This window comes from Catenovulum sp. 2E275 (assembly GCF_025515275.1).
Taxonomy (GTDB): domain Bacteria; phylum Pseudomonadota; class Gammaproteobacteria; order Enterobacterales; family Alteromonadaceae; genus Catenovulum.
The window spans coordinates 1-44,655 of sequence record NZ_JAOPFU010000037.1 but is presented as its reverse complement, the minus strand read 5'-3'; the positions used below and the strand labels follow the sequence as shown (position 1 = coordinate 44,655).

Here is a 44,655-nt window from a genome sequence, read left to right as displayed (position 1 = left end):
TTTTTAGTTTAAGTTCTTTTTCTAGTGAGGGATTTTTTCTGAGAACAAGGCGAATTTGCGTACGTAATAGCTGGCTATTACTAGCGAATTCAACGAAGTTATCGGAGAAAATAACCACTAGAAAGCAATTTCTTATCCAGGGTTGAGGTTCATTAGGAGTCCACTATGGCAAATGTTAAGACGATTTCGGCAGAAGAGTTTAAAAACGAAGTAACAGGTTTTGAAGGTAAAGTATTAGTCGATTTTTATGCTGACTGGTGCGGCCCTTGTAAAATGGTTGCCCCGATTTTAGAGCAGCTTTCAGCAAAACGCGATGATGTTAAAATTGTAAAAGTAGATGCTGATGCATCACCTGAATTAATGAGTGAATACGGCATCCGTGGTATTCCAACTCTACTGTTATTTAATCAGGGACAAAAAGTAGCAACTAAGGTTGGTGCACTACCGCTCACTCAACTTGAAGCTTTTGTAGAGCAAGCATAAAACGCTAAATTGAATTTAAAATGCAGGTTTTGATTAACTCAAAAACCTGCATTTTATTTTTGCTTACAAATAAAATCAGCTACACCAGCCAATCAAGATAACCTTCAATCAAACGATTTAAATTAGCCTGTATTTTTTCATCTAATAAGCTGCCACTTGCTGAAAATGCATTTTGTGCTGTCGCTAATGCAAAATCTGGCGCGCGGTAAACATCGGTTAATGTTCCGGCGAATACATCACGTAAATGAGCTTGGGCACGTACACCGCCAATTGGGCTCATTGAGGCACTGACAATGGCTACTTTTTTATGAGCAAGGCAAGATTTATAAGCTGGACGAGATGCCCAATCAATTGCATTTTTTAACACTCCAGAAAAACTATAATTGTATTCAGGTGTGGCCACCAATAAACCATCGGCTGATTCAATTGCAGTAATTAACTGTTTAACTGAATCCGGCTTGTTATCGCCGTCAATTTGTTGGTTATATAAAGGCACATCTGCATAATCATATATTTCAAATTCATGGCCTTGCGCTTGAACAATTTGCCCAGCCGCTTGTAATAATTGAGTATTAAAAGAATCGGCTCGTAAGCTACCGCTAATGGCTAAAATTTTCATATTTCCTCCTTATTTTGAAATACGCTGGTTTATCTGCAAACAACTCGGGTTATAACGGAATAAACTCTTTATCATCACCAGCAATAGTTGGAAAGCGACCGTTTTTCCAATCATCTCTGGCTTGTTCTATTCTGGCCTTATCAAAAGAGACAAAGTTCCAGTCAATATAAGGCACTTGAGTAAATTTATCGCCGCCCAACAAAATAAAACGAGCATGAGTTACACAGTCAATTGCATGATCTGCTGACTCAAATAAAACAAAATCACCGGCTTTATAACTTACATCACCGATACAAACTTCCCCATCTATAACATACATAGCAGTTTCCTGTTCAGCTAAATGGTCTAAGTTAGGGCGAAAAACTTGACTGCCAAGCTGGGCAACAACATCCAGATAAAAGATTGGTGAATGAGATTTTACTGGCGAGCTCATACCATAAGCATCACCTACAATTAGCCGCTTCATTACATTGTCAAACATATAAACCGGTAATTGCTCTTTTTTAACATGAATAAATTCCGGCTCAATTTCGGCAAAGTTTTTAGGTAAAGCAATCCAACACTGCAAGCCATGAATAGTATGTTGACTGGCTCGGGTTTCCAGCGTCTCGCGCTCTGAATGCACTATGCCTTTTCCGGCTGTCATCCAGTTAACATCACCTGGGGCAATTTCGATATGATTACCAAGCGAATCGCGGTGAAGAATATGTCCATCAAATAAATAAGTTAATGTAGAAAGACCAATATGTGGATGCGGGCGTACATTAATCCCCTCACCAGCAGCAAATTGAGCAGGCCCGATATGATCAAAAAAGATAAAAGGTCCCACCATTTTGCACTCCGGATTTGGCAAAATTCGTTTAACGGTTAAACCACCTAAATCGTGTTGTTTTGCATTTAACTTTCTAGCCATAGCTTGCTCCTGTTATTTGCATATTAACTCAAGCTTATCGGGACAATTAAATAATACAACCCAAACCTGCATTAACCTGTACTGGACATAAGAAAATAGCCCGTTGAAACATAAATAAGCTTGGTTTGACATTATTTAATCCAATCATTGAGAAATTAACTTCCACATTATTTGCACATTTGCTCACAACTATTTGCACAATCAGCGATTAACTTTGTGTTAGGTAGGGGGGACTTAATTTAAATTTTACAGGAGTCAAGTGCAATGAACGAAATCAGCTCAAGCCAGTATCAACTTTATACCAATACCGCATTAACCAGCAGCCAAACAACTCAAAGTAACCAGTTTACGCCACCGCCGCCTCCACCAAACGATGCAAATATTAGCGCGATAGGCCAATTTGCATCACAATTGAGTGAAGAGGAAACCAGCGAATTACAAAGTTTTTTTGATTCAGTTCAACAAGCTAAAGAAGATGGTACTTTTGATGCAGAAGCACTGGCAGAAGATGCACCACAAGCATTACAGGATTTAGCATCCGAATTGGATTTAGATTTAACCAGCTTGCTGGAAAATACTCAAAGCCAATCTGACATGCCACCGCCTCCACAAGGGCAAATGGGGCAAATGCCTCCGCCACCACCAGCCAATGAAAATGAATCAGATGAAGAATCAACTACAGATTCAGAATTATCAGACATGATGGATTTTAAAGCCCTGTTTGAAGATTCAGTTGCCAGTGGTGAATATGATTTAGCAGCATTAGCTGAACAAGCACCGGATGGGCTAAATCAAATGGCATCCGATATGGGGTTATCTACCGAAGAATTATTAACAGATATGGCAAATCGACTGGAATCTGGTGAAGAAGCTATGCTGCCGCCACCACCAAAAGGCCGTGAAATGATGCAAGCTTATGGTGAGCAAAGCAAATCAAACTCAGGTATAAACGATTTAAATAGTTTGTATGCCGCGCTGAGAATTCCACAAAATAATAGTTCAGAAACCGAATAAATATCGTTTTCTAAGGCTTGGGGTAATCTGCCAAGCCTTATATATCAAACTTACTTCAAATTATATCTACCCAAGCTACTTGAAGGTGCGAGATTTCAGCAAGAGCTAAAAAGCATTTAGACAAGGCATTGATTGAAGATAATGATTATCCCTTTTCAAAATAAATAAAGATAATGTCTCCAGCATTAACATGCCTTATATTAAAAAACGCAGTGATAGCTCTGGAACATACACCTTCAAGTGGCTTGGGTATAAACCTACCGCCCGTCATTAACTTGCTCTGCTTTTTATAAAAATATATTTAAAGTTAATCTATATTAAAATCAATACATTAGAAAAATTCAGCATAATTTTTTAATTTAACCTGTCAGATCTTAATTTTTCGAACAACTAATATTTTAAACACACTAATTTTTATCGGACCGGTATGACGGAATCATTTAATAGACTCATCCAACAGAATCAGGGGCGAATACGGTATATCGCAATGCGATATTGCCGCTCAGACGACAAAGATGATTTAGTGCAGGAAATATTGATGCAACTCTGGCGCAGCTTTAATACCTTTAAAGGTGATGCGCAGGTTAGCACTTGGCTTTACCGAGTCGCGTTGAATACCGCTTTAGGTTATGCACGTAAACATAACAAGATGCCAGCACAAACCGAATTAAACAAAAGCCATGAAAAAGCGGTTACAGAGCATACAACTCAAGCAGATTTGCTACAAGCCTATCTCAATGCTTTGAATGATACCGACGCGGCACTACTTATTTTGTATCTTGATGATATTGCGGTAAACGAAATTGCCGACATTTTAGGGATAAGTGCAAATGCAACCAGTGCACGAATTAGTCGAATTAAGCAGTTTTTAGAATCCACATTTGTTGGAGGTGATGTATGAAATTAGATGATTTAAAAATCCAGTGGCAAAAGGAGATCAAAATGTTAAATCAAAGCCCAAGTTTAAATATGCAAATTGAAGATGTTAGTCAAAACATGGAAAAGTTGGAAAAACAAATCGCTTTTCGCGATAAACGCGAAACCTTATTGCTATTGCCTGCAATTCCGGTTTTTATTCTAATCGCGTGGAAAGCAGAACATTGGATTAGTGCACTTGGCTGCTTGTTGACCATAGCTTTAATGCTAACTCAGCCTTTTATTTTAAATCGGGCAAAACCGACTCCGGGTACTCAACTGCTTTCAACCAAATCGTATCTGGAAAATCAGTTAACTATGGTTAATAAACAAATTAACTTATTAAATTCCATTTGGCTGTGGTCATTATTGCCATTATTTTTTACCGTGAGTTTAATTTATATCGGTGACAATCTAGATGACTTATTTAAATGGACTATGCCTTTGTATTTCGGCTTTATTGGAATTGTATTTATTGCTGTGTATTGGCTGAATGCCAGAGCAGTAAAAAAAGATCTGATTCCGAGAAAACAGGAATTAGAAAAGACATTAGCAGATTTAACAGCAGATGAAAGTAAATAAGGTTAATCGGTTTTATAGAGCTTAGAGCTGTTTTATGGATGTAGCCCGGCTTAGCGACAAAATCGCATAAGCCGGGAAAACAAAATCAGTTGTGGAGCAAAATTAATCTTGTTTCTGGTTTTTACGATTGCGATACCAGCTAATGCCTTTTACAACAACAGCGGCAAAAGCAATCCAGAAGATAGCATGGTAAAACGAGTGAGCAGTTTCACCTAAACTGTGATCCGGATGCGCTAAAACCTGACTACTGAATAAAGCAACAAATAAAACAAAGATTGAACGTAACATAATAAATTCCTCTACCTTTAAACTGGATTAAAATCAGGCTGTTTTAGTTATATCTAGCATACCTTCGGTTTCGATAAAACTGATAATTTCGGCTAACCCATGCTGAGCTTTGATATTAGCAAAAATAAAAGGTCTGTCACCGCGCATTTTTTTCGCATCTCTGTCCATTACTTCTAAAGATGCACCAACATATTCAGCAATATCAATTTTATTGATAATTAACAAATCAGATTTGGTAATACCCGGGCCGCCTTTGCGGGGTATTTTATCACCTGCGGAAACATCAATCACATAAATTGTTAAATCGGATAATTCTGGGCTAAAAGTTGCGCTTAAATTATCGCCGCCACTTTCAACCAAAACAAAATCTAAATCACCGTGGCGCTTTTGTAACTCATCAATGGCAGCTAGGTTCATTGAGGCATCTTCACGAATGGCGGTATGCGGACAACCACCGGTTTCTACCCCCATAATTCTGTCTGGCGACAAGGCATTATTACGGGTTAAAAATTCAGCATCTTCTTTGGTGTAAATATCGTTGGTGACAACAGCCATATTATATTTATCACGTAAAGCCGAACATAACTCTCTTAATAAAGCGGTTTTACCCGAACCAACCGGACCACCGACACCAATTCTTAACGTTTGTTTTTTCATATAATTCTCCAATTTCTTTTGATTTGATTAAATCAAAATTGTAGGTCGGTATCGCCGACAGGGATGTCGGTGGTAGAGCATTGCAGGAGCACAATGCCGAAAGCCCGACAAGCTGGGCTTATTTGCCACTCGGGCTGAAGCCCGACCTACAATCAATTTGTTAATATCGTCTTTCCAACTCGCTAAACTCGGAGCTTAGCTAAACTATTTATAGTAGAGCTAAATCAATCTATTAAGACCTAAATAATCTTGTATATTGGGTTTCGTGCCATGCACTGGCCATCGCTACTTGAGGCAAACTCGACCCAATTTCATCCAATCCGGTTTGCTGCGCTTTTTCAATCGCTGCTTGTGTTTTTTCACTCAAACTAAATAATAAATTTTGCGCCTGAGTTTGCCCAAGCGGGACTAATTTAGTTGCAGCAGCGACTTGGTTTTCAATAAAAGTCCAACAAAATCCAGCTAATGCAGCGTCTATATCGATTTGCCAATAATGGCATGCCAGTGCAAATGCGCTGATAAAACTCACTTCATCCCAATGACTGGCTAACTCTAGTGCTTGTCCAAAATCTAACGCTTGCTGATTTAACAGTCTAATCAAGGCTTTACCCATAGCGAGATCGGCTAGCCTCAATTCTGCACTTTCCCGACAAGCAATAATAAGCTGGTTGAGTTGTTCAAATTCAGCAAAGTCATTTGCCTGTAAAATACTAATTTGCTCAGCAAGTACCACCAAATCAGTGGTTGCAATAGATTCAATTAAATTGGTTTCAATCCACTGCCCTGTGGTAGTTACATTATTCACCCAACCCAATTCAATTGCATATTCCAGCCCTTGAGAAAATGAAAAACCACCAACCGGTAAACCAACACTACAAAGTTGTAATAACCGGTTAAGTTGTAAAGCGGCTAAAGGTTTTTTCTCTATCATATTGTTTTTTATTATCAATTAATGTTCATGGCTATGTGAATGAGCGTGCCCTGAATGCCCGCCATAAGCACCGCTTTCTGGCTCAAAAATATCAGGGGCATTGCTAACCGTTAAACCATACATTTCACATAATTCTTGTAAAACATGATCCGGTTTAAATCTAAGCCAGCGCTCACCTACCTGTAACACTGTATGACGATTCCCTAAGTGGTAACAGACTTTACTAAAGGTATGCCAGTCATTTGTGCTGGCGGTTGTTACCGGCTCTATCGCGCCTTTGACTTCTATTAATTTACCGCATTCAGTTTTTAAAATTTCACCTACTTTTAGTGGATGACCACGCTCAACAAAAATGCCAATATCCTCACCCTGATCGGTTTTTGCTTTAATTCTGGCTTTTTGACGAGTACCATGATCCAGCGTAATGCTGGCTAAAACTGGCTCGTGTACATGCGATAATCGCTGATAAACCTGTAACATTTAATTCCTCAAAAATTCTTAATCTAAAAGCGCAATCTAATTCCCCAGCATCTTGTAGGTCGGGCTTCAGCCCGAATAAAAGTTAGATTTAAAATCTAATCGCCCTAAAGGGCGACCTACAAAACACCAAATAACCCAAGTAATCCAAAATTTTATTTTTTAAAATAAACAATAACGCTGTGCTAGTGGCAATTCACTCGCAGGTTCACAAGTTAATAAAACACCATCAGCTCTTACTTCATAAGTTTGCGGATCAACCTCAACTTTTGGCGTTAAACTATTGTGGATCATATCTTTTTTACCAATATTTCGGGTGTTTTTACATACCCCGATTTTACGGGTTAAGCCCAGCTTTTCTGGTACTTTATTGTCAACCGCTGCTTGCGATAAAAAGGTCATTGAAGTTTGCGAAGCCGCTTTACCTAATGCACCAAACATAGGGCGATAATAAACCGGCTGCGGCGTTGGAATAGAAGCATTAGCATCACCCATTGGGGCTGCGGCAATCATGCCTGACTTTAAAATCATAGCTGGTTTTATTCCAAAAAAAGCCGGTTTCCACAAAACTAAATCGGCCAATTTTCCGGCTTCAATTGAGCCAACTTCATGCGCAATACCATGGCTAATTGCTGGATTAATGGTGTATTTAGCCACATAACGCTTGGCTCTAAAGTTATCATTTGCTTCGGTATCCGGTGCTAACGGGCCACGCTGAGTTTTCATTTTGTGTGCCGTTTGCCAAGTGCGGCAAATCATTTCGCCTACCCGTCCCATTGCTTGCGAATCAGACGCTATCATGCTGATAGCACCAATATCATGCATAATATCTTCGGCTGCGATACTTTCTTTACGGATACGCGAATCAGCAAACGCAATATCTTCCGGAATAGACGGATCTAAATGATGGCATACCATCAGCATATCCAAATGCTCATCTATGGTGTTAACCGTATAAGGTCTTGTTGGATTGGTTGACGATGGCAATACATTTTCTTCGCCACAGGCACGAATAATATCCGGCGAATGACCGCCACCTGCGCCTTCAGTGTGATAAGTATGAATAGTACGCCCTTTAAATGCGCCAATGGTATCTTCAACAAAACCAGACTCATTTAAGGTGTCGGTATGAATCGCAATTTGCACATCGTATTTTTCAGCTACACCTAAGCAAGTATCAATTGCTTGAGGTGTTGTCCCCCAATCTTCATGCAATTTTAAACCACACACACCGGCTTCAATCTGCTCAGCTAAAGCCTCTGGTAAACTGGCGTTGCCTTTGCCTAAAAAGCCAAAATTCATTGGTAAATCATGAGTGGCTTCAAGCATTTTGTGAATATACCAAACCCCAGAAGTACAAGTGGTTGCATTAGTTCCGGTAGCAGGGCCGGTACCACCACCAATCATAGTAGTAACACCCGACATTAACGCCTCTTCAACCTGCTGCGGGCAAATATAATGAATATGAGCATCTATACCACCGGCGGTAACAATTTGGCCTTCTCCAGCTATCACTTCAGTACCCGGACCGACTTCAATATCAATGCCATCCTGAATATCTGGATTACCGGCTTTGCCGATAGTTTGAATACGGCCATCTTTAATGCCGATATCCGCTTTAACTATGCCCCAGTGATCCAAAATTAATGCATTGGTGATCACTAAATCAACGGTATCAGCACAGGACGCCTGACTTTGCCCCATCCCATCGCGGATGACTTTACCACCACCAAATTTCACTTCTTCGCCATAGGTGGTGAAATCTTTTTCAACTTCAATCCAAAGTTCAGTATCGGCTAGACGTACTTTATCGCCAACCGTTGGACCAAACATGTGAGCGTATGCGTGTTTATCAATTGATGCCATTATTTTAGCGCTCCCATTACTTCACCTCTAAAACCATATACTTTGCGTCTGCCTGCGTAAGCAACTAAAGTGACTTCTCGGCTTTGGCCTGGTTCAAAACGCACCGCGGTACCTGCGGTAATATCTAATCTAAAACCTAGAGCTTGCTCACGTTCAAACTTAAGTGCTGGATTCGCCTCATAAAAATGATAATGCGAACCAACTTGAACGGGTCTGTCGCCGGTATTAACCACTTCCAAACTGATTTTCTCTCGGCCAACATTTAATTCATGCACACCTTTAGGTGTTTTAATTTCACCGGGGATCATACTCTGCTCCTATACAATCGGGTTGTGCACTGTCACTAATTTAGTGCCGTCGGGAAAAGTGGCTTCAACCTGAACTTCGGGAATTAATTCAGCAATACCTTCCATTACCTGATCACGGGTTAATAAAGTACGGCCATAATCCATTAACTCGGCAACGGTTTTTCCGTCACGCGCACCTTCCATAATTTCCATACTGATATAGGCCATAGCTTCTGGATAATTAAGTTTTAACCCTCTATTTAATCTGCGCTCAGCTAATAAAGCCGCAGTAAATATCAGTAATTTATCTTTCTCTCTTGGTAATAAATCCATACTTTTTTCTCTTAAAATTAAGATATTGAATACTGTTTTTTATTGTCATTCCTGCGCATAGCGGTCATTCCTGCGCAGGCAGCAATCCAATTTTATTACTCAGCGTCATGCTGAATAACCGCACATGGATATAACAATAATTTAAGTCAACCAGATTCTTGGGATATTTGCTTCACGCTGGCATAAAGCCTGACGTAAAATTTGCCAAAGCGCGGCAAAATACTTTTTACACTCTTCGCTTTTATCACCTAAATAACGGATCACAAATAACATATCTAACTGGCTGATACTGACTTTATCACTCGCATTTAGCTCAGTTATTTTTGCTCTTAATTGTTCAGTCAGCGCTTCACATTTATGCCGGTTTTGCTCACCAGATAATTGCACTGGCGCAGCGGCAATAAAAGTACCAACCACATGGTGCCCACCTAAACCAGCCGCTTTATTTAATAGTTGGTTGTCCTGATTTACTTTTAATCTATCGTGAAAGACTAATTTGTTACCCACTTTAACTTCAGATAATTGCTCAAATTGGCCTTTATCAAACGCCTGATTCATTACTGGTAAACCCAAACAAATAACATCCCACCCTAAATAAACGCTGGATGGTGTTAACTCAATCTTAATTTTATTAACCGCATCTGCGCCCTGAAAAATTAAAGTTTCCTGCGGTAAATGTTCTAAAGTTGCGTGGTCTGCAATTTGATAATGGGTTTGTTGAAGTTGAAGCGTTGTGCCTAAATTTTTATCATCACGAGCGCGGTAAAAACGATTTGCACCCGGCGTAGTTAATAAAGCATGGCTGTTGGCTTCCAGTGTTGCCGATAAATGTAATTCATCACCGGAGACAATCCCGGCAGGCGGATGTAATAAATAAACATGCGCGCAATCAGGCCCTTCAGGATAAAAAGCTTTTTGCACAGATAAAGGACCATTGCGCTCAACCGAGCTTAGCCGGCTACCAGTTTGTGTCCGGCTAAAATTTAAATTTAAATTTGCTATCCAGCTTCGCCCATTGGCTGGCGTATTAACTGGTATAGCAGCAGATTGATTCATTATTATTCCGTTATTGTTTAACTGCTAAGCGTAAAACCGCTACGTAAAACCGATAAAAGTTAAACCGCTAAATATTGTGCGATTAATTTATCATCTAATTTTTCCATCGCTCCGGATGCGACCACTTCGCCTTTTTCCATTAAATGAAAATATTCACCTACAGCTCGGGCAAATGGCAATTTTTGCTCAACCAATACAATAGTCATGCCCTGCTCTTTATTCAGTTTTAACAAAACATCTCGAATAAGCTGAACAATATTGGGTTGAATACCTTCATTTGGCTCATCCAGTATAAGAATATCAGGATTCAGCACCAAAGCACGTGCTATTGCTAATTGTTGCTGCTGACCGCCGGATAAATCACCACCACGGCGATGTAACATATCTTTAAGTACCGGAAATAACTCAAATACATGTTCTGGAATTTCTTTATTTTTCTGGCGCTTACAGTTTAAGCTAACTTTTAAATTTTCTTCCACTGTTAATTGCCCAAAAATATGACGCCCTTGTGGTACATAACCTACCCCAATTTCCGGACGCTGCTCAACTGACTTTTTACTCATATCAAGATCATTAATGGTTAATGATCCTGTGCTAATTGGCAACATCCCCATAATGCATTTGAGCAAGGTCGTTTTACCCACCCCGTTTCGCCCCATAATACAAGTGCGTGAACCTTTTTCTATTTTCATATTCAGATCCCACAGAATCTGAGTGCCACCATATTTTTGATTAACTGAATTAAGCTCTATCATGCATCCCCCGTTTCTTCACCTAAATATACTCGAACCACTTCCGGGTTAGCCTGAATTTCTGACATTGACCCCTCTGCCAATACACTGCCCTGATGTAAAACGGTTACTTTACGCGCAATTGAGCGTACAAATGCCATATCGTGTTCAACCACTACCACAGAATGCTCGCCAGCAAGTGAAGTTAATAGCTCTGCCGTTCGCTCGGTTTCTTGTGCTGTCATCCCGGCAACTGGCTCATCAACCAATAGTAAACGAGGTTTAGCCGCCAATAGCATCCCAATTTCAAGCCATTGTTTTTGCCCGTGAGATAAAGCCCCTGCCAACATATTGCACTCTTTAACCAAACCTATGGTGTGCAAAATTTTGCCAATTTCGTCTTTTTGCTCACCCGATAATTTGTGGAATAAATTAGTCCATATCCCTTTATCGCCAGCCAAACTTAATTCAAGATTTTCAAATACCGTTAATTTTTCAAATACGGTTGGCTTTTGAAATTTGCGACCAATCCCGGCACGTGCAATTTGCGTTTCATCCATATCCAATAAATTCACTTGCTGACCAAAACTCACTTTGCCAACATCAGGCTTAGTTTTACCGGTAATTACATCCATCAAGGTTGTTTTACCAGCACCATTTGCCCCTATTAAACAACGTAACTCACCGTCATTAATATACAAACTCAAATCATTTAACGCTTTAAACCCATCAAAACTGACGCTGACATCCTCCACATACAGGATCACACCATGACGAGTATCCGGTGAAATATTATCTTCCGCCAATAAAGGAGAACCATGCTTATCAACAACCATTATTTCACCTCCGGCGTGGTTTTATTTGAAACTGACTGCGTATTTTTAGTTGATTTGTTTGCTTTAAATTTGTCGGCGATAGCAGGCACAAAACCAGCGATACCTTTTGGTAACAGCAGAGTGACTAAGACAAATAAGCCACCTAAGGCATATAACCAAGCTTCTGGCATAATGGCGGTAAAACGGGTTTTGGCGTAACTCACTACTAAAGCACCAATAATTGCCCCGTATAAAGAGCCACGTCCACCAATAGCAACCCAAACGACCATTTCAATTGAGTTAAGCGGTGAAAACTCTCCCGGATTAATAATCCCCACTTGAGGTACATATAATGCACCCGCAATCCCAGCTAACATGGCAGAAACAACAAAAATCCATACTTTATAATGCTCTGGTTTATAGCCAATAAAACGCACTCTATTTTCAGAGTCGCGAATTGCCGTAACCACACGTCCCATTTTAGAGTTCACAATAAAATGACACAGCGCAAAACCTAACGCTAAAAAGGTTGCAGTTAAAGCAAATAGCACCACTCGGGTCGTATCTGATTGCAATGAAAAACCTAAAATATCTTTAAAGTCAGTTAAGCCATTATTACCACCAAAGCCCATTTCGTTTCGGAAAAAAGCCAGCATCAGCGCATAAGTTACAGCCTGAGTCATAATCGATAAATACACCCCACTCACTCGCGAGCGAAACGCCATAGAACCAAAGATATAAGCTAATAATCCGGGACCTGCCAATACCATGACTATCATCCAGATAAAACTGTCAGAACCCGCCCAATACCAAGGCAAGCTATCCCAATTTAAAAACACCATAAAATCAGGTAATTCCGGATTACCATAAACACCGCGATCACCAATTTGGCGCATTAAATACATGCCCATTGCATAACCGCCGAGCGCAAAAAATGCACCATGACCTAAACTTAAAATGCCGCAATAACCCCAAACTAAATCGACCGCTAAAGCGAGTAATGCATAACACAAATATTTGCCAAATAAAGTGACTGTATAAGTGCTAACATGCAAAGCTGAATCAGCCGGAAAAGCTAAGTTACAAACCGCCACATATAAAGTAGTGATAAACAGGCAACCGACCACAAAAGGTAAGCTTCCAAGTTTTTTAAATGCGGAATTTGAAAATAAAGATTGAATTGAATTCGGGATCATTCTGCTGCTCTCCCTTTTTGTGGAAACAGACCTTTAGGTCGTTTTTGGATAAATAAGACCAAACCAACCAATACAATAATGGTTGCCAATACAGAACCTGTAACCGGCTCAAGGAATTTATTGATTGTGCCAAGCGACATAGCCGCAACTAAAGTACCCCATAAGTTACCGACACCACCAAACACCACAACCAAGAATGAATCAATAATATAAGACTGACCCAAGTTAGGACCCACATTGGTAAGCTGGCTTAATACCACACCGGCTATACCCGCAATACCTGAACCCAAACCAAAGGTAATCGCATCGACTCTGTCGCTGCGTACACTTAAAGCTCGTGCCATTTCCCGATTTTGTGCAACCGCTCTAACATGCAAGCCTAAAGAGGATCGCTTCATAAACGCAAGCAAAGCAAAAAACACAGTTAACGCAAAAATAACGATATATAAGCGGTTAAACGTAATAGAGAAAATAGGATTAATCTGCCATGAACCACTCATCCATTCTGGTGCTGCAACCGTTCTGTTAAGCGGCGAAAACACACTACGAACCAATTGCTGCAAAATCAAGCTAATCCCAAAAGTAGCGAGCAAAGTTTCTAAAGGGCGACCTTTTAGAAAACGGATCACACCGCGTTCAATTAATATCCCAACAAAGCCTGAAACTAAAAATGCAGCCGGAATCGCAATAAACAATGAATAATCAATCCATTGTGGAAACATTTGTTGAATAACATAAGTGGTATAAGCACCCAGCATAATCATTTCGCCGTGTGCCATATTAATCACCCCCATGACCCCAAACGTAATCGCCAGGCCAATCGCAGCCAATAATAAAACCGAGCCTAAACTCAAGCCAAAAAATAAGTTTTCAATAAACTCATAAACCGAACGCTGCTGTTTAATCGATTCAATCGCCTTATTTAACTCATTTTTAAGCTGTTTTTGAGTTGCCGATAACTCACTGGCATCTATTTCGTTTAAACGATTAATTTGCGCCACCATAGCATTGCGCACAGCAGGCTCTAAACTTTGCTTTAATTGCTCAACGGTTGCTAGCTTGGTTTCATCATCCGCATTTTTAAGCTGATTTACCGCTATTGCGGTTTCAATTAGCTCGACTACATCGGCATCTTCTTCTTGGGTTAAACGCGCTTTAATCAAGTTAATTGAATCGTCACTTGGGTCATCCAAAATTTGTTTAACCGCGCCTAAGCGTACATTTTTATTTTTATGAGTTAAGTCAATTTGAGCTAATAAACCGCGAATTTCACTACGAATACTATTGCTGGTTTTAATTTTTTTCATATCCGACTTGGACTGATTTTGTAAAACCTGACCACCAATAATCTGGGTTGCCGTGTAATCACCAGAGCTGGTTTTACGAATACTAACAACTTGTTTATTGCTTTTAAGATAATAAAGATCACCGTTTAACGCTTCGGTTAATACAAAGCGAACCTGCTCGTTATCTTGCTCTGCTATTTGGGTTAAAACCGGTGTGATATTGCGTAAATTTTTATGTGGGAGTTGCTGAACCAGAGTTTCAAACTCATCTGAATAAGCAGATGCGCTAAACACTGACATCAAAAGTGTAATGACGAGGCAGAATGTGCGCAGCATTGCGAAATTCCTTAATTTGGTGTTACTTATATCCAGATAAATATCGCTGCTTTAGCAGCACATACTAAAACAGCGATACCACTTGGGAGATTATTACTAGATTAATTAACCGGATAACTAAGTTTGATGAACAAAGTCTAATTCAAACTTAGTTAGCTAATTTAAATTGAGTGATTAAAAATTCTGACCAGAACACTTAGCTGTTTTAATATCAAAGTTGCCGCAATTAACTGGTGCAGTCCAATCTGCAATCAGATTTTTAGAGCTAGGTAAAAAGTCTGACCAAGCATCCCCAATTACTGTTCCTGCAGTTTCCCATACCACTTCTAGCTGGCCGTTATCCTGAATTTCACCAATTAACACAGGCTTAGATAAATGATGGTTCGCATTCATTACCGCTGTACCGCCTGTTAAGTTAGGTACAGTAATACCAATCATAGCTTTCTCAACTGCATCTACTTTAGTTGTACCGGCTTTTTCTACAGCTTTTGCCCACATTTTAAAGCCAATGTAAGTTGCTTCCATTGGGTCATTAGTTACACGTTTGTCATCACCAATAAATTTTTTCCACTGTGCAATAAACGCTTCATTTTCTTCTGTTTCAACACTCTGGAAGTAGTTCCATGCCGCTAAATGGCCAACTAAAGGAGAGGTATCAAAACCAGATAATTCTTCTTCACCTACCGAGAATGCCACAACCGGAATATCTTCTGCAGAAATGCCTTGGTTACCTAACTCTTTATAAAAAGGCACATTTGCGTCACCATTAATGGTTGAAACCACTGCAGTTTTCTTACCTGCTGAACCGAATTTTTTCACATCACTGACAATGCTTTGCCAATCTGAATGACCAAACGGTGTGTAGTTGATCATAATATCTTTTTCAGCGACCCCTTTTGCTTTTAAATAAGCCTCTAAAATTTTGTTGGTGGTACGTGGATATACATAATCTGTACCTAATAATACCCAGCGCTGTGCACCAATATCATTCATTAAATAATCCACTGCTGGGATCGCCTGCTGGTTTGGCGCAGCACCGGTATAAAATACATTTTTAGAAGACTCTTCACCTTCGTACTGAACCGGATAAAACAATAAACCGTTTAACTCTTCAACAACCGGTAATACTGATTTTCGTGATACCGAAGTCCAACAACCAAAAATAACATCCACTTTTTCTTTTGATAATAACTCACGGGTTTTTTCCGCAAATAATGGCCAGTTTGAAGCAGGGTCAACCACAACTGGTTCTAACTTTTTACCTAATAAGCCACCGGCTTTGTTTTGCTCTTCAATCATCATTAAAACGGTATCTTTTAATGTGGTTTCAGAAATTGCCATAGTGCCAGATAAAGAGTGCAAAACACCCACTTTAATCGTATCTGCCGCCATTGCCATTGAAGAGACTAAGCTAGAAGCAACAATTGAGCTGGCTGCAATGAGTTTTTTAAGTTTCATATTCTTTTCCTTTCAAAATTTGATAAATCTAAAAGTGTTTATTTGTTCTACTGCTTTTTATTTACTGCTTATTTTTATATTTGGCTGGCAGGTGATAGCTCACCTGCTCTGTTATTGTTTTTATGCCAACGGGATAACGAGTTTAGAAAGTCACCAAAGCTTCGACGGCAATGGTATTTGAGTCGCCATTGGTATCACTTTCATCCATACGATATTCAAAAACCATAAGTAAGTTATCACTCACTGTATAACTTGGTGATATAGTGATTGCACTACCATCATCAATCACGTTGCCGGCTGCATCTTCAATTTCAAAGTCGTGGTATCTAAGCGTGATGCCAGCAGAATCAAAGGCATAATTACCCATTAATAAATAACCCGAACCTTCACTGTCATCCGCGTAATCACCTAGGTTATATTCAGCAGCTAGAGTTAATGCGCCTTCAGAATAAGCGGCCCAAAAGTTAGCTGTATTGGTATCGCCATCTTGTAAATAAAATGCTTTTATTGTGACTGATTCTGTTGGGGTAAGCGCAAGCATGGCTTCAAAGCCTGGATTTTCAGAATCTGTATCTTCCGGGCTGTATGGGCTGTTAATAACAGAAAGTGCAGCAGAAAAATTGCCAGAGCTATATAAACCAGAGACCCCTTGTTGATAATAACCATAAAAATACGGGGCATAACCTGTACCTGAGTATTGGAATAAACCGGTTGGCTCTTCAGTTTCCCAGCCAGAGTAACTTAAAAAACGACCTGCTTTTATCGTAAATTCTTCCGTTAAGGCATAAGTTAAAAATGCTTGCTCCAAATCAACCGAGCCGTACGAATCTTTATATTCCAAATCTACCTGAGCTTTTAATTTGTCATCAAAGTCGTATAAAAAGTCGATTTCAAATTGATCTAAACCAGATGTACTGACAGAATCACCGCCATCCACATCGGTATAAACATAAGACATATCAATAAAGCCGGTTGCTGTCAGTTTTTCTGATAACTGAAAACCTTCCGCCTGAGTTAAAGGTGCAGTTGTTGCAGCTGCCATCGCCACCGCTAAACTTAATATTTTGCGCTTAGATACTCTCATTGTTTCCACCCCTGAAATTAATTTTTGTTGTAATTAACCGATAACTGGTTAGCTGGGCTGTAAACATAATCATGACTCACAATTGGGAAGGAAGCTTGTGCAAGGTTATGTTTACAACTGAGACTTAGTATTACGCTAAAAAGCAATGATGAATATTCGCAGAAGTGCGCATAAGACTACGTAGATCTACGTAGTTTTTAATATTTTTAAAACCGATAGATAATCGGCTTAGTATTTTTCGGGTAGGATCTTGCTACAAAAAGTTGTATCAATAAAATTCATTATCTATGTGTCCCAAGGTTATTAAGTTCAGCTACCACAAAGTATTTGGTAGCTTATTTATTTTAAGTTGTTTATTGCTCAATGGCTGTGTAAAACCACCTAAAGAAAATACCATTGTGATCAGCGGGCCTTTTGAAGCCATTAATTTAGATCCAGCAACCACCGGCTATATTTTCCAGCGTTTAGAAGTATTACAAACTTTAGTTAACGTTAGCCAAACCGGTGAATTAACCTCGGGGTTAGCAACTCACTGGAAAAGTGTCGATCAAGGGAAAAACTGGCAGATACAACTTAAAGACAAAGTATTGTTTCACAACGGTAAAACAATGACGGCAAGTGATGTGAAACAGGCTTTGCAAATCGCTATGCGTAAGCCCGGCCCACTCAAATTAGCTCAAATAAAAACGATCACGATAAAAGACGATTTAACTCTCAATATAGAGTTAACTAAAGCTTATTTGCCATTTCCATCCATTTTAACCAATTATAGTACCGCTGTTTTAGCACCTGAGTCTTACGCCCAAAATGGCGAAGTTAATCAGCTTTTAGCAACTGGCCCTTATAAAATAACTGAATTTACTCCGCCTCACAGAATTAACACTCAGCTATTTGAGCAATATTGGGCTGGGCAACCAGCAATAAAAGAAGTCGAGTATATTACCGGCCATCGCTCAGAAAGCCGCGCTATGATGGTAAAAACCCGTCAGGCAGACATTGTTTATAATTTAGATCCCGCCAGTTTAAATAGCCTGAACCAAGCATCACAAGTTAAAGTCAATTTAACCGAAATTCCACGTACCATTATGCTAAAACTCAATTTAGCAGAGCCAGCATTAGCCGATTTAAACGTACGTCAGGCAATTAATTTAGCGATTGATCGCACAGGCATTACCCAAGGTATTTTAAAAGCACCAAATAGCGAAGCGAATCAAATATTCGGCCCAGTGTTATCGCAATGGCATATACCACAACAAGCCGCTATTGAGCAAAACCTAGCGACAGCCAGACAATTATTACAACAAGCAGGCTGGCATTTAAACAAGCAAGGCATTCGGGAAAAACAACAACAGCCACTAAAATTAAATTTAATCACTTATGCCAATCGGCCAGAACTGATTGTAATTGCCACCGCCATTCAGGATCAGTTATCACAAATTGGCATCAAACTGGCCGTAAATATGGAAAACTCAAGTGCGATTCCATCCGGCCATGCAGATGGCAGTTTGCAAATGGCATTAATCGCCAGAAACTTTGGCACAATTGGCGATCCACTCGGATTAATTTTAGCTGAATTTAGTAGCCTTGACGGTGGCGACTGGGGGCCGATGAACTGGTATAACCCACAAGTATCGGCTTTGTTAAATCAGCTTCCCCAGCAAACTAACCCTGAACAATATCGCCAAACAGCCCAACAAATTGCCAAGTTAGTTATGGCTGACTTACCATTAATCCCAATTGCTTATTATCAACAAAGTAGTGCGGTGAATCAGGCGGTCGAAGGATTTAGCTTTGACCCGTTCGAGCGTAATTTTAATATTTCTAAGATGTCTGTCGTTAACCATGCTCATTAAAATTCTCTTCAACCGTTTACTACAAGCTATCTCAATGGCTGTTGCTGTCGGCAGTTTAACTTTTTTTCTGGTACGTTCACTCCCCGGGGACATTGCTTATAAAGTAGCAGCCGGGCGCTATGGCGATGATGGCGTTAGCACTGAAGCAGCCAATGCTGTAAGAGCCGAATTAGGCTTAGACCAACCCATTTTTGAGCAATATCTTAACTGGCTAGGCAATTTATTTCAGTTCGATTTAGGCAACAGCTTAGTCAGTGGTTTGCCCGTGATTGACGAAATTCAGCATCAACTTGGTTACACCGCATTATTAGCAGTTTGCGCAGTTATTTTAGCCAGTTTTATCGCGATACCATTGGGTTTATTAGCGGCTAAAAAACCTAAAAAAGTCATAGACCAAACTAGCTTATATACATCCAGCTTTATTCGGGCGCAGCCTGTGTTTAGCCTCGGCCTGATTTTAACCATAGTATTTGCCATTGAATTAAACTGGTTTCCGGTTGCTGGTTTTGGTTCAACCGAATTTTTAATCTTGCCGGTGTTAACCCTAGCGATCAGTTTAGCGGCAGTGTCTAACCGGATTGTCCGCGATAGTGCAATTAAAGTATTGAATTCGCAGTATTATCAGTTTGCCAAAATTAAAGGATTAAAAGAGCCTAAATTGTTTTTGCGCCACGGCTTAAAAAATATGGCGATTCCAATCATCGCATTTACCGGTATGCAATTTATCGGCGTGATCGAAGGGGTCATTATGATAGAAAGCTTATTCGCTTGGCCGGGTATTGGACATGCTTTATCACATGCGGTTTTTGCCCGTGATATACCTATGCTACAAGGCACAGCATTAATGATGGGTATTTTATTTGTTTTTATTAATACCTTAACCGATGCCTGCTGCGCGCTGCTTGATCCCAGAGGTGAAAAAGTAAAACAGGGTGAAAATGCATGATTAAATCATTTGCGCTTAGCCAAAAAGTTGGTTTATCTATCTTATCCTGTTTATTCATTTTTGCGTTTGTTCAGGGCATTTTTGACTCTACTTCCGCAGCACAACAAAATTTATCGAATATATTTTCCCTACCAAACAGTCAATATTTATTAGGAACTGATCAGTTTGGCCGCAGTATGTATGCCCGTTTGGGCAGTGCTATTCGGCTGTCTTTTTTACTCTGTTTATTATGTGTTTTCAGCGCACTAGCTTTAGGGGTTAGTGCGGGAATTTATGCAGCATGGGCTCAAGGCTGGCAAGAAAAAGTGATGGATTTTATCGCTAATACTATTTTAGCTTTACCCGGTTTAGTATTAGTTTTGTTATTTGCAGCAATAGCGCCCGGCTCGTTTGTCGTTTTATATTTAGGGATAGCGATCACTTTATGGGTCGAATATTACCGAGTAGTTAAAGCAATTAGTAAAAGTGTCTTAGCCAGTAGCGAAATTGAAGCATCGCGCCAACTTGGTTTTAACTGGTTTTATATTATTAAACGTCACCTGTGGCCAAATTTGCAGGAGCAAATATTTACGTTAGCATCATTTGGTGCTGCCACCGCTATTTTAACCATGGCGTCAGTCGGTTTTGTTTATGTTGGCTTAAAACCACCAACAGCAGAATTAGGCTTAATGATAGTCGAATTATTTCCTTATTATGCCGATGCACCTTGGGTTTTATTACAGCCTTTAGTGGTATTATTTTTATTAATTTTGGGGTTTAACCTACTCGCCGGAAAATTAAAATGAACCAAATCAGCATTCAAGATTTAGCCGTTTTTAATGCCGGTGAAAGTTTAATTTCCGGCTTAAATTTTATTGCCAGCGCAGGTCAGCCGGTTTGCATTATCGGCCATACAGGTGCAGGAAAAAGCCTGCTAGCTAACGCAATATTAGGTAATTTAAGCACACCTTTGCACGCCAGCGGGCAAGTTACCTTGAATCAACAAGTATTTGATTTAAGCCAGCCTGAGCAGCTAACCAAACTTTGGGGCAAACAACTTGCGTTATTGCCGCAAGAGCCTTGGAATGCACTTAACCCTTTATTAACCGCGCAGCAGCAAGTTGAAGATGTTAGCCGCTATGTATTAAAGCAACCGGCAAAACAAAGCCAACAAACTACAGCTTTAGCTTTGCAACAATTTGGTTTAGCCGAGGCTAACCATAAATATCCTCATCAATTATCCGGTGGAATGGCTCAGCGGTTAGCTTATTGTGCAGCGACTATGGCCAACCCAAATTGTTTACTACTAGATGAACCAAGCAAAGGGTTAGATCAGGCGCTCAACCAAAAATTACAGCAAAATATTAAACAACTCGCCCAGCAATCTGCCTTAATTATTATTACGCATGATTTAGATTTAGCCGCCGCACTAAACGGATATTTAATTGTTATCGAACAAGGCCAAGTTACCGAACAAGGAGCTGCTTCGAGTTTACTTAATTCTCCGCGCAGTGATTATTTACAACGACTAATTCAAGCACAATCCAAAAACTGGCATAACTTAAAGCCCGAATTAGCGACAGATAAAGCTCAAACCGAGCTAGTGAAACTAACGAGTGTAAATCAATTTTATCAGTCTCAGCATGTGCTTAAAAATATCGACTTAACTTTACATGCCGGAGAAATAATTGGTTTAACCGGCGAGAGCGGTGCAGGAAAAAGCAGCTTAGGTAATATTATTTGTGGCATTTTAAAGCCAAACTCAGGCACAGTTAAATTTTCACCCAGTTTAACCAAAACCGATTGCCAAAAAGTATATCAAGATCCGCCATCCGCTTTTGCTAATCAACTGCCGTTAAAAACACTGCTTAAAGATTTAACCCTGCTCCACAAACTTAGCTGGCAAAAAGTTATTGCGTTATTGAATAAATTAGATTTACCCGAAAGCTTGCTAGAACGTAACCGTGATCAAGTGAGCGGCGGCGAACTACAACGCATTGCTTTATTAAGAGTTTTGTTACTGAAACCTAAAATTATTATTGCTGACGAGGCGGTTTCAAGGCTCGATCCCATCAACGCTCAAAAAATAATTACCCTATTACTCGATTATGTGTACACTGAACAAGCAGGCTTAATATTTATTAGTCATGATCAACAACAAATCAGTAAAATTTGTGATCGCGTTATAAAACTCTGACTATAAAATTGCTCTACATAAGGTTAACTTAAGGTTAACTAAAACAAACTTTTATGTAAAAATAACCTTGATTCACATTTTAATTAGGTTGTATAAAAGTGCAGAATAAATTCAGTTTTAAAAAAATCTTACCTTGGGCAGCATTCCCATTAACCGGGTTAATGCTTTTGCTCTACCCTATGTTACCCGAGCAAAAGCTCATTATTCATCCGTCTCAGGAAACATTTGGGCTCCTATATTCAGGTGCAGAAAATACAACAAATAACGAAAAGCCTAATATATTCTGGCATAAAGATATTTCTACTTGGCAGTGTGATACTTTAAATATAAATAACTACCAGTACTGCGGAATAAACTTATTATGGCGTGAACAACAATTCCAAAATGGCCGAGACTTATCCGGATTTACCAAACTTAACATTCATTTAAAATATAATGGTAATGCTGAGAGCTTTAAACTGTTTGTCAGAAATGCAGATCCGGCTTATGCAACTAAAGAAGATGGTAATAGCGGCCAATATAATTTTACTATGCTGCAAAAGCGACATATTAATAATGAATCTATCCATATAGATTTAAACGAGTTTACTGTAGCCGATTGGTGGATGGCGCAATACAACCACCCAAGAAAATTTGCCAAACCCTCATTTAAATATGTGACTTCTATTGGTATCGATTTTTCTGGTAACCAATACCGTGGTGATACTCACATTGTGGAACTTAATCAAATCACTTTGACTGGTCCGCTCATTTCTAAATCTAATTATTATTTAATCATTCTGATTATCTGGATGCTATCTGTATTTTGTTATCTTGTAATTAGTTTAATTATGGAAAAAAATAAAAGAGCCATGCTCAAGTTAAAAAATAAAACCTTAAAGCAACAATCTGAAGAATATAAATCACAATCCCACTATGATGTTTTAACTAGCCAGCTAAATCGACGAGGCTTTGAGTACCAGCTCACTCAAGGACTACAACAACAACTTAGATATAATTATCTTTTGTTAATAGACTTAGATCACTTTAAAAAAGTTAATGATAATTATGGCCACTCTGCCGGTGATGTCGTGTTACAAACGGTGGCTAAACTTTTAAAAGATAATTTAAGAGAAGATGATTTATTTGCCCGCTGGGGTGGTGAAGAATTTATTGTCTGCATAACTACAGACAATATTGATAATGCGCTATTGTTAGCGGAAAAACTTAGAAAAGCGATTAGCCATTTAACGCTGGATTCAATTGAGCAGTCACCCATTACAACCAGTATTGGTATTGCTAACTGGCTAGAGCATGAAACTTTTGACTCTGTATTTGAGCGCTGTGATAAAAAGCTATATTTAGCAAAAGCCGAAGGTCGTAACAAAGTTTGTTATTAATTTTATAAACCCAACCCATTCTTTAGCCTTAAATAGCTAAAGAATGGGTTAGCTGATAATGCTCAGTCCTGCCAAAACTTTATAAAACGGTACTCATTGACATCCAGTTTCTCACTTCCAATGTATCCCTAAAATTTTAAATTCACACCCAGTAAATTTTTTATCCACGTAAAAGCTAACTTATTAAAAATAGATATTAAATCAATTCAAGCAATTCTATTTTATTACCAAAAGGATCACTCAATAATATACGCTGCATACCATCAATATTAACCGGTTGAATAAACTGAATATCAGCTTGGTTAAGCTTAACTTTCCAATATTCAAGATCATTAACTTGATACGCCAGATGCGCTTTGGTATGGGCTCTGGCGGCAAAATCTTCTGCGCCTAAATGAATTTGCTGATCGGCTAATTTAAGCCAAAGTCCGCCGCCTTTTAGCATATGCGGTGGTTTTTCTATTTCGCTTAAACCAAGTAAATCGCAATAAAAACGGCGAGCAGCAGCTTCACCGTTTTTAGCAATAGAAATTTGAATATGATGCAAACTTAACAGCACCCGTTTTAATCCCCATTTATTTTGTTAATTTGATAGCGCCATTAACACACTTAAAAATGCTTTAATCGACTCAACCGAAGCCGTTTCCTCCATTGTATGATAACCGGTTGTTGGCACCTGAATAGTCGTGCCAGTTACCACACCGTTGGACGCTTGAATAATCCGCCCCATTTCGGTACTGCCATAAGACAACAACTCGCCGCCTGTTTTTTCAATTTCACGGTTTTTAGCACTAATAAAATCATCTTTATAGGCATAACTAATGTGCTGATTTTGACAAATATTTTCTATTTTTTCTGACATTTTGACATCAAAAAAGGCGTTGGCATCTCTGTGTCGGAGCACAATTTTTTGTTGATCTGCCGCTTGAGTATCAGGGTAAGGAGAGGTATCCACCACAATTAAATTATTAGCGGATTGCCCAAACCGGCGAAACCACTCTAATAAATAGCGCCAGCTTTTACCGGCTTCTTCCTGCGCAGTAAAAAATGCAGTGCCCTCAAATCCTAACGAAAATAAATGCACTAAAGCTGCCGCGGTTAATACGTTATCTAGCTGACTGCTCAAATAGCCCTGATTAATTTCCAGCTTATCGGTAAACGCAACCGGTGTGCCTGCCAATAAATGATTTAAACCATCTATCTCAAAAATCAGGTTATTACGATATTCACAAATATAACTTTTATGAATTTGACCACGTCCTAAATAAGCGCCAGACCAAGGTTCATAAGCGATAACATCAGCATCATTAAACCGGTCAACAATTTTATTAATCAGCTGTTCCGACACTGAGTTACCTAATAAATCAGACCGGCTACCAGCCACAAACGCAGCATACTGAAACTCATTTGGTCCGGTGCAAATCAAGCCGTGGCGGTCAATATGAGCAGAAAACATTGCAGAGTTAGGTTTATTGCCCTGTGCAACCAATAAACCTTCGTACCAGCTCACTTTTGCTCCACGTTCTTCCAACTCGCGCTGTAAAACACGGTAAAAAGAGTGCTCAGAGCCAGTAACACTAGGCGCACGCACCAATACTTTTAAAACATCAATAAAATCGTCAAACTGAGTATTCATCGCGGTAAATTCTTATCAAAATATAATTGCTAAATAGCATAGATTTATAACGGCTCAAAATAATTTATCAATTTGACGGTTAAATTTATGCTGAGTTTAAATACTCGGCTGCCAAATATAGCTTTCACCTGCTTTAAGGTTTAAGTCGAGTGTTTTACCAGCCCATTTCAATTGTGTTTTAGTCCCTAAGAGCGAATGAATTTTTGCTTGGGTTAAGTTATGATTTTGCCACTCCAAATCAATTACAAACCCACCTCTTGCCCTGAGTCCTGTTATTTTTCCAGTTGCCCAAGCCACAGGTAATGCAGGTAATAATTCAATTAAATAAGCCAAATTTTCTGGGGCAGCTTGTTCCATATTTAAGGGTTGATGACTTTGCAATAACATCTCAATAATTGCATTTGCGCCCCCCAAATTACCGTCTATCTGAAATGGAGGGTGTGCATCAAATAAATTAGGATAACTACGCTGTGGGCTAATTAACAACTCTAAAATAGAATATGCCCGTTCCGCATCTAATAACCTTGCCCACAAATTAATTCGCCAGGCGATTGCCCAGCCTGTGGTTATATCGCCACGCTTATTTAAAGTGACTTTAGCGGCTTGTGCTAATTCAGGCGTTTTTCTGGGAGAGATTTGGGCACTTGGATGAAGCGCATATAAATGTGATACATGTCGGTGCTGTTGATCTTTCGCAAACTCGTCCCAATCGGCTTTCCACTCTTGTAGTTGGCCTTGTTTACCAATTTTATCTTTAGGTAGCCTAGCTCTTATTTGCATTAACTTTTGTTGAAAGTCAGAGTCTTGACCAAGAATTTGCCCAACTGTCGCAGTTTGAGCAAATAAATCTCGTAAGATTTGATTATCAATTGCTGGTCCCTGTGCAATAGATATATTGTCATGATGCGCATTTTCTGGTGACATAGAAGGGCTGGTCACTAATGTCCCATCACTTTTATCTTCAATTAAATTGTCGATAAAGAAAATACTAGCCCCTTTTAAAATTGGATAAATATCCTGTAAAAAATCTTTATCGCCTGTATAAGCGTAATGTTCCCATAAGTGTGTTGACAGCCAAGCTCCACCCATAGGCCACATACCATAAAATGCTGCATCAATCGGCCCCGTAGCGCGCCATAAATCAGTATTATGATGTGTGACCCAGCCGTTACTGCCATATTGCTGTTGCGCCATTTTTGCACCAGTCTGTGCAATTTCTTTTATTAAGCGAACCAGCGGCTCTGTTGTTTCTGACAAACCACTCGGTTCAGCTAACCAATAATTCATTTCTGTATTAATATTAATGGTATATTTTGATCCCCACGGCGGATCAATAGAATCATTCCAAATACCTTGCAAGTTAGCAGGCTGAGTGCCCGGACGAGAGCTAGACAATAATAAATAGCGTCCATAGGCATAATATAAAGCAGCCAATGCAGGATCTTGTCCATTTGAAAATTGAGCAATACGCTTATTAGTTGGTAAAAAACTTTGCTGACTAACCCCTAAATCGAGTGATGACCGGCTAAACAATGTTTTATGTGCGTTCACGGCATCTTGTTTTAACTGGTTATATGATTTGTTCGCAATTTGATTAAGTTGACGAGTATTAAATACAACAGGATCGCCTGATACATCCTGATAATTTTTATAACTGGTCGCACTACTAATCAGTATCAATACCTCATTTGCGGCTGTTATATGTAATTGCTGACCAGAGCTTTTAACTTCCCCCTGACCCGTTAAAAGCCTAACTTTAACTCTGGTTTCAAAATTGAGTGCTGCCGGCACCCCGCGAGAAGCCGTATTCGTTCCTGCTAATATCAACGTATTATCATTGAGGCTTTTAGCCTGTGCTGGTAAAGGAGATTGAAACGCTAAATTAAATGACAGTAACCCTTGTTTATCAGTGCGAGTTAAATGCTTAGCCGTTAATTTTATTGCAATAACCTGATCTACAGGGCTAACAAATGCTTCTCTGGTATATAACACATCTCCTAAATTAAAACTGGTTTTGGTTATAGCTGTTTCTAAATCTAATTCGCGAATATAATTTTCAGCCTGCTCACTGGCAGCCATATTAATTAATAAACTCCCAATAGTTTGATATTGCATTTGTTTAAGGGGCTGCGACATAAAATCTTTATCAACTAAAGCTTGAGCTGCACTTAATTCACCATTAGCAATTAAGGTTCTAATTTTGCTGAGTGACTTTTTAGCATTTGGATTAGCCGGATTATATGGCCCTCCAGCCCAAAGCGTATCTTCATTAAGTTGAATTTGCTCCATGCCAATGCCACCAAAAACCATAGCGCCTAGTCTGCCATTACCTATAGGTAAAGCCTCTACCCATTGTGTTGCAGGTTGGTCGTACCAAAGTTGTGAGTTAGGGTTAATATCTTGCTTTGCATAAGCTTTAGCTAACATCATGAAAAAAGAAACAAAAGCAATTAAAACTAGCCGAGAGAAAAGCTGCATAAATCATCCTTTTTTATTTTAATTTAATGGATACTAACAGAAGCCAGACTTAACAAAATTTTAAAATTTAATTTATTATTTATAATTTTTTATCTAGTTAATTTAACTATTAGTAAATTAGTAAAAATGCTAGGTATAAAATCCAACTCCATCTCAATAGATTAACTACGCAATTTTACGCATATATAAATAAATCTATAGCTGATAAAATTAACCGAGACCTTATCTATAACTCATAAAAATTAAGTATTTAATGCAGCCAAATCCAAAAATTCGTTTTACCAGAAGAACATACAACAAGCTTGTTGCCAACGAGATGATGGAAGATTTTGCACTGCGTTTTACTGCGAAGCGCGCCAGAAAATGGTCTTCGGTTTGGATCGCCAATACCGCGCTGGGCATAGTTTCGTTTTTAGTATTAGAAGCTATCGGCGGCGCAATTACGCTTAACTATGGCTTTGTCAATGCAGCATGGGCTATTGCCGCGGTTACTGCGGTAGTGTTTTTTAGTGGCTGGCCTATCAGTTATTACGCTGCAAAATATGGGGTAGATATAGATTTACTCAGCCGCGGCGCTGGTTTTGGTTATATAGGTTCAACCATAGCTTCGCTGATTTATGCTTCTTTTACTTTTATATTTTTTGCACTGGAAGCAGCCATTATGGCAATGGCACTCCAGCTTTTATTTGAGCTGCCACTGGCAATTGGTTATGTGATTAGTGCGCTGGTGGTAATTCCACTGGTGACTCACGGCATTACTAATATCAGCCGTTTTCAGGTATGGACTCAGCCAATTTGGGTATTATTGCAAATTGTCCCGCTCATTTATGTATTTAACCATCCCGACAGTCAGTTAAATGAATGGATTAGTTTCACTGGCTCTGCTGGCGAAAATGGGCAAAGCTTTAACTATTTATTGTTTGGTGCAGCTTCTGCTGTGTTATTAGCTTTGGTCGCCCAAATTGGCGAACAAGCCGATTTTTTACGTTTTTTACCGGAAAAACCCAAAGGTAAACGCTGGCAATGGTGGCTAGCAATGACAATGGCTGGCCCTGGTTGGATGATATTTGGCGCAGCTAAATTATTTTTAGGCTCTTTTTTAGCATGGCTTGCGCTCAAACAAGGGATTAATGCCGATGTCGCCGCCGATCCTGCGCACATGTACCATGTCGCCTTTGGCTATGTTTTTGATAACCCTCAAATCAGCATTATTTTAGCGGCCAGTTTTGTGGTGATTTCCCAATTAAAAATTAATGTTGCTAATGCTTATGCCGGCTCACTGGCTTGGTCCAACTTTTTTTCAAGGGTGACGCATAACCATCCGGGGCGAGTTGTCTGGATGTTTTTTAATGTCGCTATCGCGCTTTTATTGATGGAACTTGGTATTTATCAAACCATAGAAAATATGCTGCAAGTTTATTCTGTATTTGTATTGGCTTGGTTGAGTTCAGTTGTTGCCGATTTAATTATAAATAAACCGCTGGGAATTAGCCCAAAACATATAGAATTTAAACGCTCACATTTATACGATATTAATCCGGTAGGTGTTGGCTCAATGCTGATTGCCTCGGTTATTGGCTTTACTGCACATTTTGGTTGGTACGGCGAAATGATCGAAGCTTTCGCTTCTTACCTTGCCTTTTTTCTACCTTTTATCACAGTGCCTTTAATTGGTGTATTAACTAAAGGAAAATATTATTTAGTTAAAAAGCAACACATTAAGGTTAAAGATAATACTGTCTGCCATATTTGTGAAAATCCATTTGAAGCAGAAGATATGACATTTTGCCCGGCATACGGCAAAGCGATTTGCTCATTGTGTTGCAGTTTAGATGTGCGCTGCGGCGATCAATGTCGTGAACAAGCCACTTTATTTGCACAGGCTCAGCATTTTTTCAGCCGCTTTTTAACCACCAAATTACTTAAAAAAATGAGTTCACCGCTGTCACAATTTATAGGGTTAACTCTGGTTTTAAGTTTAATTAGTGCCGGTATTTTATTTTTAATTTATATGCAAATCCCATCTACCGATGCTCAGCTAAAAGCTGTTTTTGGAGTCACTTTATTTAAAATCTTTTTTTTATTGCTGATTATTATTGGCATTGTTAGCTGGCTATTTATTTTAGCACGTAGCAGCAACCGCTTGGCATTAAAAGAGCTGCGCCTGCAAACCAAAACCTTGGCAAACGAGATTGATGCTCACGAAAGCACAGCACTTGCGCTGCAAAAAGCAAAAGAGGCAGCAGAATCCGCTAACCAAGCTAAAAGCCGCTATTTAACTGGTTTAAGCCACGAGCTACGCACACCATTAAATGTTTTACTTGGATACGCCCAATTACTTAATCAAGACAAAGCGATTCCAGATAAACAAAAAGAATCTATCGCCATTTTAAAACGTAACGGCGAACATTTAGCAGATTTAATTGAGGGTTTATTAGAAATATCCAAAATTGAAGCTGGGCGAATGCATCTGCAACGGGATGAAATCAGAATCAAACCTTTTTTAAATCAGCTAGCGGATATGTTTAAAATGCAGGCAAAAAATAAAGGCATAGATTTTCACTATCACCCCTGTGAGTTTTTACCTGATGTAGTTGCAACCGATAAACAAAGGTTTCGCCAAATTCTGATTAATTTATTATCCAATGCAATTAAATTTACCCAAAAAGGCAGCGTTAGTTTTAGCGTAAAATACCGTAATCAGGTTGCTCAATTTATTGTTGAAGATACCGGTGTGGGTATTTCAGCCGAAGACCAAAAACATATATTTAAACCATTTGAGCGGGTAAAAGATGCTCAAATTCAAGCAATTAGTGGCACCGGCTTAGGGTTAACAATTTCAAAATCGCTTGCTGAATTAATGGGTGGAGAGATCAGCCTAAGCAGTAAACTGGGTCAAGGCAGTTGTTTTAAACTCAGCCTAATGTTAGCCAGAGTCAATAACAGCACAGCCGAACCAGAATATAGTCAAGCTCAAGCAGTTGCTTATAATGGTGATGAAAAAACAATTTTAGTGGTGGATGATGATCCGAATCAGCGCAAATTAATGGATGATTTTTTATCACCACTTGGGTTTAATTTACACTTGGCGGATAAACCGTCGAGCGCATTAAATATTCTGGCTGAATATAAAATAGACTTAGTATTAATGGATGTTACCATGCCAGAAATGAATGGCTGGCAACTGGCTAAAAAATTACGTGAAAACAAATATATAATGCCAATTATTATGGTGTCTGCCAATGCTAGAGACACTGAGAAAGATCAGCAAAATGCAGGGTTTCATGACGATTACATGGCAAAGCCAATTAATATGGATAATTTACTTGAAAAAATAGGTCAGCAACTTAACTTAGAGTGGATGTTTCAAGATACCGAAAATCAGCCGGTGATGAATGAGCCACAAACCCAAGCGGCTGATAACAAACCAAAAGCAGGTAAAGCACAATATCAGGCTCTTATTGCACTGGCAGAAATTGGCTATTTGTCCGGTTTTAAAGATAAATTAGCCGAAATATCGCAGAATTATCAATTTAGTCAGGCAAACTTATCGCAACTCAATGAGTTAGTACAAACCTGTAATTTTACCCGAATAACCGAATACCTTCGTGAGTTAATAGATGAACAGCAAAATCAATAATGTCGTATTAGTGGTAGATGATTCACCGGAATCGCTCGGCATGTTAAATGTCGCGTTAAATACCGCAGGTTACACAGCTTTGGTTGCTCTCAACGGGGTGCAAGCTTTGTCTATTGCCGAAAAAGTAGAGCCAGACATTGTCTTAATGGACGCAATCATGCCCGAACTAGACGGTTTTGAAACCTGCAAAAGATTCAAACATTTATTCCCGTCAGTCCCTGTGATTTTTATGACCGGCTTAACAGACTCAGAGGATGTGGTAAAAGGGTTTGAAGCAGGCGGCGTAGATTATGTCACCAAGCCCATTTCGACCGATGAAGTATTAGCGCGAATAAAAGCACATTTAAATACCGCAAAGCTCGCACTGAGTGCACAAAGCGCATTAGACCATGCCGGTAAAAATGTATTTTGTGTTGATAATCAAGGCCAACTGGCCTGGGCGACACCGCATGTTTATCAATTAATTGAAGAGATTATGCCAAATCAGGATTCACCTTGGTTGCAACTTGAACCCGTTATTAAAAACTGGCTAGCCACAGGCGAATTAACCCCTCTTTCATTAGATAAACCGCAAACCGCAGTGCAGATCTTATACGAGCGCAAACAAGATGAACTGCACCTATTAAGACTCGCCAAAGCAAGCGTGCAAAAAACAGCAAAAGATTTACAAAACGCACTGCCTATCACCAAACGCGAAGCTGAAGTTTTATATTGGTTATCGCAAGCAAAAACCAATTGGGAAATATCACAAATATTAGAAATGAGCCCAAGAACGGCCAACAAACATTTAGAAATGGTCTTTAAAAAACTTGAGGTAGACAACCGTACCGCTGCGGCTGCCATTGCTATTAGAGTGTTGGAAGGGTAAACCTCAAAGTTTTGTTCTGAATATTCCGGTCTGGCCTGAATATCCATTCAACACATTGATTTAATTAACTCGATAGCAGTTTAAGATTAGTTTAAACAAGCAATAAAAAATGCCGTTCACAATGATGTAAACGGCACTTTTTTATTTACTTGATTTATTATGGTCCAGTAAAACTATCAAAATCAAAGCTTGCATCAGGCGAATAATTTTCACTATATATTTCAGCGCCTTTATGTGTGCTATCTGAATCATCACCATCTGACTCAGCCCAGCTGTAATCTTCAAATAATATGACACTGGTAAATACGGTTTTCCCGCCATAGGTAGATTCAGACTTTATATAAAGCTGCTCTTTACCAAGAATAGTTCCACCTTTAGTTTCAGAATAAGCCAGTTCGATTACATTAGTGCCAATATCACTCACAGTTGCAAAATATTGCTCATCATCCGCTGTACCAAGTATTTCGTCATCACCATAAGTAGTTAACACTAAATCACTATTGGCATCAAAAACCAAGCGAGCGTCATAAACATACCAAGTTACATTCTCCAAATCTGCTTTAGAGATCCCAGGAGAAGTCATTTGATTAGCACAATCAGCGATTACTGTATTAAAGTCATCAATAGAATAAAAGGTTAATGGTTTATCATTAATATCATCCCAATCCGATTCTGTGCTGCAAGTTAAGTTACTAGTATCAGGTTGATTAAAATAACTTGAGTCCGTAGCATAAGTTTCATGATAAATTTCAGCGCCTTGATGAGTAGTATCTTGATTGTTTTGATCTGACTCTTCCCAACTATAGTACTCCCATAAAATACGTGCTTTATATACAGTAGTATTAGCCATTGTTGACTCAGATATAACGCGAACTAAATCACGACCAACAATGGCACCACCTTCCGTTTCAGAAAACGAAAATTGAATAACGTTAGCCGCATAATCATTAGCGACGACATAAAATGTTTCATCATCAGCCGTCCCCAATATACCATCGTCACCATAAGCAGTGATCACACCATTCGTACCTGTCTCATCAAATGTAATAACTTCATCATCAATATACCAAGACAAGTTAGCTAAATCATTAACCGAAAAGTCAGGCAATGTTTGACTGCTCGCACAATCAGCAATCACAGTATTAAAGTCATTAATAGAGTAAAAATCAGTTGGTTTACCTTCCCCATTGTTCCACGTCTCGTCCCAGCCGGATTCCGTTGCACAGCTAAGCTCTGCTGTACCGCCACCAGTTTCACCGCCAATTTGTTTGCGATAATCAGTAGAATAGAATTGACCTGTTGCTGGTTCAATTGCATAAATGCGCACTAATAAGGTGTAATTAGTTTCATCAAAATCAACGTCATTGGTTATTGATTCAATTAACGATGTCGTTTCAAGTTCAGTACTTGTAGCATCATGACTGATCGCTTCATCTTCAATATCATAATAATTACCTTGATTGTCATACACTTCAATACGAATAGAATCAATCACAGTACTAGCTTGCACTGTCCACGATAAGGTTAAGTCTGTATTAGGATCAAAGTTATTAATTGCATTGATACTTTCAGTTGTTAGTACCGGATATAGGCCACTTGTTTTTGGCAAGAATAATAAAGTTCTGTCAAAGCTAACCAAGGCTTGATCAGATGGAATATTAGGTTGATTAGGTACTGAAATATCTAAAGCTTCGGTATATAACTTGTAACGTATAATATCCCCTACTTCAAAGATGCTTGGATTCACTTCACCATCAGTACTACCGAAGTTAACGTAATCACTAGTATAATCTTGCAGTGTTTGGTTATAAACCGATAATTCACCAGCGCCATTGTACATTGAGTTACCAAAATACACTGTGTCTTTAACTGTGCCATCATTAGCATCAATAATTTCCATAGTAGCTGACGCGATAGGAGCATCGTTAACCGTACCGTTATTGGTAAAGTCATTATCATAAAAAGAGGCATTTAACCCACAACCACCTGTGTTAGTATCCGTTCCATCATAATCATTACAATGAAAGGTTAAGGTGTCAGCTTCAACAATGAGTTGATTACCTAATAACTGCCAACCTAAATCACCATTTTTAGCCACTTGCCATGTTTCAGGCTCAAGTTCAGTCATGCCATTAAAGGTAACATTAAAGTCAACAATAGCTGTACCAGCATCTGTATCTAAATTGCGAACTGAGACACTTGAAAATTTCAGACCAATTAAACTAGGATCGGTTGTAATATCAGTTAAAAATTGTGCTCTGCTTTGATCTTCATGCAAAAAGTTTGCTGCCAAGAAGCTCTCAAGGTTTGCTGCTGTCGGTAAGCCATCAGCAAAACTAGCTCCAAACATTTCAAATAAGTTTGCAATAGCAATTGTTTCGTTAACCGTTGCAGTTAAGGCTCCACTATCTGCTACTTCAATTTTTATTGAAGGATCTTCATCAGCTGTGAAGTTATCTTCAATACTTGAGTTATCAATTAAATTGGTAATTGTCGCTATATTACTTTCTGTATCTGTTTCAATTTGAATGACATCTAAGGCAGCGTCTAAGCCTGAATGGTCGGCACTAAAGCTAGTATTTAATAAATTGATCGCAGTATCTAAACCAAGAGCGGTAAATACGTCTTGCAGCTTTGCTTGCAACGCATCTTCTTGAGCTGCTAGCTCATCACTTTCTAATGGAATTAGCGTATCCGCTTCAAAGAAACTTTCTGCCAACTCTTTAGCAGTATTAGCAATAATTAAGTCGGTAAAAGGAGTAATATTAACCGCACCTTCACTATTAGCAGCTTCGGCATAAGAGTGAAGTTTGTAAACTTTTCCACCAACCGTACCTTCGGCACGTAGCCTAAAAGGTGGAGTCATTCCTGTTACATCAACATTATAACTACCGTCAGCTTCTATTACTTCAGACTTAGTTGCGCCAAGCGAATCTTTTACGGTTACAGTGCCAACAATAGCAGCACCGGCGGCAGCTGTCCCGCTCAGAGTTGGTACTACCACAGTAACAATACGCGTAGCAGTTGCTTCATTACCTGCGGTATCAGTTGCTGTATAGGTGACCGTATAAGAACCAGCCATTGACTCATCAATATCATCAGTGCTAGATACCGTTATTGAGCTGTCAACATCATCCGTCGCAGTCGCACCTGCATCAGTGTATGTGTCACCTATAAATATTTCAGCATTACCATCAATAACCGTAATTGTTGGTGCAGTCACGTCAACCACATTAACCGTTCGAGTTGCGGTAGCTTCATTACCAGCAGCATCAATTGCACTATAGGTTATGGTATATGAGCCAATTGTTGAACTATCAACAGAGCCAGTAGTTGTTACTGAAACACTGCCGTCAACATCATCAGAAGCGGTAGCACCAGCATCGGTATAAGTTTGGTTATAGGCTAGAGATACAGTACTTTCACCATTAAGAGAAATAACCGGTGCATTTTTGTCTTCATTACTACCATCACTATCATCGCTACCTCCACTACCACATGCCGACAAAACCAAGCTTGATGAGAGCAGTGTGATCAATAGGTGATTAGTTTTATTATTCTGTCGATATGACGATTTAAAGCTCATCAGTTGAACTCCTTATTAAGTTTCTCTTCTTTTTATTCCAAATAATTTTAACTCAATAATAATAGGAAACATTATTCAAACATACAAACCTATATACCAAATAGCAGTTCCAAATCAAAGGCGACAGAGCCTTACAAATTCAACCAAAAATAAATCAAAAAAAACCAAATTCAATCAAAAACACTTGAATTCAATAACAATTAAGTAATATTATATTAACCTTATTTAATCAGGGATGATGATTGAAAGGGTTAATTTATCAGTAGTTCTCTGATTTTTTCTTAATATAAAAGGATATTTATGAAAACCAATATGGTAAAAACTTTCTTATCTGTCAGTGTATTATCTGCTTGTTTAGCGGCTTGCCAAAACGCAGAAGTACAATCTTCTGCTAGCGCGAAAACAAGTGCACAACAAGCCACAAATAACTTACCCGCAGAATATATAAAACAAGACGTTTTTATAAAAAATGTTAAAGATCAACGTCAGTATAAATATTTAAAACTGGAGAATGATTTACAAGTTATTTTAGTCTCAGATCCTAACGTAAAAACAGCAGCGGCAGCGCTCTCAGTTGGTGTAGGTTCTAATCAAAACCCAGATAACTTTTTAGGTTTAGCGCATTATTTAGAACATATGGTGATTCAAAGTTCTAAAAAGTATCCACAAGAGAATGAAATAGCCGAGTTTGTTGCAAAAAACGCAGGCGCTAGAAATGCCTTTACAGCCTTGGACAATACCACTTATTTATTTCAAATAAACTCTGACGCGCTCGATGGTGCATTGGATAGATTAGGCGCAGCAATCGCAGAGCCTCTATTTGAACCGAGTTTTAGTGATAGAGAACGTAACGCAGTAAATTCAGAATGGAGCCGAAATTTAAATAGTTCGGATTATGATATCCAGTCAGCTACCCAACAAATAATGAATCCTGATTATCCTGGTAGCCGATTTACAACAGGTAATTTAGAGACTCTAACCGATCAACCAGATAAAACTTTAAATCAGGCTTTATGGGATTTTTATAATCAATATTATTCAGCCAATATTATGACTTTAGCGATTGTCAGTAATCAGCCATTGGATGAACTGGCCAGCAAAGCTAAAACTCATTTTTCAGCGATTAAAAATAAAAACATTAAAAAGCCGGAAATTAGCGAATTAGCGTTTACCCAAACAGGTCAAGAAATCAATATTAAGATCCCAAAGGATACCAATTATCTGCAATTACAGCTTCCACTTGACTACCAAGCTGATAGTAAATACTCACACGCTGGTCAGTTTATATTACGCCAGTTAAATCGCCATGATGAAACCGCTTTATTAGGTGGTTTACGAAAAGCTGGGTTAACCCACGATGCGGGTTGTGGTTATGCTGAGAATGCTTATCAGGCACAAGGCTTTATGCAATGCCATTTCAACTTAACAGATAAAGGCCTAGCCGATAAAAATCAGGTTGTAACCGCTTTTTTTGAATATGTAAATATTATCAAGCAACAAGCAGTAACAGATGATTATATTGCCGAGTATGAATACATTTTACAGAGTCAACGTCAACGATTTAGTGATACACCACCATTGCAATTTGCGGTAAAACTGGCAACCACGTTACAGCAACATGATCCAGAATATACATTAATGCCAAATCAATATTACAAAGGGTTTGATAAAAAACGAGTTAATGAAATATTGGCTCAACTGAAACCCAATAATATGATAGTGCGCAACATAGGCAAAGATGTGAGCGCAGATACGCCAATTCCTTACTCTAAACGCTCATATTCGGTTAAAGCATTGCCTACATACCAAGCAGCTGAAACGTTAGAGGTTGCTTTAAAGTTACCTGCGGCGCAAGTACCGGACGAATTGAAAACAGAGCAAATAGCTAAAGAAACAGCTGAAGAAACTAAACAAAATTATGTAACACCAATTCAGGTGATTAATCAAAATGGCGTCACTGCGTTTTTAGCGACCAGCCAGTATTTTGCTGATGACAATGAAGCCGTAACAGAAGCCACAATTGAATCACCAGCGACTAATGCATCGGCTAAAAATATGATAATGAACCATATCATTAGTGACTTATTTAATAAACAAACCAAAGCATTATCAGAAAACGCTAAATTAATGGACGCTGTAGACTTTTACGCTAAAGGCAATGCCCATAGCTTTAGCTTTTTCACCATAAACGGGAAATTAGCCCATCAGCAAAAATATTTTACGCAAGCACTTACTCAATTTCGCGAGCTGAAAATAGATCAACAAATATTTGATAATATCAAAGCGTCTTTTATTCAGGGTTATGAAAACATGGCTAAACAGCAGCCTATTCAGCAAACTCTTAATAGCTACCGCGAAACCTATAAAATATATGCTGAAGTATTTACAAAAGAAGAAAAGCTGGCCGCACTCAAAAGCTTAACCCTAAAAGACTTAACTGATTTTCATCAAACTTTACTAAAAGGTCAGCTTCAAATTTATTCAATGAGTAATATGAGCAAAGCCGAGTTGGCCCAAATGGCAAAATCTGGGCGTGATATTTTAGGTAAAGCTGAACAGGCTAGCTGGCAGTTAAGCTCAGACTTTAAACCAGAAATAGGTAAAAACGTAAATGTAACAGAATCAATAGACGCCAATGATGTGGTCTTATTTTTAGGTTTTATTCCCCAAGATGACAGTAAAGCGACTAAAACTAATTTAATGGTTTTAAATCAGTTTATGCACCCAGCATTTTTTAATGAAATTAGAACACAACAACAATTAGGTTATATTGTGCAAAGTTCAGCTTGGGGAACGCACGACTACACGACTCAAGCCTTTTTAGTGCAAAGCAATAACACTGAGCTGAACCAGGTTTATAGTAAAGTTCTGACATTTATCCAAAGCTATCAGGCTGAATTAGCTAAATTAACAGATGAGCAAATTAAACAAACGGTTAGCGCTATCATTCAGCAATTAGAACAAAAACCGACTGATTTAAAGCAAGAATTTGCGCAGTATCATATTCAATGGCGAGATCACAAATGGACATTTGATGAGCGTGAAAAATTAATTTCGGCGCTAAAAAATGTCAATAAAACCAGCTTAACTCAACTTTATGATGAGCTTTTACTGCAAGGTAAACACGAGCAATTTGCGATTCAATACCGCGGTGAAAACTTTAAAGATACAGATTTTGCCAAACTAAAATCTTTATCTGAAGTTGAATCTCAAGGTCAGCAAACAGCAGCAAGGTAAGCTACAGAATTAGTTCAATAAATGGCAGGGCTTTATTTAACCACTAAAGCCCTTTTATGGTTTAACTATCGCTACATTTTTGACAAAACTTTCAGGCATTCAACATGAATAAGCAAATACTCAGTTACATAATTATTGGTATAACAGCAGCAATTGCTGGCGTCTCTGTATCGACTTTAAATTTAAGTACCTTACAAATGCTAACTTTAGCGGCTGGCTTAGGCTTAGCTGGCGCTGCTGCAATTGTATTTGTTAGAAACAATTAAGCTTATTTTCCTACGCACCCAAAACCTAATAGCGAACCCCAAATAAAGCTTTTAAAAAGCTTCGTGATGCTTTTTTAAGCGAGGGAGTTTGTTGTAAATCAAAACAATATTTTTGATAAAAATCATCATCATACCAAAAGCTGTCTAAATATGTTTTCCACCAGTATTCACCTAAATAAACATTTTTTTGCCAAGGTTTAATGCCAATATAATGAATAATTTTAATGGCGCTGGTATTTAAATTTTGATTTGCTTTGCCTTTTAAAAACCGATTTTTGATTTGTTGGCGATAAGCGTTAGGCGAAAAGTTATACACTGGCGGAATCCCGCTATAAATTTTATCGGCAAAAACAGAATTTATAATGTCCTGATCCTGATATTTAAACTGATTATTTTTTGCAAGTTGGCAAGCTTGGTTAATATCACCCGTTGTAATGCTGTCCAACTGCATAATTAACACACCTGCATTAATATAGTTTTCGCCCCAGCCTTGCTGCTTTGCATAAGCTTGTCGCTGCGGTGGCGATTTAACACCAGCAAAACACGCATCGCCAATATCCCAGTTAAACAACTCGGTTAAATCGGTTCTAAAAATAATATCAACATCACAATATAAAACTCTTGAGCGTGGTTTTAATAACTCAGGAATCCATAATCTTAAATAAGTGCTGCTGGTAATCCCGCGGGTTTCAAAACCACCAGCAAAAAGGTGGCGACAATCTATAAATTGCAGAGAAAATTGGCTGTAAGCTTGAGTTAACTGGCTAATGCTTTGTTGATTTTTTTCATTTAAATCACAATAAAGCACAATAATTTCATAAAATGTATCGGCTTGGGCGCACTCTAATAATGATTTAAAACAAATTGCTGCCTGTGTGGCTAAATTATTGTCGAATGCAAAAACAACCGGAATCCTTACCATCTAACTAAATCCTAAAAATCTATATTGCTTAATACCTTACAAAATAAAAGTGACAAATTAACGACAGTTAATTGTTTTTTAGGGTGATGTGATTTTGGCTTTAATCTCCGCCAGCGGTTTGAGATTACACCGCTCCATACGCTCTTTATCCGTTTTTAAGCTTTCATCTAATGGCATAAGTTCATAGGTATTAATTGCATTATATTGAGTCCCCCAAATTTGAGGTTTACCAGTGCGAAGAAGATACCTATCTTCTGCAGCACAAGATAACCATTTGGCTTTAGGGTAATTCAATTCAACAGCTTTAGATGCCAATTGAGATGCAGTTAAAAAGTCTTCCGGCGCTTTGCCATGCTGAAAAATTAGCGCGGCGTTATAATAATCAATTCCTTCTTGTAACCCGCCCGCTGCAATAATTTCTTTTACACGTTTCAAGCGTTCCAAATCATTGTAATAGGTAAATTCGCCGTTTTCGCGTTCTGACTGATCTTGTGCGACTAAAGCAACCAACTCAGAATTAGGGGTTGAAAATACCGGCATTGCTATACAGATAAACAATATGAAAAATGAAAATGGTTTGAGCTGAGTTAATTCCATTTAATATTCCTTAAACACCAAACTAACCAAAAAACCAGTAACAAACAGCAATAGCGGCGGTAAGACCGGCGGCATCGGCAATTAATCCGCAGCTAATGGCATAACGGGTATATTTAATGCCAACACTGCCAAAATAAACCGCTAGCACATAAAAAGTGGTTTCGGTTGAGCCTTGCATTATGCTCGCAAGGCGACCGGCAAATGAGTCAGCGCCATAAGTATTCATGGTTTCGACCATCATAGCGCGCGCACCACTGCCGGAGAGCGGTTTTAAAAATGCGGTTGGCAACGCATCAACAAATTGAGCATTCAGCCCTAATGCCAATACGCACCATTTAATCCCAGCCAATAAACCTTCTAGCATGCCACTTGCACGCACAGCGGCGATAGCCACCAACATAGCTAATAAATACGGAATAATTTGAATCGCAACGCCAAAGCCCTCTTTTGCACCTTCAACAAATTCTTGATAAGCCGCCACTTTTTTAATTGCGGCAATTGCCAGCACTAAACAAATAAATCCCATTAATAAAAAATTTGCCCAAAACGATGACGCTTGTGCTAATTGCTCTGCGCTCAGGGTGAGTAAATAGCTCATCGCGGCGGCCAATAAAGCAAATACAAATCCGAATATTGCCAGTGGTTTTAATTTAAATAAGGGGAGTTTTTGAATACTAGCCACCACAATAATTCCGGCTAGGGTTGAGCATAAAGTGGCTAATAAAATGGGCAAAAACACATCGGTTGCCATTGCCGCCCCCGCCTGCGCGCGATACATAAATACAGTTACCGGAAAAATAGTCACAGATGAGGTATTAAGCACCAAAAACATAATTTGTGCGTCGCTGGCGGTATCTTTATTTGGGTTATGCGCTTGTAAGCTTTGCATTGCTTTTAAACCCAAAGGGGTAGCGGCATTATCCAACCCCATCATATTGGCCGCCAGATTCATTGAAATATGCCCTTGAGCCGGACTATTAGCCGGAATGGCTGGCATTAATATCCGAAAAAGAGGAGACATTAGGTGCGCTAATTTATCAATTAAACCCGCCTTTTCGGCAATTTTACTAATCCCTAACCAAAACGCGAGTAATCCCACTAAACCAATTGAAATTTCGACACTGAGCTTTGCCATATCAAAAATACTTTGGATCATGCGGGCATAAATATCACCATCCCCCAAAATAAACGCGTTAAAACTGGCATAAACAAAAGCAGATAAAATAAACCCAAGCCAAATCCGGTTAAGCAAAATCAAAGCTCCGTTAAAAATAAGGGTTAAAAATCAAAGATAAATTCAGCGCTAGTTTATGACTTTAGCAGCCGTTAAGCTAACCCAATAACTTATAAAGTTGAATTTCGTTGTGGTATTGCTCATCCATATAAAATGAATCTAATTTAAATCCATCCTGTTGATAACCCAGTTTTAAATACAATTTATGCGCTGGTTCGTTAGCTTCAAATACACTTAATTCGAGTCTGCGAATCCCTTTAGCCAAAGCTTGCTTTTCAAGTTCAGATAATAAAGCCGATGCGATCCCCTGCCGGTAATATTCTGCTCTAACTGCAATAACAATCGTCATTTTTTTCTGGCTTTTAAGGTTGGGTAACTGCCAGCCACAAGCATAAGCCTGTAACTCTCCATTTTGTTTAACATGCAGGTTAATATTGTTGGATGCTGCGATTGTTTTTTGTAAATGCAGAATGTAGTCATCGCGGTTGTTTTGCAAAATCGCTGGGGTATAAAGCATAAATTTGCTTTGTGATGCAACAGCCAAGTGTAGTTGATATAGCATTTGAGCATCATCTTGGCTGCTGTTTTCAATTTCTACCGACATAAAAAATAAATCCTTTTATAACTGATTTATATTAGCTAATTTGAATAAGTCTTAATTTATCTTTAAGACTTTATTTATAAAGCTCAATCAAATTAAGAACCAAAAGCGGGAGTTTATTCGTAAATTTTAAACGTCTACAGAATCGTGATTAGCACGATTTTTACGTGATTCAGGCTTTGCATGTTTGGTTGCGTAAAACCAAATTGTTGGGATTCGCTTTGCTCGACCCAACCTACAAGGGCTAAATAAAAATACGAAAAAACAAGTTTAATGCCTTCTTAGGAACAAAGATACGCACGCTAAAATACAGGAGCCTACGTGTTTATATCTCCCGCGAGCATTAGCGAGTGACTACAATGGTTTGTCATGTGGAATTTCCAAAAAAGGGCCGTACAACTTGAAACTGCCATCTATACCATTGTAAACCGATATATAATTCGATGATTCACCCTTGGGTTTAAATAGCGTGAAAGCTAAGCCATCTGAAACTAATTCACTTCTCAGGTCACACATTTCAGCGACTCTCAGTGAACCACGCTCAAATTCCCTATCAGAAATATTTTTTTTAATTAAGGCGCCACTTTGATATTGCTGTTTTATATACTCGATTTCTAAATCACAGCAGTTGCGTAAACGCATGGCCTGAGTATTAAAGCTGCAAAACGTAACTAACAAAACTACACTAATTAATATTTTCTTCATTACACATAACAAGACGGTATAAAAATCTCGTCCTCAAAAGTTTATTGTTCGCAACGTCGAAAAACCTGTGTAGGTTGGGTCGAGCGAAGCGAATCCCGACAGAATCGCCCAGCCAACTACTTTTTATCGCGCATATCCAATATAGGTAAACTGCCTTCTCCCATAATTGTGGTTGGTAATTTACCATCCCAGTTTTGTGCCTCAGTTAAACTCACAATTAATGGATTGTCGCGTAGTGCTTTGGCTTTAGCTTCTATCGCGGTGGCCTCTGCTTCACCTTTTAATACAATGGCTTTTGCTTCGGCTTCTGCAACTTTAATAATGCCTTGTGCTTTGGCATCTGCGGTGTTTACTTCTCTAAGTGCTTCAAGGCGTTGGCGTTCAAGCTTATGCTCTTCGGCTGCGGCTAAGTTTTTTTCGGTTTGTTTAATCTCAATTGACTGTATATATTTTGCAGGTAACTCAATATTTTCAATTTGGATATTATCGACAACAACCGGAAAGCCGGCCATTTCTTCAATTAGCCTTTGTTCAATCCCCTGAATCGCTAAAGCTCGGTCTTGAATTAGTTGCTCGGCTTCGTATTTAGGAATGGTGTCTTTAGTGGCTGAGCGAAATCTAGGATCTAAAATACGTTGTTCAAACTGGGTTAAACCACCGTATTTTCTAAATAAATCTAATGCAGCTTCTTTATCTGCGGTCCAGTTAACCGATACTTCAATTGTTACCGGCATTTGCTCTTTTGTGCTGGAAGCCATTTTTTCTGCATTTTTGCGGGTACGAACCTCTATCGGCTCAACCGAATCAATAAAGGGTATTTTAAAATGTAGCCCCGGGTTTTCTTGATATTTTGCTTCCCCAAAGCGTTTAACTATACCAACATGGCCTTCTTCTACCGTATAAACGGCGCTCATCACAATCGATAAACTCACAATGGCAATGACAACCAAAGCAATTATTTTGGCTTTATTTAGGTTTGAAATATTTAATTTTTCTTGAGATTTTAATGAATTAGATAACATTTAGGGCATCCTTTGCTTATTATTTTTGACTTAGCATAATGCCAAACAGTTAACATTTACGCAACAGGAAAAATCATACTTTATACCCTAGGGTCTGTTGACGTTTGATGTACAAATTTTGTTCTAACTAAATGCTTTTTAATCGAGGCGCAGCATTGAAGGCCTAATGGGTTAAGTCTAAA

At 38.8% G+C, this 44,655-nt stretch carries 39 protein-coding genes; 13 read left to right on the top strand and 26 right to left on the bottom strand.

The genetic code is table 11. From position 1 onward, the window contains the following. Positions 1-165 precede the first annotated feature (165 nt). Positions 166-483: a thioredoxin gene (trxA, locus tag N7931_RS15065; RefSeq protein ID WP_262795174.1), complete on the top strand. Its 318-nt coding sequence runs from the start codon at positions 166-168 to the stop codon at positions 481-483. 79 nt (positions 484-562) lie between these two features. Here trxA and N7931_RS15060 read toward each other — a convergent pair whose 3' ends face one another. Then, positions 563-1,102, bottom strand: coding sequence for an NADPH-dependent FMN reductase (locus tag N7931_RS15060; RefSeq protein ID WP_262795173.1), 540 nt, complete (start codon positions 1,100-1,102; stop codon positions 563-565). Positions 1,103-1,151: 49 nt separating this feature from the next. Beyond that, complete coding sequence (locus N7931_RS15055) at positions 1,152-2,015, bottom strand: pirin family protein (protein WP_262795172.1); 864 nt, start codon at positions 2,013-2,015, stop codon at positions 1,152-1,154. 264 nt (positions 2,016-2,279) lie between these two features. Here N7931_RS15055 and N7931_RS15050 point away from each other — a divergent pair, with 264 nt between their 5' ends. The 3 genes from N7931_RS15050 to N7931_RS15040 all read left to right on the top strand — a co-directional run bounded on the left by N7931_RS15050 (position 2,280) and on the right by N7931_RS15040 (position 4,526). Continuing rightward, a complete protein-coding gene (locus N7931_RS15050) occupies positions 2,280-3,029 on the top strand; it encodes a hypothetical protein (protein ID WP_262795171.1) in 750 nt (249 codons plus the stop codon). A gap of 427 nt (positions 3,030-3,456) precedes the next feature. Beyond that, positions 3,457-3,930, top strand: coding sequence for an RNA polymerase sigma factor (locus tag N7931_RS15045; RefSeq protein WP_262795170.1), 474 nt, complete (start codon positions 3,457-3,459; stop codon positions 3,928-3,930). Next, the gene (locus N7931_RS15040) at positions 3,927-4,526 is read left to right on the top strand and encodes a hypothetical protein (RefSeq protein WP_262795169.1); all 600 of its coding nucleotides are present in this window, start codon (positions 3,927-3,929) and stop codon (positions 4,524-4,526) included. Before N7931_RS15045 ends, N7931_RS15040 begins: the two co-directional genes overlap by 4 nt. Before the next feature lie 102 nt (positions 4,527-4,628). Here the strand turns inward: N7931_RS15040 and N7931_RS15035 are convergent, their stop codons facing one another. From N7931_RS15035 to N7931_RS14970, 14 genes are all read right to left on the bottom strand, one after another. Continuing rightward, positions 4,629-4,814, bottom strand: a complete 186-nt coding sequence (locus N7931_RS15035; RefSeq protein WP_262795168.1) for a hypothetical protein — start codon at positions 4,812-4,814, stop codon at positions 4,629-4,631. Positions 4,815-4,847: 33 nt separating this feature from the next. After that, positions 4,848-5,471 carry an urease accessory protein UreG gene (ureG, locus tag N7931_RS15030; RefSeq protein WP_262795167.1) on the bottom strand — a complete coding sequence of 208 codons (624 nt, stop codon included), beginning with the start codon at positions 5,469-5,471 and terminating at the stop codon, positions 4,848-4,850. Positions 5,472-5,703: 232 nt separating this feature from the next. Beyond that, on the bottom strand, positions 5,704-6,402 hold the full coding sequence (locus N7931_RS15025) for an urease accessory protein UreF (RefSeq protein ID WP_262795166.1): 699 nt from the start codon (positions 6,400-6,402) through the stop codon (positions 5,704-5,706). Positions 6,403-6,420: 18 nt separating this feature from the next. Next, positions 6,421-6,882, bottom strand: a complete 462-nt coding sequence (ureE, locus tag N7931_RS15020; protein WP_262795165.1) for an urease accessory protein UreE — start codon at positions 6,880-6,882, stop codon at positions 6,421-6,423. Positions 6,883-7,041: 159 nt separating this feature from the next. After that, on the bottom strand, positions 7,042-8,745 hold the full coding sequence (ureC, locus tag N7931_RS15015; protein WP_262795164.1) for an urease subunit alpha: 1,704 nt from the start codon (positions 8,743-8,745) through the stop codon (positions 7,042-7,044). After that, the gene (locus N7931_RS15010; RefSeq protein WP_262795163.1) at positions 8,745-9,053 is read right to left on the bottom strand and encodes an urease subunit beta; all 309 of its coding nucleotides are present in this window, start codon (positions 9,051-9,053) and stop codon (positions 8,745-8,747) included. The genes ureC and N7931_RS15010 overlap by 1 nt, the downstream gene beginning before the upstream one ends. 9 nt (positions 9,054-9,062) lie before the next feature. Further along, positions 9,063-9,365 carry an urease subunit gamma gene (gene ureA / locus N7931_RS15005; protein ID WP_262795162.1) on the bottom strand — a complete coding sequence of 101 codons (303 nt, stop codon included), beginning with the start codon at positions 9,363-9,365 and terminating at the stop codon, positions 9,063-9,065. A 141-nt stretch (positions 9,366-9,506) separates the two neighbouring features. Continuing rightward, positions 9,507-10,421: an urease accessory protein UreD gene (locus tag N7931_RS15000; protein WP_262795161.1), complete on the bottom strand. Its 915-nt coding sequence runs from the start codon at positions 10,419-10,421 to the stop codon at positions 9,507-9,509. Between the two features lie 59 nt (positions 10,422-10,480). Continuing rightward, positions 10,481-11,176 carry an urea ABC transporter ATP-binding subunit UrtE gene (gene urtE, locus N7931_RS14995; RefSeq protein WP_262795160.1) on the bottom strand — a complete coding sequence of 232 codons (696 nt, stop codon included), beginning with the start codon at positions 11,174-11,176 and terminating at the stop codon, positions 10,481-10,483. Next, positions 11,173-11,988: an urea ABC transporter ATP-binding protein UrtD gene (gene urtD / locus N7931_RS14990; protein WP_262795159.1), complete on the bottom strand. Its 816-nt coding sequence runs from the start codon at positions 11,986-11,988 to the stop codon at positions 11,173-11,175. Before urtD ends, urtE begins: the two co-directional genes overlap by 4 nt. After that, positions 11,988-13,163 (bottom strand): urea ABC transporter permease subunit UrtC, encoded by a 1,176-nt coding sequence (gene urtC, locus N7931_RS14985; RefSeq protein ID WP_262795158.1) that lies wholly within the window; start codon positions 13,161-13,163, stop codon positions 11,988-11,990. The genes urtD and urtC overlap by 1 nt, the downstream gene beginning before the upstream one ends. Beyond that, the gene (gene urtB / locus N7931_RS14980) at positions 13,160-14,785 is read right to left on the bottom strand and encodes an urea ABC transporter permease subunit UrtB (RefSeq protein ID WP_262795157.1); all 1,626 of its coding nucleotides are present in this window, start codon (positions 14,783-14,785) and stop codon (positions 13,160-13,162) included. Before urtB ends, urtC begins: the two co-directional genes overlap by 4 nt. Positions 14,786-14,959: 174 nt before the next feature. Next, positions 14,960-16,243, bottom strand: coding sequence for an urea ABC transporter substrate-binding protein (gene urtA / locus N7931_RS14975; protein ID WP_262795156.1), 1,284 nt, complete (start codon positions 16,241-16,243; stop codon positions 14,960-14,962). Positions 16,244-16,385: 142 nt separating this feature from the next. Then, positions 16,386-17,327, bottom strand: a complete 942-nt coding sequence (locus tag N7931_RS14970) for a porin (protein WP_262795155.1) — start codon at positions 17,325-17,327, stop codon at positions 16,386-16,388. A gap of 287 nt (positions 17,328-17,614) precedes the next feature. Here N7931_RS14970 and N7931_RS14965 point away from each other — a divergent pair, with 287 nt between their 5' ends. The 5 genes from N7931_RS14965 to N7931_RS14945 all read left to right on the top strand — a co-directional run bounded on the left by N7931_RS14965 (position 17,615) and on the right by N7931_RS14945 (position 23,681). Beyond that, a complete protein-coding gene (locus N7931_RS14965) occupies positions 17,615-19,180 on the top strand; it encodes an ABC transporter substrate-binding protein (protein ID WP_262795154.1) in 1,566 nt (521 codons plus the stop codon). A 34-nt stretch (positions 19,181-19,214) separates the two neighbouring features. Continuing rightward, positions 19,215-20,126, top strand: coding sequence for an ABC transporter permease (locus tag N7931_RS14960; RefSeq protein WP_262795153.1), 912 nt, complete (start codon positions 19,215-19,217; stop codon positions 20,124-20,126). Beyond that, positions 20,123-20,911, top strand: a complete 789-nt coding sequence (locus tag N7931_RS14955; RefSeq protein WP_262795152.1) for an ABC transporter permease — start codon at positions 20,123-20,125, stop codon at positions 20,909-20,911. The genes N7931_RS14960 and N7931_RS14955 overlap by 4 nt, the downstream gene beginning before the upstream one ends. Beyond that, positions 20,908-22,302, top strand: a complete 1,395-nt coding sequence (locus N7931_RS14950) for an ABC transporter ATP-binding protein (protein WP_262795151.1) — start codon at positions 20,908-20,910, stop codon at positions 22,300-22,302. The genes N7931_RS14955 and N7931_RS14950 overlap by 4 nt, the downstream gene beginning before the upstream one ends. Before the next feature lie 98 nt (positions 22,303-22,400). After that, positions 22,401-23,681, top strand: a complete 1,281-nt coding sequence (locus N7931_RS14945; protein ID WP_262795150.1) for a GGDEF domain-containing protein — start codon at positions 22,401-22,403, stop codon at positions 23,679-23,681. Positions 23,682-23,877: 196 nt separating this feature from the next. Here the strand turns inward: N7931_RS14945 and N7931_RS14940 are convergent, their stop codons facing one another. From N7931_RS14940 to N7931_RS14930, 3 genes are all read right to left on the bottom strand, one after another. After that, positions 23,878-24,240, bottom strand: coding sequence for a VOC family protein (locus tag N7931_RS14940; RefSeq protein WP_262795149.1), 363 nt, complete (start codon positions 24,238-24,240; stop codon positions 23,878-23,880). Between the two features lie 24 nt (positions 24,241-24,264). Next, positions 24,265-25,317, bottom strand: a complete 1,053-nt coding sequence (locus tag N7931_RS14935) for a peptidase M42 (protein ID WP_262795148.1) — start codon at positions 25,315-25,317, stop codon at positions 24,265-24,267. A 96-nt stretch (positions 25,318-25,413) separates the two neighbouring features. After that, positions 25,414-27,795: a glycoside hydrolase family 95 protein gene (locus N7931_RS14930; protein ID WP_262795147.1), complete on the bottom strand. Its 2,382-nt coding sequence runs from the start codon at positions 27,793-27,795 to the stop codon at positions 25,414-25,416. Between the two features lie 253 nt (positions 27,796-28,048). On the opposite strand from N7931_RS14930, the gene N7931_RS14925 reads away from it, so the two are divergent. Continuing rightward, complete coding sequence (locus N7931_RS14925) at positions 28,049-31,435, top strand: ATP-binding protein (RefSeq protein WP_262795146.1); 3,387 nt, start codon at positions 28,049-28,051, stop codon at positions 31,433-31,435. Then, the gene (locus N7931_RS14920) at positions 31,416-32,303 is read left to right on the top strand and encodes a response regulator (RefSeq protein ID WP_262795145.1); all 888 of its coding nucleotides are present in this window, start codon (positions 31,416-31,418) and stop codon (positions 32,301-32,303) included. Before N7931_RS14925 ends, N7931_RS14920 begins: the two co-directional genes overlap by 20 nt. Positions 32,304-32,460: 157 nt before the next feature. Here the strand turns inward: N7931_RS14920 and N7931_RS14915 are convergent, their stop codons facing one another. Further along, positions 32,461-35,889, bottom strand: a complete 3,429-nt coding sequence (locus tag N7931_RS14915) for a DUF5011 domain-containing protein (RefSeq protein WP_262795144.1) — start codon at positions 35,887-35,889, stop codon at positions 32,461-32,463. 300 nt (positions 35,890-36,189) lie between these two features. Between N7931_RS14915 and N7931_RS14910 the strand changes: the two genes are divergently transcribed. Then, positions 36,190-39,126, top strand: coding sequence for an insulinase family protein (locus N7931_RS14910; protein ID WP_262795143.1), 2,937 nt, complete (start codon positions 36,190-36,192; stop codon positions 39,124-39,126). A gap of 104 nt (positions 39,127-39,230) precedes the next feature. Continuing rightward, positions 39,231-39,392: a hypothetical protein gene (locus N7931_RS14905; RefSeq protein WP_262795142.1), complete on the top strand. Its 162-nt coding sequence runs from the start codon at positions 39,231-39,233 to the stop codon at positions 39,390-39,392. A 25-nt stretch (positions 39,393-39,417) separates the two neighbouring features. On the opposite strand, the gene N7931_RS14900 is transcribed toward N7931_RS14905, so the two are convergent. The 6 genes from N7931_RS14900 to N7931_RS14875 form a co-directional block, all read right to left on the bottom strand. After that, entirely contained in the window at positions 39,418-40,314 is an 897-nt protein-coding gene (locus tag N7931_RS14900) for a glycosyltransferase family 8 protein (RefSeq protein WP_262795141.1), read from the bottom strand. A 78-nt stretch (positions 40,315-40,392) separates the two neighbouring features. Then, complete coding sequence (locus N7931_RS14895; RefSeq protein ID WP_262795140.1) at positions 40,393-40,911, bottom strand: hypothetical protein; 519 nt, start codon at positions 40,909-40,911, stop codon at positions 40,393-40,395. A gap of 22 nt (positions 40,912-40,933) precedes the next feature. After that, positions 40,934-42,163: a nucleoside recognition domain-containing protein gene (locus N7931_RS14890; RefSeq protein WP_262795139.1), complete on the bottom strand. Its 1,230-nt coding sequence runs from the start codon at positions 42,161-42,163 to the stop codon at positions 40,934-40,936. Between the two features lie 79 nt (positions 42,164-42,242). Further along, a complete protein-coding gene (locus N7931_RS14885; protein ID WP_262795138.1) occupies positions 42,243-42,749 on the bottom strand; it encodes a GNAT family N-acetyltransferase in 507 nt (168 codons plus the stop codon). A gap of 351 nt (positions 42,750-43,100) precedes the next feature. Beyond that, positions 43,101-43,451, bottom strand: coding sequence for a hypothetical protein (locus N7931_RS14880; protein WP_262795137.1), 351 nt, complete (start codon positions 43,449-43,451; stop codon positions 43,101-43,103). A gap of 116 nt (positions 43,452-43,567) precedes the next feature. Beyond that, a complete protein-coding gene (locus N7931_RS14875) occupies positions 43,568-44,473 on the bottom strand; it encodes a prohibitin family protein (protein ID WP_262795136.1) in 906 nt (301 codons plus the stop codon). Positions 44,474-44,655: the final 182 nt, after the last annotated feature.

Bases quoted from the DNA above. Each gene is read 5' to 3' on its own strand.
- trxA (WP_262795174.1), top strand. From the start codon at position 166: ATGGCAAATGTTAAGACGATTTCGGCAGAAGAGTTTAAAAACGAAGTA.
- N7931_RS15060 (WP_262795173.1), bottom strand. From the start codon at position 1,102: ATGAAAATTTTAGCCATTAGCGGTAGCTTACGAGCCGATTCTTTTAAT.
- N7931_RS15055 (WP_262795172.1), bottom strand. From the start codon at position 2,015: ATGGCTAGAAAGTTAAATGCAAAACAACACGATTTAGGTGGTTTAACC.
- N7931_RS15050 (WP_262795171.1), top strand. From the start codon at position 2,280: ATGAACGAAATCAGCTCAAGCCAGTATCAACTTTATACCAATACCGCA.
- N7931_RS15045 (WP_262795170.1), top strand. From the start codon at position 3,457: ATGACGGAATCATTTAATAGACTCATCCAACAGAATCAGGGGCGAATA.
- N7931_RS15040 (WP_262795169.1), top strand. From the start codon at position 3,927: ATGAAATTAGATGATTTAAAAATCCAGTGGCAAAAGGAGATCAAAATG.
- N7931_RS15035 (WP_262795168.1), bottom strand. From the start codon at position 4,814: ATGTTACGTTCAATCTTTGTTTTATTTGTTGCTTTATTCAGTAGTCAG.
- ureG (WP_262795167.1), bottom strand. From the start codon at position 5,471: ATGAAAAAACAAACGTTAAGAATTGGTGTCGGTGGTCCGGTTGGTTCG.
- N7931_RS15025 (WP_262795166.1), bottom strand. From the start codon at position 6,402: ATGATAGAGAAAAAACCTTTAGCCGCTTTACAACTTAACCGGTTATTA.
- ureE (WP_262795165.1), bottom strand. From the start codon at position 6,882: ATGTTACAGGTTTATCAGCGATTATCGCATGTACACGAGCCAGTTTTA.
- ureC (WP_262795164.1), bottom strand. From the start codon at position 8,745: ATGGCATCAATTGATAAACACGCATACGCTCACATGTTTGGTCCAACG.
- N7931_RS15010 (WP_262795163.1), bottom strand. From the start codon at position 9,053: ATGATCCCCGGTGAAATTAAAACACCTAAAGGTGTGCATGAATTAAAT.
- ureA (WP_262795162.1), bottom strand. From the start codon at position 9,365: ATGGATTTATTACCAAGAGAGAAAGATAAATTACTGATATTTACTGCG.
- N7931_RS15000 (WP_262795161.1), bottom strand. From the start codon at position 10,421: ATGAATCAATCTGCTGCTATACCAGTTAATACGCCAGCCAATGGGCGA.
- urtE (WP_262795160.1), bottom strand. From the start codon at position 11,176: ATGATAGAGCTTAATTCAGTTAATCAAAAATATGGTGGCACTCAGATT.
- urtD (WP_262795159.1), bottom strand. From the start codon at position 11,988: ATGGTTGTTGATAAGCATGGTTCTCCTTTATTGGCGGAAGATAATATT.
- urtC (WP_262795158.1), bottom strand. From the start codon at position 13,163: ATGATCCCGAATTCAATTCAATCTTTATTTTCAAATTCCGCATTTAAA.
- urtB (WP_262795157.1), bottom strand. From the start codon at position 14,785: ATGCTGCGCACATTCTGCCTCGTCATTACACTTTTGATGTCAGTGTTT.
- urtA (WP_262795156.1), bottom strand. From the start codon at position 16,243: ATGAAACTTAAAAAACTCATTGCAGCCAGCTCAATTGTTGCTTCTAGC.
- N7931_RS14970 (WP_262795155.1), bottom strand. From the start codon at position 17,327: ATGAGAGTATCTAAGCGCAAAATATTAAGTTTAGCGGTGGCGATGGCA.
- N7931_RS14965 (WP_262795154.1), top strand. From the start codon at position 17,615: ATGTGTCCCAAGGTTATTAAGTTCAGCTACCACAAAGTATTTGGTAGC.
- N7931_RS14960 (WP_262795153.1), top strand. From the start codon at position 19,215: ATGGCTGTTGCTGTCGGCAGTTTAACTTTTTTTCTGGTACGTTCACTC.
- N7931_RS14955 (WP_262795152.1), top strand. From the start codon at position 20,123: ATGATTAAATCATTTGCGCTTAGCCAAAAAGTTGGTTTATCTATCTTA.
- N7931_RS14950 (WP_262795151.1), top strand. From the start codon at position 20,908: ATGAACCAAATCAGCATTCAAGATTTAGCCGTTTTTAATGCCGGTGAA.
- N7931_RS14935 (WP_262795148.1), bottom strand. From the start codon at position 25,317: ATGAATACTCAGTTTGACGATTTTATTGATGTTTTAAAAGTATTGGTG.
- N7931_RS14930 (WP_262795147.1), bottom strand. From the start codon at position 27,795: ATGCAGCTTTTCTCTCGGCTAGTTTTAATTGCTTTTGTTTCTTTTTTC.
- N7931_RS14925 (WP_262795146.1), top strand. From the start codon at position 28,049: ATGCAGCCAAATCCAAAAATTCGTTTTACCAGAAGAACATACAACAAG.
- N7931_RS14920 (WP_262795145.1), top strand. From the start codon at position 31,416: ATGAACAGCAAAATCAATAATGTCGTATTAGTGGTAGATGATTCACCG.
- N7931_RS14915 (WP_262795144.1), bottom strand. From the start codon at position 35,889: ATGAGCTTTAAATCGTCATATCGACAGAATAATAAAACTAATCACCTA.
- N7931_RS14910 (WP_262795143.1), top strand. From the start codon at position 36,190: ATGAAAACCAATATGGTAAAAACTTTCTTATCTGTCAGTGTATTATCT.
- N7931_RS14905 (WP_262795142.1), top strand. From the start codon at position 39,231: ATGAATAAGCAAATACTCAGTTACATAATTATTGGTATAACAGCAGCA.
- N7931_RS14900 (WP_262795141.1), bottom strand. From the start codon at position 40,314: ATGGTAAGGATTCCGGTTGTTTTTGCATTCGACAATAATTTAGCCACA.
- N7931_RS14895 (WP_262795140.1), bottom strand. From the start codon at position 40,911: ATGGAATTAACTCAGCTCAAACCATTTTCATTTTTCATATTGTTTATC.
- N7931_RS14885 (WP_262795138.1), bottom strand. From the start codon at position 42,749: ATGTCGGTAGAAATTGAAAACAGCAGCCAAGATGATGCTCAAATGCTA.
- N7931_RS14880 (WP_262795137.1), bottom strand. From the start codon at position 43,451: ATGAAGAAAATATTAATTAGTGTAGTTTTGTTAGTTACGTTTTGCAGC.
- N7931_RS14875 (WP_262795136.1), bottom strand. From the start codon at position 44,473: ATGTTATCTAATTCATTAAAATCTCAAGAAAAATTAAATATTTCAAAC.